43 protein-coding genes (1 of these 43 running past the window's edge) are annotated in these 42,095 nt (G+C 41.7%); 14 read left to right on the top strand and 29 right to left on the bottom strand.

From position 1 onward, the window contains the following. The 3 genes in view from pyc to N693_RS0112640 are tightly spaced (at most 60 nt apart) and all read right to left on the bottom strand, a layout consistent with a single transcriptional unit that may run on beyond the window. Nucleotides 1–2,128: the 5' portion of a pyruvate carboxylase gene (gene pyc, locus N693_RS0112630; protein WP_025785200.1), read on the bottom strand. It extends 1,310 nt beyond the left edge of the window; the window shows 2,128 of its 3,438 coding nt (coding positions 1–2,128); it begins with the start codon at nucleotides 2,126–2,128; its stop codon lies beyond the left edge, outside the window. A gap of 23 nt (nucleotides 2,129–2,151) precedes the next feature. Next, the gene (locus tag N693_RS0112635; RefSeq protein ID WP_025785201.1) at nucleotides 2,152–3,315 is read right to left on the bottom strand and encodes an FtsW/RodA/SpoVE family cell cycle protein; all 1,164 of its coding nucleotides are present in this window, start codon (nucleotides 3,313–3,315) and stop codon (nucleotides 2,152–2,154) included. A 60-nt stretch (nucleotides 3,316–3,375) separates the two neighbouring features. Then, on the bottom strand, nucleotides 3,376–3,657 hold the full coding sequence (locus N693_RS0112640; protein ID WP_025785202.1) for a YlaN family protein: 282 nt from the start codon (nucleotides 3,655–3,657) through the stop codon (nucleotides 3,376–3,378). A 179-nt stretch (nucleotides 3,658–3,836) separates the two neighbouring features. Between N693_RS0112640 and N693_RS0112645 the strand changes: the two genes are divergently transcribed. Further along, entirely contained in the window at nucleotides 3,837–4,334 is a 498-nt protein-coding gene (locus N693_RS0112645; protein WP_025785203.1) for a hypothetical protein, read from the top strand. Nucleotides 4,335–4,348: 14 nt separating this feature from the next. Next, a complete protein-coding gene (locus N693_RS0112650; protein ID WP_025785204.1) occupies nucleotides 4,349–4,552 on the top strand; it encodes a YlaI family protein in 204 nt (67 codons plus the stop codon). Between the two features lie 17 nt (nucleotides 4,553–4,569). Here N693_RS0112650 and N693_RS0112655 read toward each other — a convergent pair whose 3' ends face one another. Both N693_RS0112655 and typA read right to left on the bottom strand, forming a co-directional pair. After that, nucleotides 4,570–4,902 carry a YlaH-like family protein gene (locus N693_RS0112655; protein WP_253271189.1) on the bottom strand — a complete coding sequence of 111 codons (333 nt, stop codon included), beginning with the start codon at nucleotides 4,900–4,902 and terminating at the stop codon, nucleotides 4,570–4,572. Nucleotides 4,903–4,926: 24 nt separating this feature from the next. Continuing rightward, nucleotides 4,927–6,759, bottom strand: coding sequence for a translational GTPase TypA (gene typA, locus N693_RS19260; protein ID WP_037593200.1), 1,833 nt, complete (start codon nucleotides 6,757–6,759; stop codon nucleotides 4,927–4,929). Nucleotides 6,760–6,859: 100 nt separating this feature from the next. On the opposite strand from typA, the gene N693_RS0112665 reads away from it, so the two are divergent. Next, nucleotides 6,860–7,045, top strand: coding sequence for a YlaF family protein (locus tag N693_RS0112665; RefSeq protein WP_025785206.1), 186 nt, complete (start codon nucleotides 6,860–6,862; stop codon nucleotides 7,043–7,045). Between the two features lie 38 nt (nucleotides 7,046–7,083). Here the strand turns inward: N693_RS0112665 and N693_RS0112670 are convergent, their stop codons facing one another. Next, nucleotides 7,084–7,878 carry an inositol monophosphatase family protein gene (locus N693_RS0112670; RefSeq protein WP_025785207.1) on the bottom strand — a complete coding sequence of 265 codons (795 nt, stop codon included), beginning with the start codon at nucleotides 7,876–7,878 and terminating at the stop codon, nucleotides 7,084–7,086. Between the two features lie 138 nt (nucleotides 7,879–8,016). Further along, nucleotides 8,017–8,211, bottom strand: a complete 195-nt coding sequence (locus tag N693_RS0112675) for a hypothetical protein (RefSeq protein WP_025785208.1) — start codon at nucleotides 8,209–8,211, stop codon at nucleotides 8,017–8,019. Nucleotides 8,212–8,363: 152 nt separating this feature from the next. On the opposite strand from N693_RS0112675, the gene N693_RS0112680 reads away from it, so the two are divergent. Continuing rightward, entirely contained in the window at nucleotides 8,364–8,987 is a 624-nt protein-coding gene (locus N693_RS0112680) for a YktB family protein (protein ID WP_025785209.1), read from the top strand. A gap of 182 nt (nucleotides 8,988–9,169) precedes the next feature. Here N693_RS0112680 and N693_RS0112685 read toward each other — a convergent pair whose 3' ends face one another. From N693_RS0112685 to N693_RS0112710, 6 genes are all read right to left on the bottom strand, one after another. Next, a complete protein-coding gene (locus tag N693_RS0112685) occupies nucleotides 9,170–9,439 on the bottom strand; it encodes a UPF0223 family protein (protein ID WP_025785210.1) in 270 nt (89 codons plus the stop codon). An 82-nt stretch (nucleotides 9,440–9,521) separates the two neighbouring features. Further along, the gene (gene lpdA / locus N693_RS0112690; protein WP_025785211.1) at nucleotides 9,522–10,934 is read right to left on the bottom strand and encodes a dihydrolipoyl dehydrogenase; all 1,413 of its coding nucleotides are present in this window, start codon (nucleotides 10,932–10,934) and stop codon (nucleotides 9,522–9,524) included. A 3-nt stretch (nucleotides 10,935–10,937) separates the two neighbouring features. After that, entirely contained in the window at nucleotides 10,938–12,314 is a 1,377-nt protein-coding gene (locus N693_RS0112695) for a dihydrolipoamide acetyltransferase family protein (RefSeq protein ID WP_025785212.1), read from the bottom strand. A gap of 36 nt (nucleotides 12,315–12,350) precedes the next feature. Continuing rightward, on the bottom strand, nucleotides 12,351–13,328 hold the full coding sequence (locus tag N693_RS0112700) for an alpha-ketoacid dehydrogenase subunit beta (RefSeq protein ID WP_025785213.1): 978 nt from the start codon (nucleotides 13,326–13,328) through the stop codon (nucleotides 12,351–12,353). 3 nt (nucleotides 13,329–13,331) lie between these two features. Then, nucleotides 13,332–14,447 carry a pyruvate dehydrogenase (acetyl-transferring) E1 component subunit alpha gene (gene pdhA, locus N693_RS0112705; RefSeq protein ID WP_025785214.1) on the bottom strand — a complete coding sequence of 372 codons (1,116 nt, stop codon included), beginning with the start codon at nucleotides 14,445–14,447 and terminating at the stop codon, nucleotides 13,332–13,334. Between the two features lie 213 nt (nucleotides 14,448–14,660). Next, nucleotides 14,661–15,299, bottom strand: coding sequence for a YkyA family protein (locus N693_RS0112710; protein WP_025785215.1), 639 nt, complete (start codon nucleotides 15,297–15,299; stop codon nucleotides 14,661–14,663). Nucleotides 15,300–15,402: 103 nt separating this feature from the next. Between N693_RS0112710 and def the strand changes: the two genes are divergently transcribed. The 3 genes from def (at nucleotide 15,403) to rnjA (ending at nucleotide 18,089) form a co-directional block, all read left to right on the top strand. Then, on the top strand, nucleotides 15,403–15,960 hold the full coding sequence (gene def / locus N693_RS0112715; RefSeq protein ID WP_025785216.1) for a peptide deformylase: 558 nt from the start codon (nucleotides 15,403–15,405) through the stop codon (nucleotides 15,958–15,960). A gap of 246 nt (nucleotides 15,961–16,206) precedes the next feature. Beyond that, on the top strand, nucleotides 16,207–16,416 hold the full coding sequence (locus N693_RS0112720; RefSeq protein WP_025785217.1) for a DNA-dependent RNA polymerase subunit epsilon: 210 nt from the start codon (nucleotides 16,207–16,209) through the stop codon (nucleotides 16,414–16,416). A gap of 5 nt (nucleotides 16,417–16,421) precedes the next feature. After that, nucleotides 16,422–18,089 carry a ribonuclease J1 gene (gene rnjA / locus N693_RS0112725; RefSeq protein ID WP_025785218.1) on the top strand — a complete coding sequence of 556 codons (1,668 nt, stop codon included), beginning with the start codon at nucleotides 16,422–16,424 and terminating at the stop codon, nucleotides 18,087–18,089. A 47-nt stretch (nucleotides 18,090–18,136) separates the two neighbouring features. Here the strand turns inward: rnjA and N693_RS0112730 are convergent, their stop codons facing one another. From N693_RS0112730 to N693_RS19700, 4 genes are all read right to left on the bottom strand, one after another. Beyond that, entirely contained in the window at nucleotides 18,137–18,796 is a 660-nt protein-coding gene (locus N693_RS0112730) for a TrkA family potassium uptake protein (protein ID WP_025785219.1), read from the bottom strand. 113 nt (nucleotides 18,797–18,909) lie between these two features. Beyond that, nucleotides 18,910–19,359 carry a redoxin domain-containing protein gene (locus N693_RS0112735; protein WP_025785220.1) on the bottom strand — a complete coding sequence of 150 codons (450 nt, stop codon included), beginning with the start codon at nucleotides 19,357–19,359 and terminating at the stop codon, nucleotides 18,910–18,912. 80 nt (nucleotides 19,360–19,439) lie between these two features. Next, on the bottom strand, nucleotides 19,440–19,982 hold the full coding sequence (locus tag N693_RS0112740) for a peroxiredoxin (RefSeq protein ID WP_025785221.1): 543 nt from the start codon (nucleotides 19,980–19,982) through the stop codon (nucleotides 19,440–19,442). A 148-nt stretch (nucleotides 19,983–20,130) separates the two neighbouring features. Then, on the bottom strand, nucleotides 20,131–20,460 hold the full coding sequence (locus N693_RS19700; protein WP_025785222.1) for a hypothetical protein: 330 nt from the start codon (nucleotides 20,458–20,460) through the stop codon (nucleotides 20,131–20,133). Between the two features lie 238 nt (nucleotides 20,461–20,698). On the opposite strand from N693_RS19700, the gene N693_RS0112750 reads away from it, so the two are divergent. From N693_RS0112750 to N693_RS0112775, 6 genes are all read left to right on the top strand, one after another. Then, nucleotides 20,699–21,241, top strand: coding sequence for a helix-turn-helix domain-containing protein (locus tag N693_RS0112750; RefSeq protein WP_025785223.1), 543 nt, complete (start codon nucleotides 20,699–20,701; stop codon nucleotides 21,239–21,241). 15 nt (nucleotides 21,242–21,256) lie between these two features. Then, a complete protein-coding gene (locus tag N693_RS0112755; RefSeq protein WP_025785224.1) occupies nucleotides 21,257–22,360 on the top strand; it encodes an ABC transporter ATP-binding protein in 1,104 nt (367 codons plus the stop codon). After that, a complete protein-coding gene (locus N693_RS0112760; RefSeq protein ID WP_025785225.1) occupies nucleotides 22,350–23,177 on the top strand; it encodes an ABC transporter permease in 828 nt (275 codons plus the stop codon). The genes N693_RS0112755 and N693_RS0112760 overlap by 11 nt, the downstream gene beginning before the upstream one ends. Then, the gene (locus tag N693_RS0112765; protein ID WP_025785226.1) at nucleotides 23,161–23,961 is read left to right on the top strand and encodes an ABC transporter permease; all 801 of its coding nucleotides are present in this window, start codon (nucleotides 23,161–23,163) and stop codon (nucleotides 23,959–23,961) included. The genes N693_RS0112760 and N693_RS0112765 overlap by 17 nt, the downstream gene beginning before the upstream one ends. Further along, complete coding sequence (locus tag N693_RS0112770) at nucleotides 23,958–25,031, top strand: PotD/PotF family extracellular solute-binding protein (RefSeq protein WP_025785227.1); 1,074 nt, start codon at nucleotides 23,958–23,960, stop codon at nucleotides 25,029–25,031. The genes N693_RS0112765 and N693_RS0112770 overlap by 4 nt, the downstream gene beginning before the upstream one ends. Before the next feature lie 454 nt (nucleotides 25,032–25,485). Continuing rightward, nucleotides 25,486–26,682, top strand: coding sequence for a tetracycline resistance MFS efflux pump (locus N693_RS0112775; RefSeq protein ID WP_025785228.1), 1,197 nt, complete (start codon nucleotides 25,486–25,488; stop codon nucleotides 26,680–26,682). Between the two features lie 51 nt (nucleotides 26,683–26,733). On the opposite strand, the gene N693_RS0112780 is transcribed toward N693_RS0112775, so the two are convergent. The 12 genes from N693_RS0112780 to fadH form a co-directional block, all read right to left on the bottom strand. Beyond that, entirely contained in the window at nucleotides 26,734–29,319 is a 2,586-nt protein-coding gene (locus N693_RS0112780) for a VWA domain-containing protein (RefSeq protein WP_025785229.1), read from the bottom strand. Next, a complete protein-coding gene (locus N693_RS0112785) occupies nucleotides 29,303–31,051 on the bottom strand; it encodes a BatA and WFA domain-containing protein (protein WP_025785230.1) in 1,749 nt (582 codons plus the stop codon). The genes N693_RS0112780 and N693_RS0112785 overlap by 17 nt, the downstream gene beginning before the upstream one ends. 15 nt (nucleotides 31,052–31,066) lie before the next feature. Then, the gene (locus tag N693_RS19270; protein ID WP_025785231.1) at nucleotides 31,067–31,936 is read right to left on the bottom strand and encodes a DUF58 domain-containing protein; all 870 of its coding nucleotides are present in this window, start codon (nucleotides 31,934–31,936) and stop codon (nucleotides 31,067–31,069) included. Then, nucleotides 31,936–32,928: a MoxR family ATPase gene (locus N693_RS0112795; protein ID WP_025785232.1), complete on the bottom strand. Its 993-nt coding sequence runs from the start codon at nucleotides 32,926–32,928 to the stop codon at nucleotides 31,936–31,938. The genes N693_RS19270 and N693_RS0112795 overlap by 1 nt, the downstream gene beginning before the upstream one ends. Nucleotides 32,929–32,952: 24 nt before the next feature. Further along, on the bottom strand, nucleotides 32,953–34,353 hold the full coding sequence (locus N693_RS0112800) for a hypothetical protein (RefSeq protein ID WP_025785233.1): 1,401 nt from the start codon (nucleotides 34,351–34,353) through the stop codon (nucleotides 32,953–32,955). Between the two features lie 14 nt (nucleotides 34,354–34,367). Then, nucleotides 34,368–35,216: an ABC transporter permease gene (locus tag N693_RS0112805; RefSeq protein ID WP_025785234.1), complete on the bottom strand. Its 849-nt coding sequence runs from the start codon at nucleotides 35,214–35,216 to the stop codon at nucleotides 34,368–34,370. Then, complete coding sequence (locus tag N693_RS0112810; protein ID WP_025785235.1) at nucleotides 35,197–36,147, bottom strand: ABC transporter ATP-binding protein; 951 nt, start codon at nucleotides 36,145–36,147, stop codon at nucleotides 35,197–35,199. The genes N693_RS0112805 and N693_RS0112810 overlap by 20 nt, the downstream gene beginning before the upstream one ends. After that, on the bottom strand, nucleotides 36,144–38,537 hold the full coding sequence (locus tag N693_RS0112815) for a hypothetical protein (RefSeq protein WP_156028918.1): 2,394 nt from the start codon (nucleotides 38,535–38,537) through the stop codon (nucleotides 36,144–36,146). The genes N693_RS0112810 and N693_RS0112815 overlap by 4 nt, the downstream gene beginning before the upstream one ends. Before the next feature lie 76 nt (nucleotides 38,538–38,613). Next, nucleotides 38,614–39,507, bottom strand: a complete 894-nt coding sequence (locus N693_RS0112820) for a LysR family transcriptional regulator (protein WP_025785237.1) — start codon at nucleotides 39,505–39,507, stop codon at nucleotides 38,614–38,616. Between the two features lie 127 nt (nucleotides 39,508–39,634). After that, nucleotides 39,635–40,075, bottom strand: coding sequence for a cyclic-di-AMP-binding protein CbpB (cbpB, locus tag N693_RS0112825; protein ID WP_025785238.1), 441 nt, complete (start codon nucleotides 40,073–40,075; stop codon nucleotides 39,635–39,637). Between the two features lie 136 nt (nucleotides 40,076–40,211). Continuing rightward, a complete protein-coding gene (locus tag N693_RS0112830; RefSeq protein ID WP_025785239.1) occupies nucleotides 40,212–40,454 on the bottom strand; it encodes a hypothetical protein in 243 nt (80 codons plus the stop codon). A gap of 78 nt (nucleotides 40,455–40,532) precedes the next feature. Next, complete coding sequence (gene fadH, locus N693_RS0112835) at nucleotides 40,533–41,291, bottom strand: 2,4-dienoyl-CoA reductase (RefSeq protein ID WP_025785240.1); 759 nt, start codon at nucleotides 41,289–41,291, stop codon at nucleotides 40,533–40,535. A 207-nt stretch (nucleotides 41,292–41,498) separates the two neighbouring features. On the opposite strand from fadH, the gene N693_RS0112840 reads away from it, so the two are divergent. After that, nucleotides 41,499–41,969 carry a YkyB family protein gene (locus N693_RS0112840; RefSeq protein WP_025785241.1) on the top strand — a complete coding sequence of 157 codons (471 nt, stop codon included), beginning with the start codon at nucleotides 41,499–41,501 and terminating at the stop codon, nucleotides 41,967–41,969. Nucleotides 41,970–42,095 lie beyond the last annotated feature (126 nt).

A 42,095-nucleotide genomic window follows, 5' to 3' on the forward strand; every position in this document is an offset into this window, starting at 1 on the left:
TCAAGGACAGAATATGGGCCCCTGCATTCTCAAGCTCTTTCGCCATTTCTTTATAGTAAGCAATCGTATATTTAGTCCTCATCGGATCTAATACATCCCCTGTGTAACAAAGAGCGGCTTCGGCAACTTTACCTTCTTGACGTACTGCATCGATTGCTACTTCCATCCCCTTGATCCAGTTCAAACTATCGAAAATACGGAATACGTCAATGCCCGCAGCTGCAGACTCTTTAACAAATTCCCGGATCACATTATCCGGATAGTTCTTGTAGCCAACTGCATTTGCTCCTCTAAATAGCATTTGGAACAATACGTTCGGGATTTGCTTGCGGAGCACTGCAAGTCGCTCCCACGGATCTTCTTTTAAGAAACGGTATGAAACGTCAAACGTCGCACCGCCCCACATTTCAAATGAGAATAGATCGGGCATCAAGCGGGCAGATTCTGCAGCTATATTCGTCATATCCGCCGTCCGGACACGTGTTGCAAGTAATGACTGATGGGCATCACGGAATGTGGTGTCTGTTAGTAACACATCTTCCTGTTCTTTGACCCATTTTGCTAACCCTTCTGGTCCTCTTTCATCCAGAATTTGTTTGGTTCCTTGCTTAGGAGGACTAGTCAAATCAACTTCAGGTTTGCGGGGAACTGCAAATACAGGTTTTGATTGCCGCCCGATTCCTGGGAATCCATTTACAGTAATTGTACCTAAGTAATTTAACACCTTCGTTCCCCGGTCTTTTCTGACTGGAAATTCAAATAATTCCGGAGCTGCATCTATGAAATTCGTCGTATAATCTCCTGTTAAGAAACTTTCATGACGGACAACATTTGCAAGGAAAGGAATATTTGTCTTAATCCCGCGGATGCGGAACTCTTGTAAGTTCCTGTCCATTTTGGATGCAGCTTCCCGAAACGTCATTCCCCATGTTGAAACTTTTACAAGCAACGAATCATAGTACGGAGTAATAACGGCTCCTTGGAATCCATTTCCTGCATCGAGACGGACACCAAATCCACCACCTGATCGGTAAACGGATAATTTCCCTGTATCAGGCATGAAATCGTTCAAAGGGTCTTCAGTTGTTACGCGTGCTTGTATTGCATATCCAAACAGAGGAATATCCTCTTGTGCCGGAACAGCTGACTGTCCAGTATGGAGATTCTCTCCGTCTGCAATAAAGATTTGTGTATGGACGATATCAATACCAGTTACCATTTCCGAAATCGTATGTTCAACTTGAATACGCGGATTGACTTCAATAAAGTAAAACTCATCATTTGCGACTAAAAATTCAACTGTCCCCGCATTTATGTAGTTTACATTTGACATGAGTTTAACCGCTGAATCACAAATAGCTTGTCTTAAATCATCAGACAATGAAATCGAAGGTGCAATTTCCACCAACTTTTGGTGGCGACGCTGTACTGAACAATCCCGTTCATACAGATGCACGATATTGCCGTGAGTGTCACCTAAGATCTGCACTTCAATATGTTTTGGTTCTCTAATCAGTTTTTCAACGTATACTTCGTCGGATCCGAATGCTGACTTCGCTTCAGATTTCGCACGATTATAAGATTCCTGAACTTCATCGGCATGCTCCACAATTCGCATCCCACGTCCGCCACCGCCAAGTGATGCTTTGATGATAATCGGATAACCATGAGAAGTCCCAAACGCTTCCACTTCTTCAATGGAGTAGACGGGCCCATCTGTACCTGGGATAACAGGGATCCCTGCTTGTATTGCTTGTGAACGCGCTTTCACTTTATCGCCAAACATCTCAAGATGACGAGAAGTCGGTCCAATAAAAATGATTCCTTCTTTTTCAAGACGTGCAGCAAACTCTTCGTTTTCTGCTAAAAAACCGTAACCTGGATGCACGGCATTAGCACCCGAACGTTTGGCGATTTCAATAATCCCATCGATGTCAAGATACGCATCGATTGGTTTCTTTCCTTCACCAATCAGATAGGATTCATCTGCTTTGTAACGATGAAACGACCCTCGGTCTTCTGCCGAATAAATCCCTACTGTTGGAATTTGAAGTTCAGTACACGCTCTGAAAATACGAATTGCAATTTCCCCACGGTTTGCAACCAGAATCTTTTTAATGGATTTCATTTCCACGTTAGGCACGCCCTTTTCTATTTATTTTTCTCATATCTAGTGAACATTGAAACATTCATCAATATTCCTAAAGCTAAAGATAACAGAATAATCGAAGTTCCGCCATAACTAATAAAGGGAAGCGTGACACCCGTCAATGGAATGAGCCCTGTCACCCCACCGAGATTGATGAACGTTTGAATACCAATGAGGGCACCAATACCTGAAGCAAGCATTCTAGCATGGGGATCTTTAGTAGATAACGCAATCCAAAAAGCACGTACTACTAAAAACCCTAATCCTCCGATTACAAGGATCGTTCCAAAGATACCAAGTTCTTCAGCGATGATCGCCATGATGAAATCGGTATGCGGTTCAGGCAAATATCCCATTTTTTGAACTGAGTTTCCTAGTCCAAGTCCAAGTAGACCTCCTGCACCGATTGCAATGTAGCCATTCACAATTTGAAGTCCAGATCCTTGTATATATTGGAATGGGTCGCGATAGGCTGTAAAACGCCCCATACGACTTCCTGTCATAACAGAATCCCAAGAGAAAAATAAAACGATCCCTACAAGAACTAGGATTGCAGCAACAAACAAACTCAACTTTCCGAAAGTCTTGACGTTTATGCCGCTTGCGGCCATTACGCATATGGATGTTGCAATAATGATAAAGGTTGCCCCGATATCAGTTTCCATCATAACGGACCCAACTGCGAAACCTAATATAATGACCGGGGGTACGATCGCTGTATTAATACTGTTGATTGTTCCAGCATCGTACTTATTTGCAAACACACCTGCAAAATATATAATCATCACAATTTTTGCAAGTTCAGAAGGTTGTATGCTCCCTACCGGAAGATTAATCCAGGATTGTGAGCCTACTTCTCCACCAAATCCAATGAAATGAACAAGAAACAGCAACAATAGCATGACAGCAACAGTCACTACCATAAAATACTTTTTACGGTATAGTTTGTATGGTAGAAAAGCCGTAAAGAAAAATCCCAGAATTGCGATAATCACACTCACAAGCTGCTGGTTAAAAAACTTATCAGGCTCCCAGCCATATCGATTCACAGCCCATACCATACTGGAACTGTAAATCATGACAAGCCCAAAAAGACAAAGTACTAGATATGTAAAAAACAATGGAAAATCAAAATGGCGAAATATTCGCTTTGCATAACTTTTCAAGAAAACCCCTCGTATCTGTAAATAAAAAACTCAAACTTTAGGTTAGTTTGAGTCTTTTGTTTATTTTTTTATGCTCAGTTCATGTAAGATGTTCATTTCCTTCTCTAAAGCAGAAAGTATGTTCTTTCCACGCTCTCGCTCAATAAGACCAAGCTTTACAGCAAAGTCAATTTCACGAGACAGCCCATACATTTGCGTGTCCAATACTTCCTCATATAGAGGACATTGCGGCATCGTCAAATGATCCATCTGCACTTTAATAAGTTGGGCAATTTTGTCTGCATCCGCCTGCAGCTGCATTATGGCTTTTTCCTGATAAGTTTCCTGTACTTCTATATCCATGAGGACGCCCCCATTACTCTTATTTCAGCAAGCTGCTATAGAGTAAATTGTAGCTGTACAAAGCTGAAATTGCAAGTATTTCCCGTAGTGTTCTAACGACTTATAGCCAGATAACTTCCGATTGAGAACAAATAGAGGTATACTGTAATATAGAAACGAATGAGCTGGGAGGATTTATTGTGGAAACAATTGTACCGATTAAAGGGAATGTGAAACATACGATTACGCTCGATCCAACTGTCTGGATTTTCGATGACAGACGACTCGACTTAGAGACCTACTTTACTACTGAGGTTGAAGAGTTTGATGAAATGGAAGACTATAAAGAACGAATGGGGAAGCATTGGTCCCGTGAAATTATGGAAGGCGCAACCTATCCTCCAACATTGAAATCCGAAAAAAAATATGAGAAACAAAAAATGTTAACAGGTACATTCGGTATCATTTTTGAGCCATTCTTAAACAATGCGATTCCGGCAGAGGATGCAACAACGATCACTTTTGAAACAGCAGATGGAGAGCATAGTTTCCCCATTGAAGATGCAGCGAACCTGCTCTTTCAGTTCAGTCTGGAAGGTAAACCGCTGAAAGAAGATGGTCCGATTCATGTTTTACTAAAAGATGGCTCAACTCGAAAGAATCCAATCCGTAATGTTACGGCAATTCGCATTAGCTAAAGAGAGGTGCAACGATGCGTGTTAAATGTGTAATGTGTGATGAAATCGGTAAACTAAGCGACGAGGATCCACTCGCAAAGAAATTACGCAATCGTCCAATTCATACGTATATGTGTGAACCTTGCAGAGATCGTATTGGTGAGTTGACTAAATTGCGGATAGCAACAGGAAAATTCACTTTCCGTCGAAGTTCCCATCCAGCTGAAATTGAATTTTAAAAAAAGATCCAGTCGCATTATGCGACTGGATCTTTTTTATGTTCATTTAATCTGCGGACTCTATATATAATAAGAATCAGCGCGGCTACAATTAGCCCTTCCACAATCGGAAGGAAAAATGCTAAGAACGTTAGCACGAGGCAGCCGATAAACAAAAACGTATAAATGACAAGATTTTGCAATGGCTTGATTTTTCTAGCAAACCCCAGTTTATACACTAGGGCTGCCAGCAAAAACACGAGGGCGAACAATACATAGCCGGCGGCATCGAAATTCGGCATCATTTCGTAGATAAACTTCGCCATACCAGACATCTTAGTGGCTACGAGCTCTGAATCCTCTACCTTCATTCAACACATTCCTTTCATAACTGCTTATTTGCTCTTTTTTTGTGCTTTTTCACGTTCGTTTTTATCAAGGATTTTCTTACGAATACGAATTGACTCTGGTGTTACCTCACAGTATTCGTCTTCTGAAGCATATTGAAGTGCTTCTTCAAGAGTCATGATTTTTGGTTTTTTAGTTGAAACTGTTTGGTCCTTTGTTGCAGAACGAACGTTTGTCGCGTGTTTCACACGTGTTAAGTTGATAGTGATATCACTTTCACGAGTATTTTCACCAACAACCATTCCAGCATAGATATCCGTACCAGCTTCGACAAACATGATTCCGCGATCTTCAAGTTGCATCACACTGTATGCTGTTACTTTTCCGTTTTCCATGGAAACGAGAACACCATTACGTCGTCCGCCAACTTTACCAGCTGACATCGGCTTATAAGAATCGAACGTGTGGTTCAAGATTCCGTAACCGCGTGTAAGAGTTAAGAAGTCTGTAGAATAACCAATCAATCCACGTGCAGGGACAAGGAATGTCATACGAACTTGTCCATTACCATTGTTAACCATGTCGAGCATTTCACCTTTACGCTCACCCATAGATTCGATGACAGAACCCGTATATTCTTCAGGAACGTCAATTTGCACGTTTTCTACTGGTTCACAACGTACACCGTCAATCGTTTTAACGATAACTTCCGGTTTTGAAACTTGAAGTTCAAATCCTTCACGGCGCATGTTTTCGATCAAAATCGACAAGTGAAGTTCTCCACGGCCAGAAACAGTCCATGCATCCGGTGATTCCGTTGGATCTACACGTAACGATACGTCTGTTTGCAATTGCTGCTGAAGACGTTCTTCAATTTTTCTTGAAGTCACCCATTTACCTTCACGGCCAGCGAACGGGCTGTTGTTCACGAGGAACTTCATTTGCAATGTAGGCTCGTCTACATGAAGCAATGGCAAGGCTTCCTGATGATCTGTCGGACAAACTGTTTCACCAACGTCGATATCATCCATACCAGAAATCGCAATCAAGTCACCTGCATGCGCTTCTTGGATTTCAATACGTTTTAATCCTAGGAAGCCGTACATTTTAGTAACACGGAAGTTCTTCACTGAACCATCACGTTTCATAACGCTTACTTGTTGACCTACTGTCATCGTACCGCGGAATACGCGTCCGATACCAATACGTCCTACATAGTCACTATAATCTAAAAGAGAAACCTGGAATTGTAGCGGCTCTTCACGATTGTCGATTGGTGCTGGAATTTTATCCAAAATTGCATCATAAAGTACTTCAAGTGTCTCTTCTTGGTCAGCAGGATCTGGTGAAAGGCTTGCAGTACCATTAAATCCTGATGCGAATACTACAGGGAATTCAAGCTGTTCATCATTTGCATCTAATTCGATGAAGAGTTCAAGTACTTCATCAACCACTTCTTCAGGACGTGCAAATTCGCGGTCAATCTTATTAACAACTACGATTGGCTTCAAATTGATTTCAAGCGCTTTTTTCAATACAAAACGTGTTTGTGGCATACACCCTTCAAATGCATCGACAACTAGCACAACGCCGTCTACCATTTTCAAGATACGTTCAACTTCACCACCAAAGTCAGCGTGTCCTGGTGTGTCCAAGATATTGATTTTCGTGTCTTTATATTCGATCGCAGTGTTCTTCGCAAGAATTGTAATTCCACGCTCACGCTCAAGCTCGTTTGAGTCCATTGCGCGCTCTTCTACATGCTCGTTTGAACGGAAAATACCGGATTGCTTCAATAACTGGTCGACTAGTGTTGTTTTACCATGGTCAACGTGGGCGATAATAGCTATATTTCTAAGATCATTTCGTGTGTTTGTCATCATTTCACTCCATCTGTCTTTATTCAGTTGATTAACTGTGTTATTATAGCACAAGATACTTCGAGAAAAAAAGATTTACTTTATCAGGAGGCGCATTTTTTTGAAAAATGTCAAATGGGTGTTTGTTTTATACGCTCTAGGAGCCATTCTATCCATGTTTATGATCGGAATTGCTGTTGGCGTAAAAAGTTTTTTATTAGCAATAGCTGCCATCATTTCTCTCGTGTTGGTCATGGGGAACGGATTTAAAACTAAAAAGAAATTGCGTGAACAAGGACTTCTTTAATAGATGAGTGAAGCATCGTTAGGTAACCTAATGATGTTTCACTTTTTTAATAGGATGAAATCCTCAAGTAGCTGTGAGTGAATACTCGCATTTGAAACAATGAATGTCTCTTGCTCAAGCAATCCTAATTGCTTCCCTTGCAACGTAGAGGATAGTGCACCCACTTCTCTTGCAATAATCATTCCACCCGCTATATCCCATGGGGACAGTCTCATTGATATATATGCATCAACCCTGCCAGTAGCCACATGTGTCAATTCAAGTGCTGCCGACCCATATGAGCGTGTCCCTCTACAAGTGTTGACAAGTTCAATCATTGGTTCATTTTCGACATATCGATTCGGGGCAATCCAACTTGCATTCACGCCAATAATTGCTTCTTCGATGGTCGTATCCGTCAATTGCGGTAACCGAATATCATTAAGGTAAGCCCCTTCATCCTTAATAGCCGAATACAAATCGTCTGCCATGACATCGTAAACATACCCAAGCATTCCTATACCATCTATATAAATGCCTAAAGAAATGGCAAAATTTCGTTTTTGATGGACAAAATTCATCGTCCCATCAATAGGATCTAAAAACCAAATAACACCATCCAATGACTGGATAGCATCCCCGAATCCTTCTTCCCCCATAATTCGATGATTTGGGAAATCCCGACGAATTCGAGTGATAAAAAATTGTTCAATCTCACGGTCGATATTAGTAACTAGATCGTTCGCTGATGACTTCGAGCTTATTTCAATTTCAGTGAAAAATGAATGCTTTATATGATGGCCTGCTTCTTTAATCAATGATTTCGCGTAACGGTCCATGGCTCCCCAGTTCATCTCAAACCCCTCCAGTTCGTCTCCACCAAGTATAGCATAGCTATACGGAGCCAAAACAAAAAAGGCTCCTGTTCACGGATCTCCCTGGAGAGAACAATGTCCAATAGCCTTTCTTAACAGTCGGAGATAGTCATTACATTAAAAACCATTCAATTTCTCCAATTCAGTATGAATTTCAGACAACCTCTTTTTGCTCTTCGCAATTTGCTTGAAGTCCTCTTCATTTAACGCATCATGAAGGGTCGCTAATTCATAATCCAGCTCTAGGTTCAATACTTTAAGAAATTCTTTTTCGACATCAGCTTTACGAATAACATGGACGACTTGTTTCATCGAAAACACCCCTTTTTTGAAAGTATGTGCAGTTTCCTGTTACCATAAGATATGCGGGAATCGGTTGGACAGCTAGATGTTTGTCCTCTTGCCTTCAATTATTCCCCAAAGTACTTCCCGATAAACGTAGAAAAAAGAGAGGGGTCACAAAATTGACAAAAACATTTTGGACGGAAAGCGATTTTTCCGTTTTCGAAGTAGCAGGATTGGATGAACGAATGCTAGCACTCCAAGAACGCATCCAGCCTAAATTCTATAAACTAGGAGATCTATTTACACCGCTGTTGTCCGCTCACGGTAAAGGTGAGTTTTACCCCCACATAGCAAGGCATGCCAGACGTACAGTAAACCCTCCTTCAGACAGCTGGGTTGCGTTTGCTCCTGCAAAAAGGGGATATAAAGCGCTTCCTCACTTTCAGATTGGTCTTTGGGGCTCACATTTATTCATCATTCTCGCGATAATTTACGAAAATCCCGATAAAAAAGGAATTTCCGAACGTCTTCAGAACGATTTGCCTATTTTGACTTCACTCCCTAAGGATTATATCGTCTCTGGAGATCATATGAAGCCAGGAGCACAGTCACTTCAAGAATCTGGTAAAAAAGGTGTAATCGAGTTACTTGAGCGTCTACACGACGTTAAGAAAGCGGAGTTCCTTGTAGGGCGTCATCTGAATCGCAACCAAGCCATATCTATGACTGAACAAGAATTTTTAGCGTACGCAGAAGAAACGTTTGAACAACTTTTACCTGTGTACGATCGAGTAATTGGATAAAAAGAGGGTTAACCTAAAAAACGATTCGTTGTTTGCCACTTACGCAAACCTCGCGAATCGTTTTTAAATTCGACTGAATGTAGTTACATTCGTCAACAGCACACATAATTGAAGTCAGTGGTCCGTCTTAAAAGGATAGACTACTGTGAGACGGTGAGTCTTCTATTCTTATCCAGAACAGATTATCCTTTAATAATATCTCCATTACCGCCTTCTTTTGCTCGCTTTACCACTTTGTAGCATTCATAACCACTGGCATCCTTAAACTCCTTGAATAACGTCTTTTCTTCCGCCATCGAAGGAACCACTTTTTTAAATGAATTATATGATCCAAGTAATTCTTCACGACCGATTCCTTGCTCAAATGCCTTTTCAACGCAAGTGAAAAACTCAGTCACAATCATAATTTCTTCAGTGGACCAATCTGCCCGTAGTGGATAACTATATTCCATCTATTTCTCCTCCTGTCTTTCATTAGTTTACACACAAAGGAAAAAACCTATCCGACGGATGCCGGATAGGATTCCTCACATTTTATTTAGAAAGAATATGAATCGGTTTACCAAGCGCTACTTCAGCAGCTTCCATTGAGATCTCACCCAATGTTGGATGAGCGTGAATTGTCATAGAAACATCTTCTAACGTCATTCCGCTTTCAATAGCAACAGCCATTTCAGCAATCATGTCAGAAGCATTTTCTCCAGCAATCTGAGCTCCTAGCAACAATCCATCTTCCTTACGAGCAACAAGCTTCACAAAGCCATCTGGAGCATTAAGTGCAAGCGCACGACCATTCGCACCGAATGGGAATTTGCCTACTGCCACTTCATAGCCTTCATCCTTAGCTTGCTTCTCGTTGAAACCAACTGTTGCAAGTTCTGGATCTGTAAAGCATACTGCAGGAATTGCCAAGTAATCCACTTCTGATTTTTCACCAGCGATGGCTTCTGCAGCAATCTTGCCTTCATAAGACGCTTTATGTGCAAGTTGTAAACCAGGAACAATATCCCCTATTGCGTAAATATTTGAGATGCTAGTGCGACATTGTTTGTCAACACTTAGAAGTCCTCGCTCTTCAAATTTCAAGCCAAGTTCTTCAAGACCCATCTCATCTGTATTCGGGCGACGTCCTACAGTCACGAGGACATAGTCAGCTTCCACTGTTTTCTCTTCACCTTTTACTTCATAAGTAACTTTAACACCTGATTCGGATTCTTCAGCACCTTTAGCAGTTGCTTTCACAACAACCTCAACGCCTTTTTTCTTCAATCCTTTTTTCACAAGTTGTGTCATTTGTTTCTCGAAGCCAGTTAGAATATCATCGGCTCCTTCGATAATCGTTACTTCAGAACCAAGATTTGCATAAGCAGAACCAAGCTCAGTGCCGATATATCCTCCACCAATTACTACTAACTTTTTAGGAAGCTCTTTCAATTCAAGAGCACCTGTGGAATTGATAATACGCTTAGAAAATTTGAAGTTAGGAATCTCTACAGGGCGAGCACCTGTTGCAAGAATAACATTTTTGAACTTATAAGTTTGCGCGGATGCGTCATCCATTACTCGTGCTGTATTAGCATCAACAAAGTATGCTTCACCTTTGACGATCTCGACTTTGTTACCTTTTAGGAGTCCTTCAACACCTCCTGTAAGCTTCTTAACAACGCCTTCTTTGAAAGCCATTGCTTTAGAAAAGTCGAGCTTAACGTCTGAAGCAGTAATCCCCATATCGTCAGCATTTTGTGCACTTACAAAACGATGTCCGACAGAAATCATAGCTTTAGATGGTATACAACCTACGTTCAGACAAACACCACCGATTGTATTTCGTTCTACAATCGTTACTTTTTGTCCGAGTTGTGCAGCACGGATTGCTGCTACATATCCTCCAGGACCTGAACCGACTACGAGCGTATCTGTTTCAATTGGAAAATCTCCTACTACCATGGTTTACGCCTCCATTAATAAAAGTTCTGGATTTCCTAGCAAGTGTTTAAGGTGATTCAACGCTTGTTGCCCCGTTGCCCCATCGATTACTCGATGATCAAACACTAATGACAATGCTAACATAGGTGCAGCAACGATTTCACCATTTTTAACCACCGGTTTTTCAGAAATACGACCAATTCCTAGTATTGCAACTTCCGGATGATTAATAATTGGTGTGAACCACTGGCCACCTGCAGAACCAATGTTTGTAATCGAGCAGGAAGCTCCCTTCATTTCTGAAGCAGAGAGTTTACCATCGCGGGCTTTACCACCAAGATCAGCAATTTCTTTTGAAATTGCAAACATTGATTTACGATCAGCATGCTTAATGACTGGTACTAAAAGACCACGATCTGTATCTGCTGCAATTCCGATATTGAAGTAATGCTTTTGTATCAATTCTTCAGTCGCATCGTCTAACGATGTATTCAATTCCGGGAATTTACGTAATGTTGAAACGAGCGCTTTCACAACATATGGCAAGTAAGTCAGTTTAATATCTTGTTCAGCTGCAATTTCTTTAAACTTCTTGCGGTGAGCAACCAATTCAGTTACATCTACCTCGTCAAGAAGTGTTACGTGAGGAGCAGTATGCTTAGAGTTAACCATCGCCTTCGCAATCATCTTACGTATAGGTGATAGCTTCTTGCGTGTTTCTGGGAAGTCTCCTTCAGGAACTGTAACTGCTGATGATTGAGCTTGTTGTTCCTGTTGCTCATCCTGACCACCAGTTTGAACGCTATCTTCCTGAGCTTCAGTTTGAGCTGATTTGTTACCACCCGATTTGAATGATTCGATATCTTCTTTGATAACCCGACCATTCTTCCCTGAACCGACAACTTGGCGAATATCCACGCCTTCTTCACGAGCAAATTTACGAACTGAAGGCATTGCGATGACACGACGGTTCGGGTCAACATCTTGACTCTTTGTTCCTCCTGTTGACTCAGGTGTTGCATCTGTTGCATCACCTGCTTCATCTTTTGGTACTTCTTTTTTATCAACAGGTTGTCCTTGTTCTGCAGTAGCTTGAACTTGAGATTCTGATTTAGCTTCCTGTTTTTCTTCCGCAGGCGCCTCTTCTTCCTCATCTTCGTGATCTGGAGAGTCAATTCGAATCAATTTATCTCCCACAATTGCTACTGTTCCTTCACTTACAAGTATTTCTTCTATAGTTCCTGATACAGGTGAAGGGATTTCCACGACAGATTTGTCGTTTTGCACTTCAAGAAGTGTATCATCTTCGTTAATAGTGTCGCCTTTAGATACGAACCACTTTACGATTTCACCTTCATGAATTCCTTCTCCGATATCTGGTAAACGGAAGTGATATGCCACGTGATCCACCCTCTCCTCAGTCCAATAGACTGGCTATTAAAATTCAAGTACTTTTTTCGCTGTTGCAACAATGTCATCTGCTTTTGGAAGCCAAGTGTTTTCACCTTGTGCAAACGGATAAATTGTATCCGGTGCAGTTACGCGAAGTACTGGTGCTTCAAGACTCAACACAGCTCGCTCCATAATTTCAGAAACGACATTTGCAGCAATTCCAGCTTGACGCTGTGCTTCTTGAACAACAATTGCTCGATTAGTTTTCTCAACAGAAGCAATAATCGTTTCAACGTCTAACGGTTGAATAGTCCGTAAGTCGACCACTTCAACAGAGTGTCCGTCTTTTTCAAGTGCTTCTGCTGCTTTCAGACTTTCTTGAACCATTGCACCGTAAGTGATAATTGAAAGATCCGTACCTTCTCGCTTCACGTCTGCTTTACCTAAAGGAATCGTATACTCCTCTTCAGGAACTTCTTGACGGAATGAGCGGTATAACTTCATATGTTCTAAGAAAATCACAGGATTATCATCTTTAATCGCAGAGATTAGAAGTCCTTTAGCATCATATGGTGTCGATGGAATAACAACTTTAAGTCCAGGTTGTGCTGCGACAAGTCCTTCAAGACTATCTGCGTGCATTTCCGGTGTTGCCACGCCTCCACCAAATGGTGAGCGGATAGTAATTGGTGCTTTTAATTTACCTGCACTACGGAAAGACATACGTGCAGCTTGTCCGCTTACTGAGTCCATTACTTCAAATAAGAAGCCGAAAAATTGCAGTTCCATTACAGGGCGATAGCCTGTCAATGCAAGACCAATTGCAAGACCACCAATTCCTGATTCTGCAAGTGGTGTATCAAATACGCGTTCTTCTCCAAATTCTTTTTGAAGACCTTCGGTTGCTCGGAAAACCCCGCCGTTTTTACCGACGTCCTCACCAAACACGAGCACGTTTTCATCATTTTTCAATTCCGTGCGCATTGCATCGGTAATTGCTTGGATCATCGTCAATTGTGCCATCGGTTATTTCGACTCCTTTTCCGTGTAGATGTCAAACTGTTCTTGTAGATTGTATGGCATATCGCCTGCATACATAATTTTAAGGAAATCAGTCACCTTTTGTTTTGGAGCTTGGTCCGCTTGTTTAATCGCGTCCTTGATTTCTTGTTTGGCACGTTCGATTACTTCATTTTCTTTTTCTTCGTTCCATAGTTTTTTCCCTTCCAAGTACGTACGGAAACGAACGATTGGATCACGCTTTTCCCATTCGTTATCAATATCAGAAGTACGGTAACGAGTTGGATCATCGCCTGCCATTGTATGTGGACCGTATCGGTAACACATCGTTTCTATCAAAGTCGGACCTTCCCCATTCACTGCGCGTTCTCGAGCGTCTTTCGTAGCCGCATAAACCGCAAGTGGATCCATTCCATCTACAAGAATACTTGGGATTCCCGCTGCGATACCTTTTTGTGCAAGTGTTTTCGCTGCTGTCTGCACTTCACGTGGCGTTGAAATTGCAAATTGGTTATTTTGCACAACGAAAATAGCAGGGGAACGGAACGCGCCTGCGAAATTGAGGCCTTCGTAGAAATCACCTTGTGATGTACCACCATCACCTGTGTATGTCATTACAACAGATTTAGTGCCGCGTTTTTGGAAACCAAGTGCCACTCCCGCCGCTTGGACGTATTGTGCACCAATAATAATTTGTGGTGGGAAAATATTAAGTCCTTCAGGAATTTCACTTCCTAAGAAATGCCCACGAGACCAAAGGAACGCCATATGTAACGGCAAGCCATGGAAAATCAGTTGAGGAACATCACGGTACCCCGGTAAAATGAAATCATCTTTTTCTAAAGCAAAATGAGACGCAAGTTGAGATGCTTCTTGACCTGCTGTTGGCGCGTAAAAACCAAGGCGACCTTGACGATTCAGAGCAATCGAGCGTTGATCTAGAATACGCGTATACACCATGCGCTCCATCAGTTCTGTTAAATCTTCATCCGATAGTTTAGGATCTGATTCTTTATTCACAATCTTTCCGTCCTCGTTTAGGATCTGGAACATTTCAAACTTTTCTTCGATCTCATGTAAAACACTTGTTGGATCGAACTGCTTGTTCTTTTCTGCAGCCATTTCGGCAACTCTCCTTCTCTTAACTGTATTAGATAAATCGCGACATTCTATTGATACAATCAATCTTCCACACTCAGTATACTGAAAGGTAAAGGAACGGTCAATGTATGGAGCATATAGATTGTATGCGTCACCAAAAACCGTCTATCTACTCACCACATCTGTATTAGTACAACCATCATTCTGTATTATAATAGAATAAACTGAAAGTTATCATTTAAATTCAACTTGTTGCGTTTCTTTCAAAGCGCTATTCACTTCCATTGTGGATTGATTGAATACTAGAATGGCATCCTCAAGTTTCGCACGTTGTTTATTGACCGCAACTGTTGCCCCTTCCAACTCTACCCGTTTTACATTTTCCTCAATCAATAATTCATACAGAGCGCTTTGTTTTTCCGTTAGTTCACTGTACAAATCCATAACTTCGTAATGAAGTTCAAACCTCTTCGATAAGGCAGTTTTTAACTTTGCGATCGCCCCTTCTGCATCATCACTAGTTGCTGTTGGGAGTGATTCAAGACGTTTAGCTGTTTCCTGTGCATCATCAATTACTCCCCGTTCTACTTCTATAAGATTTTTTCTCTCTTCGAGGGAAGTTTCCATTCTAGAAACTCCACTTTCAATGAGTTCTCTTTCTTCCACAGTAAATTCCACTGTTTTATTAAACAAAATTTGTTCCTTTTTCTCTAGAGTAGCCAACTGTTTTTCATACTCTGCAACTTTGGTCTCGTACTCCTGAATATCCGATAAAAGCCCCGCTAACTCTTTTTGAGTTTGATCTTGCGCTTCTGTGCACCCTCCTACAAAAAGCATCAAGCACATCGGGATGATTAATAATAATTTTTTCACTGTATTCCCCCTACCTTTTTAAAGTTCAACAGCAAATCCTTTCACACGTTTCCTAATTCCATTATACTAAGAAGAGGCACTATAACGAAAAGGAGACACCAACATGATTTTAATGAAAGATATTATACGAGAAGGGCATCCTACACTACGGATGCGTTCTGAAGAGCTAACATTCCCTCTTTCCGCTGAAGACAAACAGCTAGCATCCGATTTACTAGAATATGTCATGAATAGTCAAGACGATGCCATAGCTGAAAAATATGAGCTACGTGCTGGGATTGGATTAGCAGCACCTCAAGTAAATCATCCCAAAAGAATGTTCGCTTTGCATATTGAACAAGAGAAAGACAAAGATGTCAGTCTAGTGGCGATCAACCCAAGAATAGTCAGTCATTCTGTAGAAAAAACGTATTTAGCTACCGGAGAAGGGTGTCTATCTGTCGATCGTGAAGTGGAAGGGTTCGTGCCAAGATACTCACGTATTACGATAAAAGCATTCGATGCGGAAGGAAACGAATTCAAAAAGCGCTTGAAAGGTCTACCCGCAATTGCATTCCAGCACGAGCTTGATCACCTGAACGGAATAATGTTTTACGATCATATCGATCCTAAGGCACCTTATAAAGATATTCCAGATGCACTTCCTTATGAAGGTGAGTAATCGACACTTGACAGAAAGTTCAAAATACGTTACACTTCTTTAACAAGGAGTGATATTGCCATGTATAAGCGCCTGAAACGTAAACTGTTAAAACGGCTGAATGGCATCCTCGGTAAAAAGTCAATCGCATAACGTTGATACGCCCACCCTTCATAAGGTGGGCTTTTCTTTATTTTCCATGAATGACGTGGTACTATTAAAAGTATCAGTCCAAAAATCGAACGTTAAGAAAAAGGAGAGCACAACATGATCTTTAAAGTTTATTACCAAGAAACCAAGGTACAAGTACCTGTCCGCGAAAACACACAAACATTGTATGTGGAAGCTGAATCTGCACGTGATGTACGCAAAAAGTTACAAAATCGTAATTATAACATTGAATTCATTCAACAACTTGAAGGGGAGCATCTCGAATACGAGCAAGCTTCTGAACACTTCGAGCTTGAGCAGGTGTAATGCACATGAAGTCTATTAAAAATAATGAAACTGCCGTTTTTGCCTTAGGCGGACTAGGTGAAATCGGTAAGAACACGTATGCCGTACAATTTCAAGATGAAATCATCTTGATAGATGCGGGTATTAAATTCCCAGAAGACGATCTACTCGGAATTGACTACGTCATTCCTGATTACACGTATTTGAAAAGAAATGCTGATAAAATTAAAGGATTATTCATCACACATGGTCACGAAGATCATATCGGAGGAATCCCTTACTTATTGAAACAAGTGAATATGCCTGTTTACGGTGGTAAATTGGCACTTGGCTTATTACGCAACAAGCTTGAAGAACATGGTCTCGTTCGTTCAACGAAGCTCATTGAGTTTGGTGAAGAGGATGTTTTCAAATTCCGAAAAACCGCTGTATCATTCTTCCGCACGACACACAGTATTCCCGATGCGTATGGTGTCGTTGTTAAAACTCCTTCAGGCAATATCGTGCACACAGGTGATTTTAAATTCGACTTCACGCCTGTCGGAGAACCTGCTAACCTCGCAAAAATGGCTAAAATCGGTAGCGAGGGTGTTCTTTGCCTTCTCTCTGATAGTACTAATGCTGAAGTTCCAAACTTTACAATGTCGGAACGTAAAGTTGGGGATAGCTTAAATGATATCTTCAGAAAAGTAGACGGACGTGTAATTTTCGCAACGTTTGCGTCGAATATCCACCGTTTGCAGCAAGTAATTGAAGCTGCACAAATTCATGGACGGAAAGTTGCTGTCTTCGGACGCAGCATGGATAACGCGATAACAATCGGCCGGGAACTTGGCTACATCGATGCACCAAAAGATCTCTTTGTAGATGCTCAGAGCATTAATCGTTTACCTGCAAACGAAGTAATGATTTTATGTACAGGCAGTCAAGGTGAGCCAATGGCTGCATTGTCTCGAATTGCTAACGGTACACACCGTCAAGTTCAGATTCAGCCAGGCGATACAGTCATCTTCTCATCTTCACCTATTCCAGGTAATACGTTAAGTGTGAATAAGACGATTAATGCTTTGTTCCGCGCCGGTGCAGAAGTCATTCATGGCGCACTGAACAATATCCATACATCGGGTCACGGTTCACAAGAAGAACAAAAACTGATGTTACGTCTTATTCAGCCGAAATTCTTCATGCCAATCCATGGTGAATATCGAATGCTGAAAATGCACGAAGAACTTGCAATTGCATGTGATGTGGAACCGGATAATATCTTCATCATGTCTAACGGAGATGTCCTTGCGCTTACTGAAGATACTGCACGACCTGCTGGACGCGTTCCTTCAGGTGACATCTACATTGATGGTAGCGGGATTGGAGATATCGGAAATGTCGTTCTTCGCGATCGCAAAAACCTTTCCGAAGACGGTCTTGTTATTGTCGTCGCAACGATTGATAAGAAACGTAACCGCGTTGTTTCAGGTCCAGATCTAATTTCACGTGGATTCGTTTACATGCGTGAATCTGGCGCGATGATTAACGAAGCCCAATATATGCTAACGCGTCAAATGCACCGCAAATTGTCGACTGGACCAGCTGATATCGGAGTACTAAAAAGTGATATCATCGATTCACTCAGCTCTTATCTATATGACAAAACAAAACGTAGACCTATGATTCTACCTGTAATTTTAGAAGTATAATAAAAACAGCCTTCCCCGATTGAACCAACCGGGTGAGGCTGTTTTTTTTAGTGCAATACTTTTTTCTCGAAGCGATGTATATCGACATCTGATCCAATTACAATTAGTACATCATTCAAACGAATCTCTTCTATCGCTTGAGGTGAAACTAAAATGTGATCTTCCCGTTTAATCGCGACAATATTGACACCGAATTTTGCACGGATATCCAAGTCTATTAATGTTGCGCCTGATAGTTTTTCGTTTGCACGGATTTCCACAATTGAATACTCATCGGATAGTTCTAAGTAATCGAGAATATCGTTTGATACCATTCGATTCGCAATGCGTCGTCCCATATCACGCTCAGGATGAATGACGTGGTCTGCCCCAATTTTGCGCAATACTTTTTCATGATAATCATTTTGTGCTTTCACCGTAATCATTTGCACACCAAGTTCTTTTAGAATCAGCGTTGTTAAAATACTGGCTTGAATATTCTCTCCAATTGCAACGACAACATGTTCAAAATTACGAATTCCAAGTGATCGTAAAGACGATTCATCGGTCGTATCCGCTGCAACTGCTTGTGTCGCAATTTGAGCAAACTCATCCACTCGATCTTGAGATTTGTCAATTGCCATAACAGAAGCATCCAGTTCAATTAGTTCGTTCACGATACTCCCACCAAAGCGGCCAAGGCCGATGACGACAAATTCCTTTTTCATATCTCATCTCTCCGATTCACGTAAGAATGCGTTAAGTTTACCATAGCAGCTCAACTCTCTCAAATATCGAGAAAACCCGACAGACCGTGAAAACGGACGTCGGGTTTTAAAACTTACTTCTTCATTTCATCAAGTACACGATTTACGCGCTTTTCAAGCATTTTCATGCCACTTCCGCCAGCTTGGAAGTGACGAAGCTGACCGTCTTTGTCGAACACATAATATGCAGGTACGTACTGATTTTCGAATGCATCATTCAGTTTAAGTTCGCTGTCTACGTAAATCGGTTGTGTAATGTCGTGTTCAGCGGCAACAGCTTTAATGTTCTCCAAATCCACATCATCTTCAGAACGTGGCATATGGACAGCGACAACATTCAATTCGTCTTTGTACTTATCACGAAATGCATTAACGTCTGGCATCGCTTCTTTACACATATGACAGCTCACTGACCAAAAGTGAATGAGTGTCGGTTTTTCGCCTACGAGTTCAGATTTGGTAACTTCACCGTTCAACCATGCTGTTGCACCAGATAGTTCTGGTAATTGTTCACGTAATTTCATGTGCTAGTTCCTCCTCTTGGATAAAAATCCCCGCTGCAAAAGCTGAGCGGGGAACTTCAATCAATTTTCAATATATGAAATTATAGAGTTTCTTGACCGGGACGCCAGTTTGCTGGGCAAAGACCGCCAGTTTGAAGCGCTTGAAGTACACGAAGTGTTTCGTCTACATCGCGACCAATATTGTTGTGGAATACTGTTTGGTATTGCATTTCACCTTCTGGGTTGACGATGAAAAGACCGCGCAAAGCAATTCCTTCTTCTTCGATCAATACGCCGTAGTTACGAGCTACTTCGTGATTTGTATCCGCAGCAAGTGGGTAATTCAAATCTCCAAGACCATTGTCTTTACGGTCTGTGTTGATCCAAGCTTTATGTGTGTGAATAGTGTCTGTAGATACACCGATAACTTCTGCATCAAGGTCTTCAAACTCGTCAAAACGATCAGACATTGCAGTAATCTCTGTCGGGCAGACAAATGTAAAGTCCATTGGATAGAAGAACAATACAGTCCACTTATCATTTTTCATGTTTTCTTCAAGGCTTACTTTACCGAATGACTTGTCCGTCATTACAGCTTCCATTTCGAATCTTGGCGCTTGCTTACCAACCATGCGTTCTACCATTCAAAATCCCTCCAATTATCTTCTGGGCGGAATTCTCATCCGCTCAATTCTTCTCTAGCTTATCAAAAGCTTGTCGGAATATCAATTAGAATGAATCATACATAAGAATCATTATCGAAAAATGTCATGTAATTGAGAAGAAGATCAATTATGATTCTTCACTGTCCGTGCACATTGAAGGCTTTGCGGGTCTGTCACCACAAAAGTCGCAAGATGGATCTTCGCATGATACTTCTCGCCATTCATCACACGACGCACAGTACACGGAATCGAATTCTTCATTATAAACGAGTGAGCCCATACAACGAACACAGTGATCCGCCATTTCCGACCATTCGATCATTGTTTCATTATGATATAAAAACACACGGGAACTGCCATCCGTTACCGTTTGCATGTCACTATTCAGTGCGGTCTTCATCAAATTATTCCAGTGCCGGTCTTCCGGGTCAAAATAAAACAGCATTTTCTCGCCCAATCGGAGTCCCCCATTTCTTTGGTATTATTCTACTACGCCTCTAGTAATAACACAACGAAAGCCCGTTATCACTCTTTGTTTATAATGCCTGCGAGATAGTTATTATTGGATTGAGAAGTGACTAGTATTATTGCTTAAATCTACTCTTGATTTCCTGTGATGATTTTGTATAATGAAAGATGCTAAAAGTAAACTTGAAGTTCAGTTATACTAAACTTTCATGAAAGTAGGATGACACATGCAGATCGGCAGCAAAATCAAACGACTGCGATTACAAAGCGGGCTCACACAAGAAGAGCTTGGTGAACGCACTGATTTGACGAAAGGCTACATTTCTCAATTAGAACGGGATTTGAATTCCCCTTCTATCGAAACGCTTTTCTCCTTGCTCGAAGTTCTCGGTACAACTCCAAAAGACTTTTTTGACGAAACAAAGAAGAGTGATCCCGTCGTTTACTCACCAGAAGACCAAACAACGTATATAAACGATGAGTTGCATTACAAAATACGCTGGCTCATTCCTAGATCCAACGAAAACGAAATGGAACCCGTACATATTACGTTCTCACATAAAGGAGAGCTGAAACAGTTTGCCCCTTCCCTTTCTGAGACGTTTATCTATGTACTTGTAGGGAACGTTGAAATAGAGATCGGAACTCGTATTTATTCAGCAAGTGAGGGTGATGCAGTGTACTATTCTGCAGAAGACCAGCACCGCATTTCAAATGCACACGACGGAATCAGCGAGCTCTTACTCGTCGCTACAGAATCTTACTTATAAAAAGGGGGACCCTCATTGTCCACACAACCAATCATTCGCTTTGAGAATGTCAGCAAACGCTTCGGCGAAGACACAACTGTATTAGATGGTGTTTCATTTGAAATGGAACGCGGAAAGTTCTACACACTTCTCGGTCCTTCCGGCTGTGGGAAAACAACAATCCTGCGACTTATCGCTGGATTTTCTGAGCCTTCTGAAGGGACGATTTACTTTAATGGGAAATCTGTCAACCAAACCCCTGCCAACGAACGACAAGTGAACACCGTTTTCCAAGATTACGCCCTGTTCCCTCATTTGAACGTCTATGAAAACGTCGCGTTCGGGTTACGCATCAAAAAAGTAAAAAAAGCCGAAGTGGATCGACGTGTGAAAGAAGCACTTAAGTTCGTCAACCTTGCTGGTTATGAAAACCGAGAGATCACGGAAATGTCCGGTGGTCAACGTCAACGTGTCGCAATTGCACGCGCGATCATCAACGATCCGGAAGTCATATTGTTGGATGAACCCCTTTCTGCACTAGATTTGAAACTACGTTCAGCGATGCAGTATGAGCTACGAGAGCTACAGCAACGCCTTGGGAAAACTTTCATTTTTGTCACACACGACCAAGAGGAAGCACTTGCGATGTCCGACGAAATCTTCGTTATGAACTCTGGACAAATTCAGCAATCGGGTACACCAATCGATATTTACGATGAGCCTATTAACCGTTTCGTTGCTGATTTCATCGGTGAATCGAATATTGTATCTGGCGTCATGATCGAAGACTACCTTGTTGAATTTAACGGAAAACGATTTGAATGCGCCGATGCTGGACTCCAGCCCAATGAGAAAGTAGACATCGTGCTTCGACCGGAAGATATTGAAATTACGCCAGTAGATGCCGGGAAACTGACAGTTACAGTAGACACTTCCCTTTTCCGAGGTGTGCACTATGAAATTTCAACATACGACAAAGATGGAAATGAATGGCTCGTCCATTCGACGAAAAAAGCTGAAGTTGGCATGCAAATCGGTCTAGACTTTATCCCAGAAAACATTCACGTCATGCGTCTCAACGAGTCCGAAGAAGACTATGATGCGCGACTTGAAGCGTATGGTGCGGCGGATGAAAACTAATCGCGCTAGCCTTCGTTTGTCCATGGTTCCATACTCTCTTTGGATTATACTTTTTGTCATTGCACCGATCGGACTGATTGTGTACTACTCATTTTTCGATTTAAGTGGCAATTTCACATTCGATAACTATAAAAACTTTTTCACGTCTGTCTATCTCAAACTGACAGTGAGCTCATTTTGGTATGCTTTTCTCATTACGTTCTTCTCGTTGCTAATCTCATACCCAACAGCTTATTTTTTAACGAAATTGAAGCATAAACAATTGTGGCTGTTACTGATCATCATCCCATCGTGGATTAATCTACTGTTAAAGACATATGCGTTCATTGGCTTGATGGGGTTATATGGACCGGTAAATGCGTTACTTGAAACTGTTGGTATTGGGAAACAACAGATTTTGTTCACAGACTTCAGTTTCGTTTTCGTTTCTGTTTATATCTTCATTCCATTTATGATATTACCGATTTTCAATGCTCTGGATAAATTGAATCCTGCGCTGATAGACGCCTCTCGAGATTTAGGCGCGAATGCTTGGACTACTTTCAGACGTGTGATCTGGCCACTAACCCTTAATGGGGTTAAGTCCGGGATTCAAGTTGTATTCATCCCTGCGCTTTCGTTGTTCATGATCACCCGACTCATTGCAGGAAACAAAGTCATAACGCTAGGTACAGCAATTGAGCAACAATTCCTCGTTACACAAAACTGGGGAATGGGCTCAACGATTGCAGTGTTCTTAATTCTATTCATGGTAGTGATCTTGCTTCTAACGACTGCGAACGAAAGGGGGATGGCTGGAAGTGGAAAGAAACGGTAAACTCCCAAAAATCTATTTAACAGCTGTCTTTCTTGTTTTATATGCACCTATTTTCTATTTGATTTTTTACTCATTTAACTCTGGTGGCACGATGTCCCATTTCGAGTCCTTCACATGGGAACATTATGCTGCTGTTTTTGAAGATAAACGGCTCATCATCATTGTGCTCAATACAGTAGTCGTCGCCTTACTCTCTGCTTTGATATCAACAGCAATTGGAGTGATGGGAGCAATCACAATCCATTACATGAAGAACAAAGCGATGCGGAATGCCATGCTTTCCATGAATAGTATTCTTATGGTAAGTCCTGACGTCATCATCGGTGCTTCGTTCCTTATTCTGTTTACACTAGTCGGCATCAAACTCGGATTTGCCTCGGTGCTACTTTCCCATATAGCGTTCAGTATTCCGATTGTCGTCATTATGGTGTTACCAAAACTCCAGGAGATGAGTCCGACACTGATCGATGCTGCACTCGACCTTGGCGCTACTCGTAAAGAAATTATGTCTCGTGTCATTTTGCCATTCATTAAACCTGGGATCTTTGCGGGGTTTTTCTTGGCGCTAACCTATTCTTTGGATGACTTTGCGGTAACGTTCTTTGTGACCGGAAATGGATTCTCGACACTTTCCGTTGAAATATACTCGATGGCTAGAACAGGTGTCACGTTAACGATCAATGCACTCTCTGGTCTCATCTTTGTAATAACAGCTGGTCTGATTTTGGGCTATTACTTCCTAACAAATCGACCTAAAACACCTGCTAGGGGGCTGAAGCGATGAAAGCGTTAGTACGTGGAGCCATTCTTATTGCGGCAACAGCAGCCATTCTGATGATCATCAATGCACAACTTGCTAAAAGCGGTGCGCAATCCGGTGGGAATACACTGACCGTTTATAACTGGGGTGAATATATTGACCCTGATCTCATCAAGCAGTTTGAAAAAGAAACAGGCATCAATGTCATCTATGAAACCTTCGATTCCAATGAAGGAATGATGGGGAAAATCGAGCAAGGCGGTACATCCTACGACATCACAGTACCGTCAGAGTATATGGTGGAGATGATGCGAGAAAAAGATTTGCTCATCCCTCTCGATTACGACAAGATTCCGAACATTAAAAATATCGATCCCTATTTCATGGATCTTCCATTTGACCCCGACAATACGTATTCCATCCCCTATTTCTGGGGCACACTCGGGATTGCTTATAATCCCACATTGTTAGATGGTCAAACATTTGAGAGTTGGGATAACCTGTGGGATCCTTCACTAAAGCAAGAAGCTGTTCTGGTGGATAGTGCACGTGAAGTTATCGGGATGAGCTTGAATTCACTAGGCTACTCACTCAACTCAACAAACATTGACGAACTTCGTGAAGCGACGGATAAGCTGAAAACGCTAAGCCCGAATATTAAAGCAGTCATCGGGGATGAAGTAACCCAAATGATGATGAATAACGAAGCAGCCGTTTCTCTCATATGGTCCGGGCAAGCAGCGGATATGATGTCTGAGAACGAAGACATCACATATGTGGTCCCTGAAGAAGGTTCGAACTTATGGTTCGACAACATCGTGATTCCAAAGACGGTGAAAAACATCGACGGGGCTTACGAGTTTATCAACTTCATGCTACGTCCTGAAGTCGCTGCTCAAAATGCGGATTACGTAGGTTATTCCACGCCTAATAAAGAAGCACTGTCCCTCCTAGACCCAGAGGTCGTTTCTGATGAACGGTATTACCCGGATGAAAAGGCCCGGGAGCACTTGGAAGTGTATAAAGATTTAGGATTGGAAATGCTTGGTACGTACAATGAGTTGTTTTTGGAGTTTAAGATGAATATGAAGTAAGTTGTTTGGTTACAGCAGAAGCGAATTGTCGCTTCTGTTTTTTTATTTGAAGGGATTGATTTGTCGCGAGGTGGAGATGGATGGTGCGAAAGTTATGTACCGCGGGAGGTTGAAGATAGAGGAATAGAAGTTTCAATGGCTTATGATCATTTTTTTAAATTTATGAGCACTTTTCTTGAGTTATGAGCACTTTCCCAGGTTTAAGAGCGCTTTCTGTAATTTATGATCACTTTCAGGAGTTTATGATCACCTTTCGCGATTTATGATCACAATCCCCGTTTTATGAGCACCTTTACAATCCTTGGGACAAGATTAACACTTTATCTACCAATCTTAGTTGAAAATATAGGGAAATGTGTATTGTTAGAATTGTCCAAGCTGTCCCAACACAGTAGAGACAAGCTGTATGCTAAACTAGTACGAGGATACAACTGAATATGAAGGAGGAACACGCGTGGCCACTAAATCTACTTCTTTTGCTATTTATATTCTGATGTTCAATATGTTCATCACCATGTCAGGAATTGGACTGATCATTCCAATCATGCCTGAATACTTAGGAACGTTTGGCGTGGCTGGTGCTGCCCTCGGATCACTCATTGCTGTTTTCTCATTTGCCCAATTCATATTTTCTCCCATTTCCGGTTCACTTTCAGATAAGCATGGAAGAAAAAACATCATCATTTTCGGACTCATTCTTTATGGGGTTTCCCAGCTTGCTTTTGGCCTTTCCACTGAACTTTGGATGCTCTTTGTAGCGCGATTCTTCTCTGGTTTCGGTTCGGCATTCTTAATTCCTCCGATGATGGCCTTTGTTGCGGATATTACAACATTTGAAGAACGTGGACGCGGTATGGGTTTACTTGGTGCCTCCATGTCTCTCGGATTCATGATAGGACCTGGTGTTGGAGGTTTTCTATCTAAATTCGGGTTACAGTTCCCCTTCTACTTTGCTGCAGGAGCTGCATTATTCGCTGCGGTCATGTCGTTTTACATTTTACCCAATCCCGCTCCGAGCCCATCTGCTGAAAATGGGCCAAGACGAACCGAGAATTTGTTTCAACAAATCGCACGCTCATCTAAGACTCCCTATTTCGTCGTCTTACTTGTCATGTTCGTCTTCTCTTTTGGACTAGCAAACTTCCAATCGACCATCTCTCTTTACGTAGGCATTAAATACAATTACACGCCGCTTATGATTGCGGTCATCATTACAGTGGGTGGATTTGTTGGTGTACTCATCCAAACGTTTGTTATCAATCGCTTATTCAAACGGTTCGGTGAAATGCGTGTCATCCTCATCAACTTAGTCATTGCAGCGGTGGCGATGCTCAGTATTACATTTGTGAATATGTTCTGGTCCATCTTGCTAGTTGCAACGATTTTCTCCACGGCTACTGCATTATTGAGGCCAGCAGTAAATACTTTGGTCTCAAAACTCGCAGGCAATGAACAAGGCTATGCAGCAGGAATGATGAATGCTTACATGAGCTTAGGAAACATGGTTGGCCCCGCATTAGCTGGCTTCGTTTTCGACTGGAAAATGACAGCTCCGTACTTTCTCGGGACTGCAATACTTCTTTCATGCTTCCTACTAGCCGCTACATGGGCAAAGAGAAATACAGATACATTAGCTGCAACACGTTCTTGAATTCCAAAAAAACCAAAGCCACTTAAAAAGGGCTTTGGTTTTTTTATGGATCTATCGTTTCCGCTTTTGTTTAAGCAGTTCAGTAACACTCGTCTGATCTGATGAGTCTATTTCTTCAATGGGAGATTTCTTTCTCAACACGGGCACAAATCTACTGAATCGGCGCAATGTGATATCTGCAAAGAATAGGAGCAAGGATCCTAATAAGAGCCAAGTTGTAATGGATTTCCGCTCTTCACCACGATAAGGAAGTGACCGAAATGCCTCATTAGGATTTTCCAATACCCTTCCACCTGTTTCTTTAGTGATTGCCGCTAACAAGTCTTCATTCGGAGCTTTTGGTCTATATTCTTCACTGTAAGGAATCGTCACACCTGTCTCAAATAATCGGTTTTGATCGTCTTTTACACTGAGATAAACAAGACCAGGTGTCGAGTTGAGTGAAATAGTTACTTTACCAGGTGCCGTCTGATCTTCAATTACTTCTATTTCCTCTCCTGCCTCTGTCACCGCAGTCACCTCAAGAAATGCCGATTCTCCACTCGTATCCGTAATGGTGAATTTCCCGCCATCGCCTTGGGTCAGTACATAAGGTGCTGAACTATAGGAAGGTAAAATTCTTCTCATTGCCGTATTCCAAAACTCAGGATATGCTTCCCACGCAGCTAGTTCTCCAGACCACTGACCTGATGAATCCGAAGTGAATGCAACAGTTCGACCAAGCCCGTATTTCCATTCAGCAATGATTGGATCCTCTTTAGGGCTAATTGCAGCAACGTCAGCTGTTGGTTTAGCAGTCGTTGCGATGTAGGCATTCATCTGAGGGACTCCGAGAGCAAATAACTCATTCCACTCCGGCACGTTTCCAAGCTTCATATAGAAGGGATCATCTTCGATATAAGTCCGGGTCATCGTTATGGTTTCGCGAGACAAAATTGCAGGAACGGTGGATTCATCAGAAACACCATAATAACGTCCACCACCTGCTTCTGCCATCTCTTCTAATAAGGATTCGTCCGCATCAGTACCGATTCCCACTGTGGATAACGTCGTATTGTTATTTTTAGCTTCTTCAATAATGTCGAGATATCCAGCAGGCATCGAAGATTGTCCATCGGTTAAGAGAATGACGTGTTTCCGTTGGAGAGATAGGTCTGCCAGATCCTCATATGCTTTTGCAACTGAAGGGAAAATATTAGTCCCCCCGGCAGCAGGTACGGATAAAATCTTCGAAGTCACATCTTTTTTATCATCAAGAGGACCTACGGGGACAACTTCCCATATACTATCGTCAAACGCCGTAAATCCGAACGTGTCTTTTTCTCTAAGTAATTCGACTGACCGTGCGGCAGCTTCCCTCGCAAGGACTAGCTTCGATCCGCTCATACTTCCCGATCGGTCCATGGCAATCACAAGTCCTAGTGAAGGAAGCTCTTCTTTTCCTTTCACTTCCATTTCAACTGGCAAAAGAGTTTCAATCGGCGTTTTGAAATAACCACCGAGTCCAAAACTATTGGTTCCCCCTGTCATCATGAAACCCGTTCCGAAATTCTTCACTGTCTGTTCAATCATAGCCATTTTTTCTTCTCCAACTAGAGTGCCCGGCACATTATCAAAAATGATTGCCTGATAAGGTAAATAGCCAGATAAAGTTGAAGGTAGATCTTTTGCTTGAAGTGTTGTAATGTTCAATGTGTTCTGATCCAGGAGACCAGGGATTACCGATGGATGGTCCTCAGTTTCGACAACCAATACGGATGGTTGTCCTTGTACAGTCACAGCCGCGAACATTCGATTATTCTCTAAAAAATGATCATTTTCTACGACGAGTTTTGCCTCATACTTTACTAAACCTGTATTCACTGCAGGTAACGGGTAGGTGAATTGGTTCTTCCCAGGAACTAGTTCGATATCCTCTTCACCGAGAGGTCGATCGTCTTGATACAAATATAAGGTCCCTGTTGTCCGATCTGATGCATTCACTTCAATGGTCATGAGCTGCTGTTGCCCGGCATAAGCAGTCCTCGGAACATCTAACTTTGTTAAGGCTGCATCCGGGAACACCTGATGATTCAGCTGCGCAACATCAATCTGCACACGGCTATCTGTGAATTTCTGTAAGTAGCTTAATGCATCTCCTCTAGTTTGTAATCCATCTGAGAGCAAAACAATTCGCGTTGCGGATTCGGCAGAGCCAATGGCATTCGCTAGGGAAAGAGCCTTCTCAATATCTGTTTCTCCTGCTTCTTCCAGTGATTCAACCTCGGGTACGCGCACTTGACCTTTCGTTAACGCAGCGTCCGTCCGAAAATCACCTGCAAACGAATAGAGTCCTACCGCTTGACCGGATTTTTTGGAACCTAGACTTTTTTCAATGAATGTATCCATTTCTTCTGTTGTACCTGAGGTTGAAGCTGAACGATCGGCAAGGAACAGTATCTGTTCCTCTTCATTGAAAAGGACTAGGTATGGTGACACTAGTGTTGCTAACAGGAATAGAACGGAAGCACCTCGAAGTATAAAAAGAAGTGCTGCTCTAGGTGTTTTCCTCTCTACTGAACGCCATGTGAAAATCATATAGGCAACAATTGGGACTAATAATAGCAACCATAAAGGATGATCAATACGGATATCCACGGCGTCGCTGCACCTCCCATTCTATGAGCAATAGCAGTAAGAGTGGCAGAAGAAATGGCCAGATGACTGGAACTTTTTGTTCCTTCTTTACATCTGTTGTTGCCAACTTTCCGGTTGAATAAGAATCTCCTGTCGCTACACTTTTTTCAGAGGGATCAAGCTGAACAGCTAAGAATTTGTCAGTCGTCCCATCTGTTGCTTTATAAATGCCAGGTATTGCTGGAGCCTGTAATGTATTTGCTGACTCTGTAGTGTACAAATAAGAACCGGATAACTCATATATATCTACAGCTTCCGTCATCACGACAGACTTCCTTTGAAGTGGAGTGAATACTCCTAGCGTTTCAGCGTCATCTGCCAAAGATTTTACGACACTCCAGACGAAAAGTGGAAACGTAGGTTGCAACGGCCAGTCTGTTGCTTCCAAGTCTGCAAGTAAGATAATATCTCCACGAGGTGAGCGTTGGATAAGTGGATCTTTACCAACTCTCGCAAGTACTTCATAGTCTGCAAAAGGGGGATAAATTTCTTCTACATACATGTCTTTTGGAGCTGCAATTGAAAATAATGGATCATTTGTAACCGAAACTTCTCCCTTTGCTTCAATTGGTTTAGCATCTTCTCTACCAATTAGAAGAATCGGTCGTTTCCCTTTTTGTAGAAAACCTTCTGAACCGGTTATTCGTAAAATAGCATCTTCATCGAAGTGTTCACCATTATCGATTGTGACCTCTTCCTGAATGGCTTGTGCAGCTTTTTTTAGTAATTCGTGAAGCGTGGCATCCACTACCACTTTCGCACGTTCAGTCGTTAGCAACGCATGGCTGGTGTTATCAGCACGATAGTCATCAGTACCAACCAGTTCAACTTGAAGCGCGGAAGCATTCGTCTCAATCTTTTTAAAAGAAATCAATTCTTCACTTCCCGGTTCCCCTTTAAAAGTTTCCTCAGCAAGTACTTTTTCAGTACCAGCTTCTTTTAATTGAATGGTCCCTGGCTGTGCTTTCTCTGTATCATGCTGCAACTTTACAATTGCAACTACCCCTTCTTCACGTCGATTCGCCCCAAATCGGACAATGGAATGGTTGTTTAGTTTTTGGTCATTTGTATGTACATGCCAACTCATAGTAGTACCTTCATACATCAATGCCGTCCGTTCCAACGCATCCGTAAAGATATGAACTTCTGCTCCGTGCTCACTATACATTGACTTCACAAGCTCAATGGAGGTATCCAAATAGTTATGTTCATACCGAACCGACAAGCCTTCAATTGCCTGTATAGCTGATTGAGAATCGCTGTTTTGTATCGCAAATTCTGGTTCCTTCCCTGTAATCACGATGGAAACAGGGCGTCCTTCCGCTGATTCGAGTAAGTTCTTCATCTCTCTTTGATTCATCTCAAATAGTGTGGAATCTTTTGGAGTTGCTAGCATCGTTGCAGAACTATCGACGATGAATACGAGGGGAATGCCTTCAGTTTGAGTTTGCTTGATGGATGGTCCAAGAAGCATCCATACAAATAATAGAAGCGCTAACAGCTGTAAGTAAAATAGAGCATTGCGTTGCAAATTACGTATGAATGGTGATACGCTCTCTTCCCGGCGATCTTCCTCCCAAAATAGTGTAGATGAGATCGTTTTCGGTTCAAAACGTTTTCTGAATAAATAATAGACGACTACTGTTAGTGGAAATATCAGTGTCCACAAGTTCGTCAAGCTAGCAAACCCCATCCACGCACCTCCTCTCTAGCGTACCCAACCTTGTCTACGCATTTGGATCGTAAATACATCTTCAGGTCCTGTTTGAGGTGTTATCATTAGCAGGCCAATCCCGTATTTCGCTGCACTTTCCAGCATACGCAGTTGATGTTTCTTCTGCTGAAGCAAATACGTGTTTTCGATTGAGGGCATCATCGTCACTTCTGAAATCTTTTCACTTTCACTGTCTATAAATCGAATGTCTCCCTGGTACGTAGGCGCAATCTCAGATTTCGAACGGATAGCAATTACACGCACATCCCGACATCTTCTCGTTGAAAGCTGTTTAAACAGCTGATTGAGATGTTCATTTGGTTCCAATGCATCGGTGACTACAAATAACAAAGTCGTTCCTTTAGGGATTGTGTGGATTGCATCCAATAAACCAGTTGTTTCAGAAGGTTGTTCAAAGCGACTAATATAAGTCATCCAAGAACCTGCCTGACGCGCACCTTTACGTGTAAATAATTGCTTTTTCCCGCTAATCATTCGACTAATGGACACCGTATCACCATTCTTCAATGCGATTTGCCCAAGCCCAATCGAAACTTGTTGTGCAAATTTCCACTTGTCTTCAAAGTTCATGGACTTACTTGTATCTAGCACTATATGAATACGCATTTCCTGTTCATCTAAAAACTGTTTGATGAAATATGAGTCCGTTCGGGCGTACACGTTCCAGTCGATATGACGGATGTCATCACCAGGATGGTATTCCTTAAAATCCGAGAACTCCAAAGAGGCACCCTTTTTTTTAGAAACATGGCTCCCTTTGTGATGACCAAGCCGCCCACTATGCTGCACAAATGAGAGTCTACCAAGACGGGCGGATAAGCTAGATGGAAAGAAAGAAGTCATTAACCGACTACCTCCCTCCGCATGCTCGCAAGCACATGATCCAGGAACGTCTCATTTGTAATCCCTTCTGCTTCTGCTTCATAGTTCAACTGAATACGGTGTAGAAGAGCTGGTTTCGCAACTGCTCGTATATCACCGATGGATACGTGCACACGCCCGGACAGAAAGGCTCTTGCTTTTGCAAGACGGATCATTGCTTGCAAGCCACGGGGGCCACTTCCGAACTGGATATATTGGGACCATTCATCCGCCTCTTTTGTTTCAGAATGAGTCATTGATATGAGTTGAATCGCATAGTCAATCATTTCTTCTGCAATAACGATTTCACGAACAAGCTGCTGTGCTTGGAGTAATTCCTCTCTACTGATCACCTTCTGAATTGAAATAATAGTAGTTCCAGTCGTGCGTTTTACAATTTCTTTCAATTCGCTTGCAGAGGGATGAAGTAAATTGATTTTACATAGGAAACGGTCCAACTGCGCCTCTGGTAAAGGATACGTACCTTCCATGTCGATCGGGTTTTGTGTGGCGAGTACAAAAAACGGCTTTTCCATTGGATATGTCTTACCCAAAACCGTCACTGTTTTTTCTCCCATCGCTTCTAGCAATGCACTTTGCGTTTTAGGCGTTGCCCGGTTGATTTCATCCGCTAGTACGAGCTGACTGAATAATGGTCCCTCGTTAAACGTGAACTTCTGGCGCCCTTCTCCATCCCGCTCTAGTAAGGTAGTACCTGTAATATCTGAAGGCATTAGGTCAGGGGTGAATTGGATACGTTTAAAGGACAGATCCAATGCTTCACTAATCGTACGAATCAGCATTGTTTTTCCAAGTCCCGGCGCTCCTTCAAGAAGCGCATGCCCATCCGCAAGAATAGAAAGAAGCGTGTATTCAATTGCTTCTTCCTGTCCAACGATGAATTTTTCAATTTCATTTCGGACATCGCTCATTTTCTGACTCATTTCTTCAAACGGTTGCAGTAAATCACTCATAGCACGTGCTCCTTCCAGGTTGAATTATTCAATGGATGAAAAATAATCCGTTAAGATTTTTTCAAGTTCCGGGGATAAAGGTAACTGCTCTGTACGCTTTAAATAAGCATCTTTATATTGACCTACAACTTCCTCATAAGGTCGAATTGTTCCCCGTTCATTGGCTGTTTGTTTATCTTTGGAGTCGACCGCTTTGCCGTCACCTAGCTTTCCTCCATCTTGATCGATGCCAGATGCGTTACCAAATCGATTGTTCGGAATGGAGAGCAAGTTTCTCCCCCCTTGGCCCGTTCCTTGGCCTTTGCCTTGACCTTGACCTTGACCTTGACCCTGACCTTGACCCTGACCTTGGCCTTGACCTTGGCCTTGACCTTGGCCTTGGCCTTGGCCTTGGCCTTGACCCTGACCTTTACTACCTGGTTGTTTGTTTGTTCCAGACGATGGCTTACTTGGATTTGGATTTTGTCCTCCAGTTGTTGAGTTTTTCCCTCCATTGGAAGAACGTTCTGATCCTGGTTTTTGTCCGCCTGCACTTGACTGCCCTGCCGCCAATTGTGGAATCGATGGAGCTTTACCGATACTTGCTAAATCTTGAAATGCTTTGTCCGCTTGTTCAGTAAGAGGTCCCGCTAGCTTTTCCAACTCTTCCAACTGCTTCTTTTCTTCAGATGACAATCCTTCTTTGCCCGTGCCACCCTCTTGGTTCCTCTTCTTCTCAAGCAACTGCATTTGTTGCAATTTTAACTCTTTTTGGGTTTTCACGAATTCCTTCAATGCTTTTTCGGATCCTTCCGTCTTCTTTAAATCCGATGCAAGCTGTTCCAGTTTCTTTTTTACAGCAGGAGTTGTCGAACGCGTTAGCTGTTTCTTTGTTTCTTTTACAAGGTCGTTCACGACTTCGTTTTCTTTCACGATTGTTTGTGCTTCTTGTTGTGCGGGAGAGGGTACCAGCAAAAGCGCAGTCAATACCATAGTTGCCCCAACCCCAGCCATAATTATTTTCCACTCTATTGCTTTCTTTTTGCGTGCAGCGAATAAGCTCTCTGCAGGTGGAAGTCTCTTTCCAACGCGTTCAAGTAAAATCCCCCCAAATGCAGAAGTTTGAATTTCTTGATCTAAAACGGTCAATAATAGATTATCTGGTAAGTATCGATCAAATGTATGGACTGCATCCGTGCGCTTCACACGTTTTTTAATAAACAAGCTAAACGTAATGATCACTATTAGTAAAGCCGCGCTCCATGCATACAAAGTGTAATAAGGCAGGACAAACAATCTGGATACAGCAATGACTGCGGTTGCAGCACCAATCGCAATTGCAGATCCACGAACAAAGAAAGCAATTGCTTGTTCAAGTAATAAACTTCTTCTAACTTTCGTAATTGCCCGCTCAATCATTGCCTTATATCCAGACTGATTAGCCATAGTTACTCTCCTCCCTACTTATGTTTTTTCATATTCACTCTCAATCGTTTTGTCGCAATCCAGATGGATCCGATCGTTATCACTCCATAAAAAAGTAAATAACCAATCCATAATGGAAATGTTACTTGAGTCATTTCTTGAACACTCATTCCAATCTCTGGCGTTAACAAGGAAGCAAAAAAGATTTCAGGATTGATGGATGCTAGGATATGTCCTACGTAAGTTTTAGATGGCGTCATACCCATTGTCCCAAACCGTTTTACCTGAATGAGAATAAGAAACAAAAATGGAATGATTGCTGTAAAAAACAGCATACTCCCATACGTTACAATCATTGAAACCGTAGTTCTGCGTATCAACGTTGAAAACAAAACACCAAGACTCCCAATTGCAAGCAGCGTCACAAATAAGAAGAACAGTGATTTTACAAACAACACAGGTGAAATTCCACCGAACAGAAACACCATACTATACACCGGTAACCCAGCTATGATGAGTAGCAATAAAAACAAAACTGACGATAACAGCTTCCCTGTAACGATTTGGAACGAACTTTGGGAAGTCGTTAACAGCATGGGTAACGTTTGACGTTCACGTTCCCCACTAATAGTTCCAGCAGTTAAACCTGGAGTTATGAAAAGGACTAGCCCCAATTGGATAAACGTTAAAAATGTAAAAAGAATGATACTTTCAGACGGCCTAAAATAGGCAGTGCCCTTGAGACTAGTCGTAGTGTAGATAAATCCAAAAACAAAGATACACATGGCTAGCAAATAGAACAGGACGCCTGTAAAGCTTTTGGAGCTTCGGAATCGGAGCTTTATTTCTTTAGCGAGAACAGGATTATTTAGTCTGCTTTTCAATGAGCTCCACTCCCTTCGTAATCTCCATGAACACATCTTCCAGATCAACTGAGTTTTCCGTAAATGATACGATATGAATTCCGGACATAACAGCTTCTTTCAACAATTGAAACTGCTGCACATCGTCCCCTTTGAATGTGAACGATAGCACACCTTCATGTATCTCATGAGAAATTGCGGAAACAAACGGACTCTCTTCAAAAAATGCAACTGCAGAACCGCTGTCTCCTGAAATTCGGGTCGTAATTGTTTTATCCCCTAGAAGTTTGGCCTGGATTTCCGAAACGGAGCCGTGAGCGATCAGTTTGCCGTTATCAATCACTCCAATTTCATCACACATTTCCGCTAATTCAGGTAAAATATGAGACGAAATTAGGATTGTCTTCCCTAAACTTTTCAGTGATCGTAGAATGTCTCGCATTTCCACACGCGCTCTAGGATCAAGACCAGATGCAGGTTCATCTAAAATAAGAACTTTCGGATCATGAATGAGACTTCTCGCCAGACAGAGTCTTTGCTTCATCCCTCTGGAAAGAGAGTCTACATATGCATTTCGTTTGTCTGTTAGGTTAACGAGTTCCAGTAGTTCCGTAATCAGTTGATTTCTTTTATCTACTGGAATCCCATAGCTAGCCCCATAAAAGTCTAAATACTCATGTGCTTTCAACTGATCGTATATTCCGAAAAAATCTGGCATGTAGCCAATGAGTTTCCGGATTTCTTCAGGCTTCTTTGTAATGTCTACTCCATTAATTGTTACAGTCCCCGAAGTAGGCTGTAAGAGCGTAGCTAAGATGAGAAACGTTGTAGATTTCCCTGCACCATTCGCCCCAACAAACCCAAAAACAGTTCCCTCTTTGAGTGACAATGTCAACTCATCCAACGCTTTAAATTGCCCATATTTTTTTGTTAGCTTGGAGATTTCTATCATTTTTTAACCTCCCCTGTCAAACGGAGTTCCGGTGGATGAGAAGTTTCTCCCATTTGTGAATTATTGAAATTCAACTTGATTGTTAAGTTCCCATCCTTCGATACATAATCACTTGCAGGTTCCACTGTTAGCGACGATTTTCCCTCTAATACTTCATAACTCCCTGTTTTCACATTGAGAATGCTTACGTCATAACGATTAAGATCCACGCCAAACAGCTGAATCTTCGTCCAGTTGTCCACCTTCTGAGAAAAGTCGTTGTTAAGTTGCCACTTCTGACTATATTCCTTCTCGGAAAAGATGTACTCTTTGTTTACTTCATCTACTAAATCTGCAGGATTTCCGCTGGATGACAGTAATTCCATTTCCATTAAATCACTATCGACAGTTACAGTACCGGACAATTTAGTTTTAATATCGATTGGCTGAAGTAACATAGAGATTGGTGAGTTTTCAGCTTTTCGTTCTATTAGTGAGAGTTCCATAATTTGAGTATCTGTAGTTGCTGATAAGATCGGTTTAGATGACTCATTCATATGAGTAGAAGAGAAGTTCAAGAGTCCTTCTTTTCTCATTTTGACTAAATCATCCTGATTGATTGCTACAGGGTTCATATATCCATAATTAGAGGTACTCCGTGGTCCGAGTACATTCACTTTCACTTCTTCTCGAACTTTTAAAGTTTCTCCCGCCATTATCGAACCCAGTTTAATTGTTTTACTTCCAGATAAAATCGAAACGTCCTTTACGGAAAACGGAAAATTATTCGTTACTGTTCCCGTCAACTTCTTATTCTCGAGCGTTAAATCAGTATCAAAATTACCAACAGCTCCAAGTTCTGTTTCCCCATAAATAGATGCCACATTCCAAAACCCTAGATTTCTGAAAGATAAAACTTCTTCAGTCGCACCCTTTTCTAAAATAGCGCTATTGTGGGCTGATAAATTAGTGCCAAATATCGAATTTGCCGATGAATTTGTAGAGACTGTACTTGGTTTTTGTATTGAAAAAGTGAAGTTCCCTGATTTATCGGTTAATAGGGATTCAGCGTAATACCCTGATAATGTATTGTCCGGTTCTACAAGATAGACAGCGGAATGTTGCAGCTGTGCCTTACCTAAACGATCCTTACCTCCATAAGCAAAAATCGCAAAAGATACGACTACTGCGACAACAGGAATGATCCACCAAGCATGCTCCCTCTTATCTCTTTTTCGCAAAAGGAAATATAGTAGAGGAATAATTAGAATGATATACACAATGATAATGCCGAACAATAACGGCGTTGATACTTTAAAAGAAGGAAAGAGTTCATTTGTTTCCCCGACATTAAACATCAAATCATCCGTCGGAGGAGTGTAATACATTTGAGAAGGTCGTTGTTTCAACAGTTGGTTACTCTTGTTCAAGAGATCCGTCCAAAATGCTTTCACACCTGTGGAAGACCTGAATGATTCGTTACCGATTGAGAAGGTTGTCTGGAGAACCATTCCAGATCCAACAAGTTGAGAGGCTGCTAAAATAGTATCATCCTGTTGCAATAGAATGGTTGCGTCTGGTGCTTTCTTCGCTGAAAACCCTGGTACTGAATCCTTGAATTTGTCATTGAATAAAGCTGGGGCAAACTCTTTACTTTCTTTAATCTCAAGCGGTAACAGTGAACTGAATACTCCTGCTTCAGCCGCTACGTTTTGAGATCCTCCGATGAGTAAAGTCCCTCCTGATTTTACCCATTCCAACATGGCATCTTGCTGTTTTGGAGACAGATCCGCGATGGAAAAACCATCGACAGCAATAATATCCACTGCATCCCATCCGCCTTGTTCAGCAGGTAAAGGAGGTTGGTCTACTTTAGTTAAGTTCAGAAGTTGAGTACCTTCTTTGTTTTTTAAATATAAATCTTTTAGAGAAGATAACCGATCTATATTATCCGATAGTCCTGCAATGAATAAAACTTGCTCAGGATATGTTGTAGATTTAATGAGCTGCGTTCCGGAGTGCTTGATTTCATCACCTGATCTCCAGCCATTTTCATAGAAAAAGATATTTTTCTTAATGGGATTGCCGTACATCGTTGGATCTTGAATGGAGTCCACATACATCGTAACAGTCTGCTTCTCTCCTTCTCCAATATTCACCGCAATAGATTGACCAACACCGCCCGTTTGACTTGTAGTATTGACTATCAAATCTCCAGCAAACGCGGTTCCTTTGTTTTCAATCGTGAAAACTATAGGTGCACCTTTTCCATCTTTAGTTTTTTGGTCTAGACCAGTTTGAACGGACACATGCAAGTCAGGTGCAGCAAATGCTTTTGTCGTTGGCCATAGAATAATGATTCCGACTAAAACTACTAACATAGTAAACGGCTTCCATAACGACTTTTTCAAATAGCCCGCCTCACTTTCTGAATTATTTTTCTACTCATATCGATAATTAGTACGTTTTACTTGCTAGAAAGTTCCATCATTCGAGTAAACTGGAATCATTTTTCAACCGTAGTGCATGGGCTTCTATTACCTTTGAAAAAGCTTCTACTTGTTTCAACTCAAAACTAGACTGATAACCAATTAAGTAGGTGTCCCTCGTCAATTCAAATTCTGCTTCATTATTCAACAATGGAATTTTATTCACTTGCTCATCTCCACGTAAAGTGATTGATGGCAATATCGCATACCCAATACCATTTAAAACGAGTTGTCGACAGGTCTCCATCTGGTCTACCGTTAATTGTCTAGCTGGATTTTTTGAAAAGTGTTTCTGCCACCATTGTTGAATTTCCGTATAATAATTTGAATCACTTTTAAATTGAATATATGGGCGTTCTGTATCTTTCAATTGTTCAAGTGAAGTGATTTCTTTATCCACTAAATACAGCTGATCACGGAACAAATAAGTACGTCTGCTGTTCCACTCAACTTCTCCTCTTACAATTCCAACGTGGGCTTCCCCTTCATACAATGCTTTCAATATTTCTGATGTCCAACCGGTCATCAGTGAAATTTTAGCGTCTGGATATTGCTTCACATAATCTTTAAGTACTTCTGGAAGCCATGTCTGTCCAACGATGGAGGCACATGCGATTTTTAGTGTTCCATGCACTTTGTCTGCAAGCCCAGCTATTTGTTCAATTGTTTCTTCTTTCCGTTGAACCGTCTCTTTTGCAAACTCAATCACTAACTCACCTGCAGCAGTAGGTACAAGTCCTTTTTGGGAACGGACGAATAATTTGGCCCCCCACGTTTTTTCAATGGACTGCAGCCTCTGCGAAAGTGCCGGTTGGGAGATGAATAACCGGTCTGCTGCTTTTCTCATATTTCCTTCTTCCGCTAAGACTTTCATAATTTCAGTTGTATTCATATGGTTGCTCAACATCCTTTTCAAGAAGCCATCGCTTCGTCACTAGTTTCTTCACATTCTATCTAAAAAAGAAGAGGCTCTTTGATAAGAGCCTCTTCTTTTCTGTAGATAACTATCTGCGCACAGTTTATCTTGAGCTATATATATACTTCTTAAACTGTTTAAGCATCACACGGCGCGTTAAAATTCCAGCAAAGGTACCATCTTCATCCGTCACACATAAGAACGTATGGTCAATGAGTAAATCCAATCCCTTTTGAAAGCGGTCTGTCGTCCTAATCATAGGTAGATCGGTTTGCATAATATCATCCACCTTTAAATCTGAAAGACGCTCATATTCTATTCTTTCTAAACCTAATATTGCATCTGTAATCATTCCAATGCCTAACAAACCTCTTAATTTATACTTTGCGTCAAGTACGGGAATTGCTGAATAACCCGTCTTTGTAAGAACGAGTAATGCATGCTCTGCATTATTTCCAACCTGCACATGCGCAACCTTCTCAGAAGAAATCAGATAGTCGGATATTGGCATGACTAAAAAGTCACTATTATTCAAAGCAACCAATTTAAATCGCTCCTCCAGCAACAATTTACTTCAAGCTATGCTGCACTTCTACTATATCATAGAGCTCACTATAAAATGAAGAAGTCGTGGACGATTCGTATGGATATTTACCATTTTTAACAAAAAAGCCTCTTCCTTATGAGAAAGAGGCCCAGTAGTAAAATATAACGATTATACTAAATAGAGCAGCTACGAGAATCACCCACAAAATAGGATTAAACGTGAAGGGGTGGTCTTCAATCGGCTCTGCCACACTTCGATCCTGCCTGTTGAGTACTCCGTCCGGATTATAGTCCGGCTTTTTACGAACCGCCAACACTCCAATGATGACCATTACTGCAACGACAACACCAATTGGAATCGCCCAAATATCAAACAATCTTTTCCCTCCTCAACAGGCCTCTATTTTTTTGCTACCTGTTGATTTAGGATGTGCATATTATGGGCAAACTAACCGTCAAAACGGATATTGGTTCAACCATTGACCGCCATCTAATGTGACAATCTCTCCGTTCATATAGGACGCTTTATCTGACATGATGAAGGCTGCAAGTTCAGCAATTTCTTCAGGCTTTCCAACACGTCCAAGTGGTACTGATTGAATAGTTCGCTGTGCTGCTTTCTCCGATTGAAACAACTTTTCTGCTCCACCTGTACGTTCAATAGGTCCTGGTGCAATACCGTTAACACGAACACCATATTTTCTTCCCCATTCTACAGCAAGTGTACGTGTGAGCGACATAACTCCTGCTTTCGCTGCAGCTGAGTGAACTACACCTGGTCCAGCATCCCAAGCATATGTTGCCAACATGTTTAGTATCGCACCTTTTTGCCCCTTTTCTTTCCAGTAGTTCATTACTGCACTTGAACAGTAGAAAGTTCCATTCAAAACAATATCGATTACTGACTTCCATCCGTTCGGAGATAGATCTTCTGCTTGTACGATGAAATTTCCTGCGGCATTATTGACAAGTCCATCAATTTTCCCAAATGTTTTGTCTGCAAAGTGAATAAGTGATTCGATTGTTTCAATCTCACGTACGTCCATTTGAAAAGTATAAGCATTTTCGCCAATTTCCTCTTTGGCAGCAGTCAACTTTTCTGGGTCTCTTCCGGTTATAATGACGTTTGCCCCGTCTTGAGCAAATTTCTTTGCCATGTATTTCCCCATCCCGTTTGACCCGCCTGTAACGATAATAACCTTTTTCTCGTCCATTCTTAATCCCCCTTGTAAAATGAATGAATACTCATTCAAATAGTACCATAACTCTGATACTTTTTCATCTTCTCCTCATTCTACTTTTTCATGAAGAACTGTCCCCAAAAGATTAAAGACTTTGTCGCTTTTTGTGTACTTATTGCTAATTTACTAGTACAATACTGTCAAATTGATGTTTCTAAAATTAGATGGGAGGTCTACATATTGGCAGACGCCAATTCACTGCGGGAACTAGCCGTAGCAATCTATACCGTTAACAGGCATGCAAAAACAGCCCCGGATAATCGACCACTTTACCAATTGAAGAAAGTAGCAATCGCTAAACTTCTTGAAACAGGTGGCGCCGAAAAAGTTGGGTTACATTTTGTGGAAAATCCAAAATACAGCAAACAGCATTCCACTGTCCTCGTACGTTGTGGGGAATTCCTCTTTCACACTCTCCCTGAAAAAGATGACTTCGCACAGTTGCCACATCTAGGTGAGCAAGATTTGGAGTTTAGGAATCCCCAAGAGCGTATGAGTTTAAAGACCGCTCGTGAACTGCTCACCAATTTTACGGGCATTCTGCAAGAGAGCGCACCGACACCATCAGTTAAAAAACCTCAACAGAAAAAAACTAGACGGGTTTCAAATACAGAAGTTTTCCGTTCTTCCTATTTAGATGGAAAAAGATAAAAGGGACATGCCTTAATTGGCGTGTCCCTCAGACCGTAGATAAACTCCAGAAATCATGGGGCTTGCCTACAGTCTTTTTCTTTTACAATAGAATTATCTATGAAAAGTTGATTTCCGCTGCGAGCG

It is taken from the genome of Sporosarcina sp. D27 (genome assembly GCF_000586555.1).
Lineage (GTDB): Bacteria > Bacillota > Bacilli > Bacillales_A > Planococcaceae > Sporosarcina.

What these genes read in the sequence shown, in the direction of transcription:
- N693_RS0112650 (WP_025785204.1), top strand. Translation starts at nt 4,349, where the DNA reads ATGCGTGTTAAATGTGTAATGTGTGATGAAATCGGTAAACTAAGCGAC.
- N693_RS0112800 (WP_025785233.1), bottom strand. Translation starts at nt 34,353, where the DNA reads ATGGCTAATCAGTCTGGATATAAGGCAATGATTGAGCGGGCAATTACG.
- N693_RS0112700 (WP_025785213.1), bottom strand. Translation starts at nt 13,328, where the DNA reads ATGGCACAATTGACGATGATCCAAGCAATTACCGATGCAATGCGCACG.
- pdhA (WP_025785214.1), bottom strand. Translation starts at nt 14,447, where the DNA reads ATGGCTGCAGAAAAGAACAAGCAGTTCGATCCAACAAGTGTTTTACAT.
- N693_RS0112785 (WP_025785230.1), bottom strand. Translation starts at nt 31,051, where the DNA reads ATGGGGTTTGCTAGCTTGACGAACTTGTGGACACTGATATTTCCACTA.
- N693_RS0112750 (WP_025785223.1), top strand. Translation starts at nt 20,699, where the DNA reads ATGCAGATCGGCAGCAAAATCAAACGACTGCGATTACAAAGCGGGCTC.
- N693_RS19270 (WP_025785231.1), bottom strand. Translation starts at nt 31,936, where the DNA reads ATGACTTCTTTCTTTCCATCTAGCTTATCCGCCCGTCTTGGTAGACTC.
- rnjA (WP_025785218.1), top strand. Translation starts at nt 16,422, where the DNA reads ATGAAGTCTATTAAAAATAATGAAACTGCCGTTTTTGCCTTAGGCGGA.
- lpdA (WP_025785211.1), bottom strand. Translation starts at nt 10,934, where the DNA reads ATGGTAGTAGGAGATTTTCCAATTGAAACAGATACGCTCGTAGTCGGT.
- fadH (WP_025785240.1), bottom strand. Translation starts at nt 41,291, where the DNA reads ATGGACGAGAAAAAGGTTATTATCGTTACAGGCGGGTCAAACGGGATG.
- N693_RS0112730 (WP_025785219.1), bottom strand. Translation starts at nt 18,796, where the DNA reads ATGAAAAAGGAATTTGTCGTCATCGGCCTTGGCCGCTTTGGTGGGAGT.
- N693_RS0112640 (WP_025785202.1), bottom strand. Translation starts at nt 3,657, where the DNA reads ATGGATATAGAAGTACAGGAAACTTATCAGGAAAAAGCCATAATGCAG.
- N693_RS0112820 (WP_025785237.1), bottom strand. Translation starts at nt 39,507, where the DNA reads ATGAATACAACTGAAATTATGAAAGTCTTAGCGGAAGAAGGAAATATG.
- N693_RS0112760 (WP_025785225.1), top strand. Translation starts at nt 22,350, where the DNA reads ATGAAAACTAATCGCGCTAGCCTTCGTTTGTCCATGGTTCCATACTCT.
- N693_RS0112685 (WP_025785210.1), bottom strand. Translation starts at nt 9,439, where the DNA reads ATGGAATATAGTTATCCACTACGGGCAGATTGGTCCACTGAAGAAATT.
- N693_RS0112795 (WP_025785232.1), bottom strand. Translation starts at nt 32,928, where the DNA reads ATGAGTGATTTACTGCAACCGTTTGAAGAAATGAGTCAGAAAATGAGC.
- N693_RS0112675 (WP_025785208.1), bottom strand. Translation starts at nt 8,211, where the DNA reads ATGAAACAAGTCGTCCATGTTATTCGTAAAGCTGATGTCGAAAAAGAA.
- N693_RS0112810 (WP_025785235.1), bottom strand. Translation starts at nt 36,147, where the DNA reads ATGATAGAAATCTCCAAGCTAACAAAAAAATATGGGCAATTTAAAGCG.
- N693_RS0112655 (WP_253271189.1), bottom strand. Translation starts at nt 4,902, where the DNA reads ATGAAGGTAGAGGATTCAGAGCTCGTAGCCACTAAGATGTCTGGTATG.
- N693_RS0112720 (WP_025785217.1), top strand. Translation starts at nt 16,207, where the DNA reads ATGATCTTTAAAGTTTATTACCAAGAAACCAAGGTACAAGTACCTGTC.
- N693_RS0112670 (WP_025785207.1), bottom strand. Translation starts at nt 7,878, where the DNA reads ATGAACTGGGGAGCCATGGACCGTTACGCGAAATCATTGATTAAAGAA.
- typA (WP_037593200.1), bottom strand. Translation starts at nt 6,759, where the DNA reads ATGACAAACACACGAAATGATCTTAGAAATATAGCTATTATCGCCCAC.
- N693_RS0112740 (WP_025785221.1), bottom strand. Translation starts at nt 19,982, where the DNA reads ATGGTAGAACGCATGGTTGGTAAGCAAGCGCCAAGATTCGAAATGGAA.
- N693_RS0112770 (WP_025785227.1), top strand. Translation starts at nt 23,958, where the DNA reads ATGAAAGCGTTAGTACGTGGAGCCATTCTTATTGCGGCAACAGCAGCC.
- N693_RS0112735 (WP_025785220.1), bottom strand. Translation starts at nt 19,359, where the DNA reads ATGAAATTACGTGAACAATTACCAGAACTATCTGGTGCAACAGCATGG.
- def (WP_025785216.1), top strand. Translation starts at nt 15,403, where the DNA reads ATGATTTTAATGAAAGATATTATACGAGAAGGGCATCCTACACTACGG.